Consider the following 57,671-nt stretch of genomic DNA (forward strand, 5'->3'; position numbering starts at 1 on the left):
GACCCAGAGCCAGAGCCAGAGCCAGAGCCAGAGCCAGAGCCAGAGCCAGAGCCAGAGCCAGAGCCCGACCCAGAGCCCGACCCAGAGCCGTGGCCACCGCCTGCGCCGTTCCCGCCACCATTACCACCGCCGTTCCCGCCGCCGTTCCCGCCACCATTACCACCGCCGTTCCCACCGCCGTTCCCGCCGCCGTTCCCGCCGCCGTTCCCACCGCCGTTCCCGCCACCATTACCACCGCCGTTCCCACCGCCATTACCACCGGCCGCAGCAAAGGCCGCGCCCGACAGGGCTAAAACGAGCACCCAGACCACGGCCTGCTTGATTGATCGGTTCATCGTCCCCCCCAATTTCGCGCAAGCCGATTCAAAAACCGCGTCTGGCTCGCGCAAAGCCGCTCCGCGCGTCGCTCCACAGGCGCGCAAGCGATATACCTCGACTCGCTCCCCTGGTGCGTCGTCGGCATTGTTCAGAGCAACTATCGTCGTTGCGGTCCCGCCGGTTACTAGCGGAGCGCAATAACATATCGCTGCAAAGTGCGGTGACTTGAAACGCAAGTCATCCACCACTTGATTCGCATTACGAAGCAATATGATTCATATGATTCATTCGCGCGGCAAACACAGGGCCGCCTTATGGGGATTGTCGGGGCTAACCGTTGCGATGGGGTGCGTTGGCGAAGAAATGCTAGCGAATGGCGGGGAAGGGACGCCACGGCAGGGGACGGCAGCACGCAAAAACAAAGCGCTTTCAATGCGCAAACTCTAATTCAACAGGAAGCAGACGCCGGACATGCCTGCGCGGGGTCAGGCCCGGCAGCGTGCCCTAATGCGAAGCCACTGCGCTCGCATCTTCGCTGCCACGAAACCGGTTTTCCGAGTCGATCATGCGCCGCTTCCGTGGCGGCACATTGTTGACGACGCGCATCGCCGTACGCATCGCACCGAGCGCGAAGCGGCCGACAATGGGGCGATGGATCGCGTCGCGCTCGTCGAACTGCTTGCGCGATTCAGCGACAGCGTGAAAGCCATAGCGGCGCATCTGTGCTTCATAGTCGGCAATCGCATCCACGAGCGCCAGTTCGCCGCGCGCAACGCGCACGAGTTGCGCGCCGAGCAGTTGCGCATCGCGCAGCGCCGTATTCGCACCGACGCCTCTGCCCGGCGTCATCAAATGGATTGCATCGCCGAGCACCGTAACGTTCGAGGCTGGCCAAGGGTCGACGGGCACCGACGTGCGCACGTCTACGGCAAAAGTCGTTGAGAGGTCCGACGCGCGAATCAACGCATGCAGGTTGGGGTGCCAGCCGTCGGTCATCTGCGTGGCAAGCGCGAGACGGGCCGGCGCTTCGAGTTTCATCGGGTCGGCGGGGACGTTGCGGCGCGCGCCCCATACGCCCCACATCAGGTAGTCGCGCGTGTTGTCGTAGAGCAGCCCCGGCCAGCGTTCGATCAACGCGGCGTCGTTGCCGCCGACGCCGGATCTGGCGCCGGCCGGGTCCCAGTTGAATTCCATCACATGGATGATTGCGCCATAGCCCTTCGGCGCCGATATCAGCGTAATGCCGTCGAGCACCTTGGGTGGCAGCAGCGCGCGGTTGGCTTCGGTCATCGGCACCTTGGCCGCGATGCTCACGATGCCGGTGTTTTCGAGCCTCGCGTGCGGCAGCAGTTGCCGTCGCACCTTCGAGCGCGCGCCGTCGGCGCCGACCAGCACGTCGGCGCTCGCGCGCGTGCCGTCAGCAAAGTGCGCGGTCACGCGGCCATCGGCATGCTGCTCGTATTCAACGAAGGTCTTGTCGAAATGCACGCGTTCTTCGAGCCCCGTAAGCAAGACCTGGCGCAGCGTCATGCGGCTCACCGACTTGCCGCCATCGATCTCGCTTTCGCCGATCCCGACCGACAGCAGCTCCGACATGCGTTCGGTGAGCATGTTGAAGTAGCCTGGCGTGCGCGCGCAGGTGGCGAGGAACGTTGCGAAGCGTTCCGGCGGCAGCGCGGCCTTCAGTGCGGCAAGGCAGTGCTGATCGATGCCGACGCGATAGCCCTGCAGACCGTCGACGCGCGTTCGATCCCGTTCGTACACCTGAACGTCTACGCCGGCACGCTGCAGACTATACACCGGGAAAGGCAAGGACACGCGTAAAGGCCATGCGGTTACGGGTGCCAGCGATAAACCACGATGCTCGATCCGTTGTAATTGTCTTTCGTGATCACGTATTCGCCGCTCGAGCGCAGGTACGCGCGTATGCCATACATCGAATCCACGTCGTTGCCAACATCGATTGCGGCTGGATTCGAGTTCGTCAGCGTCGTGACGAGACTGCCGGTGTCGAGGTCGAACACGTCGATATTTGGCACCGTATGCACGTAGCCGACGAACAGATAGTGTCCGGCCGCTGCGATCGATTTCGGATTCGGACTCGTGAGATCGATCACCGGACCCGGCGCGCTCGTGTTGCCCGCTTGCCAGCCGTGATAGACCTCGATGTGACCGTTCATCGCCGTCCAGTCCCAGCTTCCCGCAATGCCTTGCGCGAGGATCATCGTGTCGCTGTCCGCCTGATAAACAATGCGCGTGAGCGGCCGCACGGTGCGCGGAATCTGGATCATACTGGCTGGGCCCCATGACGGTTTGCCGTTCGCGTCGAAGCCCGCTAGCGGGTAGTGGAATATCTGGTTGGTGCGGTCGAGACCGGCCCAGACGTCGCCATTGCCGTCGATCGCGAAGCCGCCCGTCACCTTCGTATTCGTATTGAACGCCTTGCCCGGAATTGAGCCGTCGGGAATGGCGATATAGCCGCTCGACGGCTGGAAATGAAAGAAGTTGAACGTGTCGGGATTCTGACCGGAGGCGACGAGAATGCGGTTGCCGCCCACCACGACGAGTTGGCCGAAAAACTGGCCGCGCTGATAGTCGCTCATGTTCAGTCGCGGATCGGTCGGCCAGGTGAACGGATCGATCGTGTTCGCGACGAACGTGCCGCCTGACGTACCGGTGTAGATGGTGTTGCCGCTGTAGAAGTTCGCGCCGTCCGTTGCCGGGTCGGGCGCCGCGATGGCCTCGAAATTGAGCGCCTGCACCGTCCACTGCAGCGTGCCCGTTGAGCTGTACGAATGAATGTCGGTGCTGCCGTTGCGCCCGAGATCCCAGTCGCCACCCCACGCGTTATTGAGCACGTAGAGATTGCCGGCTGCGTCCTTGCCGATTCCTACGACGCGCGTGAAGCGCTTGTCGCCGACTTGCCCCTTGATGCCCGTGGTGGTGTCGAGATAGCCGCCCTGCACGCCGAAGGTGCCGACCAGCGCCTGCACACCGGTCAGGGCGTAACACTTGATGTTCATGTCGGGCCCTTGGTCGCCAACCAGCAGCTGATTCGTCGGCGCGTCGAAATCGAGCGCCGATGGGCGGGCGCTCGCGGCCATCTGGATCGTGTTCAGCAGTGCGCCGCTCGGGCTGAACTGCGCGAGCACGCCAGCGTTTTCGCGCGCCACCCAAACGTTGCCGGCGCCGTCGATGGCAAGTGCGCCGGGTTGCTGCACGCCGATGTCGCGCTGCCAGACGCCGTCGGTCGTGTACACGCGTACGCGGTTGCCGTAGTAGTCGCTGGCGTAGAGCAGTGTGCCCGCTGTTGCGAGACCCGTGATCACGTCTGCGTTCTGGATTCCGGTCCACGTGCTGACTGCAATGCGCAGGTCGCGCGCATTCGCGTTCCGGTTGTAGCGGCCCACGGAGCCGCTGCCGAATGCGCGGCTGTAACCGAGCGCGACGAAGATCGACGTCGCGTTGCCGGTAATGGCACTGCCCTGAAATTCGTCGTGTGCCCCGACGGTGCCGCGCGCGGCGCCGTTCTGATAGAGCGCTACGCCGCCCGCGTTTTCGTCCCAGCGCGATGACGTGTAGATGACCCCCTCGGGCGCAACCCACATCGAGCGTGCGCCATTACCGACGTGGGCGGCGAGCGTGCCAAACGTGTTGGCGAGCCAGTCGGTCGTGTATTGCGCGTGACTGGCGGGCGCAATGGCGGCGACGAAGACACCGAGGAGTGCCGCACGAATCCGGCCTTTGAACATACGCCGTATTTCCCATAGACATCGCACCAGGATGGCGCGAATCGCGGCGCATAAAGTGACCGGACTGGAAGCACCGTTACATCCAGGAGGTCATGCTTTGTGCGCCCCTGCCTATGAAGTGTAGTCAGGAAATTGCACTCGGCGTTTCAACCCGTTCATGGGTTTGGGTAAATGGTGCGCAGCGGATTTGCCAACGGTATGCGCGTTGAGTTGACGATGGCAAATACGTGTCGTCGCAACGAAGCGGCCATTCCGGAAAGCCCGGTAGCGGGGCACGGCGAAAGGCCGCCCCCTCTAACACGAGTTGCGTGGTTTGGAACATCGCCATGTGTTTGGCGAGCGTGAGTTAGTCAGGGCCGCGTAGCACGTGCGATGACTGCTCGCACGCGTCGCTCAACTCGAGCGCGTCTTGACGTAACGCCCGGGCGCGGGCTCGGTCGGCCGGAATTGCGCATTTCCGAGCTTCGTGCGCGCCTTGACTCGCCCACCTGCGTGCGGTTGCAGCCACGCGATCCAGTGGTTCCACCATGTGCCCGAAGCCTGCTGCGCAGAGGCAAACCAACCATCGGCGTCACTTGCCCGATTGCTGTTCACATCGCCGCCTGCCCAGTAGCACCGTTTGTTCTTTGTCGCCGGATTGATGACGCCAGCGATATGTCCGCTTGCCCCGAGCACGAACTGGGTCTCACCGCCAAGAAGCTGGGTGCTGCGCCACGCCGATTTCCACGGAACGATGTGATCCTCCTGGGTCGCCAGCACATAGGCCGGCATGTCGATGCGGCCGAGGTCGACCGGAACGCCGCACATGGTGAGCTTGCCGGGCACGCGCAGGTTGTTTTCGAGGTACATGTTGCGCAAATACCAGGTGTACATCGGGCCGGGCAGGTTGGTGCTATCCGCGTTCCAGTACAGCAGGTCGAAAGCCGCCGGGCTTTTCCCCTTCAAATAGTTGTTGATCACGTTAGGCCAGATCAGATCGTTGGCGCGCAGCATCTGGAACACGAAGCCGAGTTCACGCCCCGGGTAGATGCCGCCGCTACCGATCGCCCGCTCACGCTGCAACACGGTTTGCTCGTCGATGAACACACCGAGATCGCCCGGATCGGTGAAGTCGAGCATGGTCGTCAGCAGCGTCAGGCTCGCAACCTTTTCTTCTTCGCGCGCGCGTATCACCGCGAGCGCCGAAGAGAGGATCGTGCCGCCCACGCACCAGCCAACCGTGTTGACCTTGTCCGCACCGGTAATGGCAAGGGCGACATCGATTGCCTCCATCACGCCCGATTCCAGGTAGTCGTCCCATGTCGTATGCGCGGTTTGCGCGTCGGGGTTGCGCCACGACACCATGAATACCGTTTGCCCCTGCTCGACAGCGAAGCGAACAAACGAGTTTTCAGGCTGCAGGTCGAGAATATAGAACTTGTTGATGCAAGGCGGCACGATGAGCAACGGGCGTTTGGCTACGTGCGTGCCAAGCGGGACGTACTGGATCAGCTGAAACAGGGCGTTCTCGAAGACAACCGCCCCTTTGGACACAGCAACGTTTTCACCCACCTCGAAGGCGGCCTCGTCGGTAATCGTAATGGTGCCGCGGGCGAGGTCTCCAATCAGATTGGTCATGCCAGTCCGCAGGCTTTCGCCGTTCGACTCGATGGCCATGCGGATCGCCTCCGGGTTCGTGGCGGCGTAGTTCGTGGGGCTCGCAGCATCGATCAACTGGCGCATGAAAAAGCGCAGTCTGTGCTTTTCGCGTTCGTCATAGCCCGTCGCGCCGATCATGTCTTCGAGCAGGCCGCCATTGGCGAGGTAGCTCTGCCGCAGCAGGCTGTACCAGGTGTTGCTGGTCCACTCATCCGCCCGAAACCGCTGGTCGCGGCATGCCTCGCTGCCTGCAGGCTGCAGGTTCAGCATGTTCGTCCACAGCGCCCACTGCTGCCCCCAGTAGCGAGAACCGGCTTCCTGCAACACGGCTGGCGCAACGGCTGCGCTCGCGGGAATACCGGCCAGCGCGTTCAGGAAGTCTTTCGCCGAGCGGGAAAATCCGTGCGCGACCTCGTCGGGCATATTGAAGAGATTGCTCATGCCCGTTCCAATGCAGTATTCGTGAAGTCGTTTGCCGAACGCTCTTCGGGAGCGCGATCCGCGCGTGAAGTGGGCATGACGAGCGCGTCGCCGTCGATCACGACCTTGCCCTGCACGGTGCAGACGGTGTCCAGCACGACGCGCCGCTTGCCCGGAATGAGTTCGCGCACCGTCACGGTGGCTTGCACCGTGTCGCCCGGCCTCACGGGCGCCTTGAAGCGCAGATTCTGCCCGAGGTAGATTGTGCCGGGGCCGGGCAAGCGGCCGGCGATTGCGGCGGAAATAATGCTTGCACTGAGCATGCCGTGCGCAATGCGCCCCTTGAAGGGCGTCTTGCGCGAAAACTCTTCGTCGATGTGCACGGCGTTGTTGTCTCCCGACGCGCCGGCAAACAGCACGATATCCGCATCGGTGATGGTCTTGGCGAAACTCGCACTCATCCCCGGTGCCAGATCTTCGAAGTCGTATCCTGCAATATCATTCATACGCTATCCTAAAGATATGATTGTCGCTTGATCTGTTGGGGCATGCGGCGATGGCGGTTCACCTCACCTCGCGTAGCGTGGCGGACGATGCTGTCGCGGCCCGACGATCATGTCGCGATTGTTCACACGAAATGTCGTCAGTACAGGGTTCGTGGTCGAATTCGCACAATACGGCAAACACGGATATCGCATTTACGATTGGACGCCACAGTTTTAAGATTTCGCGCCATCGTCGGCTTCGGAACGGGGCGCAAAAAAGGCCGCAATCGGCACGCGCCACGTTTGCGCGAGCAGCACGCCAGCGAGCGCCACGCCGCCGCCCACGAGATGATGCGCGTACAACCGCTCGCCGAACGCGCCGACCGCGAGCACCGCGGTGAACACAGGCAACAGATTCATGTACATGCTGCAGCGGTTCGGGCCGAGGTGCTTCACCCCTTGCATCCAGAAAAACGGCAGCACGACCGATGCGAGCGATCCGGCGTAGGCGATGAGCGGCAGGCTCGCGCGCGTGGGCAGCGCTTCGGCGAGCGGAAGGCGCGCCATCGGCACGAGCATGAACAGCAACGCTGCGATCGCCTGGAAATACGTCGATTGCCACGAAGGCAGTCCGACATGCCAGCGCCTGAGCAGCACGCCATAGAGCGCGTAGGCGGCGCCTGCGCAAAGCATCAGCAGGTCGCCCGCATGCACGCCGCCCGCGAGCAGCGCCGCAGGACGCCCGCCCGTGATCAGCCACACGAGTCCCGCGAACGACAGCATGCCGCCAGTGGCCATGCCGGCCGTCGGCGTTTCGCCGAGCAGCACGACCGAGAGCAGCATGGTGAGCAGCGGCACGAGCGCGGTCATGATGGCCATGTTGGTGGCCGTCGTCGTTTTGGCGGCTTCGTACGAGAGGCACTGGAACAGCGCCATTGCGAGCAGGCCGAGAAAGGCGAGCCTGGGCAGTTGCGCAATGATTGCGGCGCGGTTGCGCCACGCACCCACGGGCACGAAGAGGCTCATCAGCGCGACGGCGAGCACGAGGCGCCAGAAGGTGATGGCGTACGGATCGATGGTGTGCGCGGACAGGCGCGACACCATGACGTTGCCGGACCACAGCGCAATGGCAGTAACCGGAAAGAGCGAATAGAGCGCGGAGCGCGAGGAAGGAGCGAGCATCGGGGGCAGGTGGGTGAGTGGAACGAACCCAGAGATTGCGCGCCCAGAATGGGGGCTGTCTCGCGCTAGAATGGCGACTCCTGTCGCAAAACTGCCAGCTAGATTCAACCCAACTTCAACTCAACTTCGACCCAACGCACACGCCGATGACTGTCCTCCCGCCGCCGGACGTGCACGTTCCCTTTGAAAACACGCCAATGCCGGTCGCGGCGCTCGCCGCCGACTACCCACACGGCGCGTTCGTCGCCACGCATAGCCATCGGCGTGCGCAGCTGCTCTATGCGGTCGAGGGGGTCATGCTGATCGAAGCGCAGGCGGGCCGCTGGGTCGTGCCGCCAACGCGTGCGGTATGGCTCGATGCCGGGCTCGAGCACACGGTACGCATGAGCGGCAACGTGCGCATGCGTACCGTGTTCGTGGAACCCGGCGCTGTAGCGGATCTGCCGCAAGGCAGCTGTGTGGTCGAGGTGCCGCCGTTACTGCGCGAATTGATTCTTGGCGCGGTGCAAGTGCCGCTCGACTACGCGCCGGGCGGCCGTCACGACCTGCTCATGCGTTTGTTGCTCGCCGAACTCGCGGTGATACCGCGACTGCCGCTGTATTTGCCCTGGCCTGCCGACGCGCGATTGCGCAAACTCTGCGACGCGATCATCGCCGCGCCGGATGCGCCCCACGAAGTCGCGCATTGGGCGCACAGGCTGGGCATGGCGGAGCGCACGCTGCACCGCGCGTTCCAGCGCGAGACCGGCATGACGCTTGGGCGCTGGCGCCGGCATGCGCGGCTCTTTCTGGCGCTCGAGCGTCTTGCGCAAGGCGAGAAGATCGTGACCGTGGCACTCGACCACGGTTATACAAGCCAGAGTGCGTTTGCCGCGATGTTCAAGCGGCATTTTGGTGTTGCGCCTTCCGAGTTTTACCGCTGAGATCAATGGCCCACGCATTCCTGCCAGCAAGACGGCGATCGGCACGACGTTGCCGATTTTCTTATTGCCCAGGCGTGCGCGCGCCACTTGCACGCAAGATCAATCGCACCACTTCCTCGGTGCTCGCCTCGAACCCCGCCGTGGAAAGGGCGCGCTTGCCCGAGAGCGCGCGAATTTGCGCCTCGAAATCGGCATAGTGCTGCGTGGTTGCCCAGATCATGAACAGGAGCGTCTTCGGATCGACGGGGGCGAGCAGTCCTTCGGCAATCCAGCGATCGATCAGCGTGACGCGTGTCTCCATCCATGGCTTCACGCGCTTGAGCAGGATGTCCTGCATATGTGTCGCACCACTAATGATTTCGTTCGCCCACACTTTCGACCCAAGCGGCCTGCGTCGCGAGAGTTCCATCTTCGCACGCACATAACCGCCAATGGCTTCGACCGGATCGTCGCTCGCGTCGAAGGTGTTGGCGGCCGCATTCCATTCCTCGAACAGGTCGTCGAGCACGCGCCAGTAGAGCGCGAGCTTGGTCGGGAAGTAGTAGTGCAGATTCGCTTTCGGCAGGCCCGCGCGCTCGGCGATCAGCGCCGTGCTCGCGCCTTCGAAGCCGCGCTCGGCGAACACGGCCTCCGCGCAGGCGAGCAGATGCGCTTCGTTCGACTCGCGAATGGCGGCTTTGCGACGGCGCGGCTTGTGCGTTGCGTCAGCCGCTTCCCGTTCGTGCGCCGTGCCGCGCAGCGCGTGGGTCGCGGCTCGCGTGGTGGGTTCGTCGTCGCGCATGATGATCGGTCCGTTCAGAAGGAAAGAGGCGGCGCGCGGCTCCCGCGCCTTTGACGGCTTCATTGTAGTCACGATGTAAGCGCCTCGTGCATTCGCCGCACTCGGGGAAAACGCGTGGACCGGCGCGGGCGCTTTCGCGCACTGCAGCATCGATGGCATGCTTCTCGCTGGTAACACCGCATTGAATTCGCAAAGTTTATCGTCTACAACCTGTCCAATCGGACAGGATTCGCGGGGCGAGGTTTCGGCAATCGCGAAGAGCCATCGAGGTGTGCACCGCCATGGTTCTTCCTGCCCCAGAAGGTGGCACGAATGCACGTTTGACGAACACGCACAGGAGGACACGCATGAACGCAGTAAGCGAAGCCGCGCTGACGACCGCGATCCACGTGAACGGCCAGCGTTTGTGGGACAGCCTGATGGAGATGGCGAAAATCGGCGCCACGCCCAAAGGCGGTGTGTGCCGTCTCGCGCTCACCGACCTCGACAAACAGGGACGCGATCTCATCGTGCAATGGGCGAAAGAGGCGGGCTGTACGGTGAGCGTCGACCAGATGGGCAACGTTTTCATGCGCCGCGCGGGGCGCAACAACGACTTGCCGCCCGTGATGACCGGCTCGCATGCGGATTCACAGCCCACGGGCGGGCGTTTCGACGGCATCTATGGCGTGCTGGGCGGGCTCGAAGTGATCCGCTCGCTCAACGATCATGGCATTCAGACCGAGCGCCCCGTTGAAACCGTGATCTGGACCAACGAAGAAGGCTCGCGTTTCGCGCCTGCAATGGTCGCCTCCGGCGTGTTCGCGGGCGTCTTCACGCTCGATTACGGACTTTCGCGCAAGGATGTCGATGGCAAGACCATCGGCGAGGAATTGCAGCGTATCGGCTATGCGGGCGACCTGCCGTGCGGCGGGCGCAAGATTCACGCGGCGTTCGAGCTGCATATCGAGCAGGGGCCGATACTCGAAGCCGAAAACAAGACCATTGGCGTCGTGACGGATGCACAGGGCCAGCGCTGGTACGAAGTCGTGCTCACGGGGCAGGAAGCGCACGCGGGTCCCACGCCCATGCCGCGCCGCCGCGACGCGCTGCTGGGCGCCTCGCGCGTCGTGCAGCTCGTGAACGAAATTGGTCTGCGCCACGCGCCGCTCGCCTGCGCGACGGTCGGCATGATGCAGGTGCATCCGAATTCGCGCAACGTGATTCCGGGCCGCGTGTTCTTCACCGTCGATTTTCGCCATCCGCTGGACGACGTGCTCGCGCAGATGGACGCCGAACTGCGCGAAGGCATTGCGAAGATCGCAGAGCAAGGCAAGCTCGAAGCGCAGGTCGAGCAGATTTTCTATTACGCGCCGGTGCCGTTCGACAAGGCCTGCGTGAGTTCCGTGCGCGCGGCGGCTGAGCGCTTTGGCTATTCGAACCGCGAGATCGTTTCGGGCGCGGGCCACGACGCTTGCTATCTCGCGACGGTCGCGCCGACTTCGATGGTGTTCGTGCCATGTATCGACGGCATCAGTCACAACGAGATCGAAGACGCGACGATCGACTGGATCGAGGCGGGTGCGAACGTGCTGCTCCACGCCATGCTCGAACGCGCGAGCGAACCCGGCTGACGCTTTTGACGCTAGCGCAAGCGGCCTGAGAGCCGCGTTGTCATTCCCGTTGTCCCCACGTATCGGCTGTGCGTCCCGCACAGCCGGCGAGTCCGTGTTTTGCCTCGCAAGGAGCATCCGGATGTCCCAGCCCAACTCGAATGCCGCCGACGGCATCGCACCTGGCCGCCTCACCGCCGAACAGCTAGGCTGCAACTTTGCCGACGTCGCGCCGCCGCTTTCCGCCAACGCCGCTGTCATTGCCGCCGACCGCTGCCACTACTGTTACGACGCGCCGTGCGTAGCGGCCTGCCCGACCGGCATCGATATTCCGGGCTTCATCCGCAAGATCGGCAACGGCAATCTCAAGGGCGCTGCGCGCGATATTCTGGGCGCAAACCCGCTGGGCGGCACGTGCGCGCGTGTGTGCCCAACCGAGATTCTCTGTGAAGGCGCATGCGTGCGCAATCATCAGGATGGCGAACCAGTGCAGATCGGCGCGCTGCAGCGCCATGCCACCGACTTCCAGATGGCGCGCGAAGCCGCCGGCGCGCCGGCCCTTTTCAAGCGCGCCAGCGAGACGGGGCGCCGCGTTGCCGTGGTCGGGGCCGGGCCGGCTGGGCTCGCCTGCGCGCATACGCTTGCGCTTGCCGGGCACCGCGTGAGTGTGTTCGACGCGCGTGAAAAGCCGGGCGGCCTCAACGAATACGGCATCGCGGCATACAAGGTCGTCGACGACTTTGCGCAGCGCGAAGTGCAATGGCTGCTTTCCATCGGCGGGATCGAAATACATCAGGGGCAGCGCCTTGGCCGTGACATCACCCTAACGGAGCTGCGAGCCGCGTATGACGCCGTGTTCATTGGCGTGGGCCTCCGGGGCACGCAAGCGCTTTCCATCGAAGGCGAAGCGCTCGATGGCGTGCTCGACGCCGTGGAATTCATCGCGCGCCTGCGCGAAGCCGGCGATCTCTCCACGCTGGCCGTGGGCCGCAAGGTGGTGGTGATCGGCGGCGGCAATACGGCCATCGATGCCGCCGTGCAAAGCCGCAAGCTGGGCGCGGAGCAGGTGACGCTTGCGTATCGGCGCGGCGCGGCGCAGATGAGCGCTACCTGGGCCGAACAGGCCTTCGCTCGCGCACAGGGCGTGGCGCTGGTCGAATGGATGAAGCCGCTGCGCATTACGGGCGACGCGCGCGTGCAGACTGTCGAGTTCGAGCGTACTGCGCTCGACGCGGGCGGCGCGCTGCGCGGCACCGGAGAAGTCGTGCGTGTCGAAGCCGACATGGTGTTGAAGGCCATTGGTCAAAAGCTCTTACCCGAAGGCCTGGTTGGCGTCGATGCCCTGCAACTGACCGCAGGCGGTGCGCGCATCGCTGTGGATGCGGATGGCGCGACGTCCATCGAAGGCGTATTCGCTGGCGGCGACTGCGCGGGCCACGGCGCAACCGACCTCACGGTGCAGGCCGTGCAGGACGGCAAGCTCGCTGCGCGCGCGATCGACCGCTACCTTGCGAGTCAGTCCGCCAGAGCGGCTTGAACTGCGCGGCTTGAACTGCGCGATCAACACATCGAAACCAGACAATTCGAAGGAGTCGCATCATGGCCGACCTGCGTTGCACGATCGCCGGCATTGAATCGCCCAACCCGTTCTGGCTCGCGTCTGCGCCGCCCACCGACAAGGCCTACAACGTCAACCGCGCCTTCGAGGCGGGCTGGGGCGGGGTGGTGTGGAAAACACTCGGGCTCGACCCGCACGTGGTGAACGTGAGTTCGCGCTATGGCGCGACCACCTGGCGCGGCCAGCGCATTGCCGGGCTGAACAACATCGAGCTCATTACCGACCGGCCGCTCGACGTGAACCTCAAGGAAATCGCGCAGGTGAAGCGCGACTGGCCCGACCGCGCGCTTATCGTCTCGCTGATGGTGCCGTGCACCGAGCAAGACTGGAAGTGGATCTTGCCGCTGGTGGAAGACACCGGCGCCGACGCGGTGGAGCTGAACTTCGGTTGCCCGCATGGCATGAGCGAGCGCGGCATGGGCGCGGCCGTGGGGCAGGTGCCCGAATACATCGAAATGGTCACGCGCTGGGTGAAGGAGGGCACGCGCCTGCCTTGCCTCGTGAAGCTCACGCCCAACGTGACCGACATACGCCATGGCGCGCGTGCCGCGATGAAGGGCGGCGCGGACGGCGTCTCGCTCATCAATACGATCAACTCGATCGTGGGCGTCGATCTCGACGTGATGGCGCCGCTGCCCACCGTGGATGGAAAAGGCACGCACGGCGGCTACTGCGGCCCCGCCGCGAAGCCCATTGCGCTTCACATGGTCGCGGAAATCGCGCGCGACCCGCAAACACATGGCCTGCCCATTTCCGGCATCGGCGGTATTTCCGACTGGCGCGACGCCGCCGAATTCATCGTGCTCGGTGCGGGAAGCGTGCAGGTTTGCACCGCGGCGATGCATTACGGATTCCGAATCGTCAGCGACATGATCGATGGCCTCTCCAACTGGATGGACGACAAGGGCTACGCGAACCTCGACGCGATTCGCGGCCGCGCGGTGCCCAACGTCACCGACTGGCAGTACCTGAACCTCAACTACGACATCAAGGCGCGCGTCGATCAGGACCGCTGCATTCAGTGCGGCCTGTGCCATATCGCCTGCGAGGACACGTCACATCAGGCCATTACCGCCACGCGCGACGGCAAGCGCCACTTCGAAGTGGTCGACGCGAATTGCGTCGGGTGCAATTTATGCATGCATGTCTGCCCGGTCGACCAATGCATCACGATGGAGCGCGTCGACTCGGGCCGCTACGCGAACTGGACCACGCATCCGAATAACCCTGCACGCGTGGCCGACCCGAAAGCCGCCTGACGCATTGAAACCGCACTGAGCCGAACCGGACGAAACGAAAGAAACCAACGACAAGCCACGGAGAACCGCAACCATGAGTCAACCCTTGACTGGCGACGCCAGCGCGCGCCGCGCCGAAAGCGAGTTATACAACGACGATCTCGCGCCAACCGGCGCTGCGCAGCGTACGTGGCGCTGGTATCACTTCGCGGCGCTCTGGGTGGGCATGGTGATGAACATCGCCTCGTACATGCTCGCGGCGGGGCTCACCGAGCAGGGCATGTCGCCGTGGCAGTCGGTGCTCACGGTGCTGCTCGGTAATCTCATCGTGCTCGTGCCGATGTTGCTGATCGGGCACGCAGGCACGAAATACGGCATTCCCTATGCTGTGCTCGTGCGTTCCTCGTTCGGCACCCAGGGCGCGAAGTTGCCTGCCATGCTGCGCGCCATCGTGGCGTGCGGCTGGTACGGCATCCAGTCGTGGCTGGGCGGCAGCGCCATCTATACGCTCATCAATATCCTCACGCATAACGCGCTGGTGGGCGACGCGCTGCCGTTTCTCGGCATTTCGATCGGCCAGGGCGCGTGCTTTCTCGTGTTCTGGGTGCTGCAACTCTATTTCATCCTGCACGGCACCGATTCGATCCGCTGGCTCGAAAGCTGGTCCGCACCCATCAAGGTCGTGATGTGCGTGGTGCTCGTGTGGTGGGCCTGTTCGAAGGCAGGCGGGGTGGGTTCGATGCTCTCACAACCTTCCCAGTTCGTCGCGGGCGGCAAGAAGGCGGGGCTCTTCTGGGCGACGTTCTGGCCCAGCCTCACGGCCATGGTGGGCTTCTGGGCCACGCTTGCGCTCAACATTCCCGACTTCACGCGCTTCGCGAAAACGCAGAAGGACCAGTTCGTGGGGCAGGCCATCGGCTTGCCTGTTCCGATGGCGCTGCTTTCGGTGGTTTCCGTGGTCGTGACTTCGGCGACGGTGGTGATCTACGGCAAGGCGATCTGGGACCCTATCGACCTCACGAGCCGCATGGAAGGTGTTGGCGTGGGCATCGCGCTCGTCATCCTCACGCTCGACACGATGTGCTGCAATCTCGCCGCCAATCTTGTCGGCCCGGCCTACGACTTTTCCAGCCTCTGGCCCAAAGCCATTTCGTACAAGGCGGGCGGCCTGATTACCGCGGGCATCGCCATTGTGATGATGCCGTGGAAGATTCTCGCCACCACGCAGGGCTACATCTTCACCTGGCTCGTCGGCTATTCGGCGCTGCTCGGGCCCGTAGCGGGCATTCTCATCGTCGACTACTTTCTCGTGCGCGGCACGCGCCTGAATACGGCCGAGCTATTCGAGGAAAACGGCGAATACGCTTACTCGAACGGCTGGAATATGGCAGCGGTGATCGCCCTCGTCCTGGGCGTGCTGCCCAACCTGCCGGGATTCCTCAACACCGCGTTTCCGAACGCGTTTCCTTCCGTTCCCGACGCGTTCAAAAGCATCTACACCTACGCGTGGTTCGTGGGGCTTGCCATTGCGGCGATCGTGTATGGCGTGATGATGAAGCTCGGCAAGAGCCGGCGTCCGAGCGTGGCGAGCGCGTGAGGCATGGCGGCGTGAAATCGTTCAACTGAAGGAGACAGGGCATCATGGCGATCCTGATTCGAGGCGGCACCATCGTCAATGCGGACAAGAGCTGGCGCGCGGACGTGCTGTGCGAAAACGGCGTGATCCAGGCCGTGGGCGAGAACCTCGACGCGCCTGCGGGCGCGACCGTGGTCGACGCGGGCGGCCAGTACGTGATGCCGGGCGGCATTGACCCGCACACGCATATGGAACTGCCGTTCATGGGCACGACGGCTAGCGACGACTTCTACACGGGCACGGCGGCCGGTCTCGCGGGCGGCACGACGTCGATCATCGACTTCGTGATTCCGAGCCCGAAGCAGCCGCTCATGGAAGCGTTTCGCGAATGGCGCGGCTGGGCCGAAAAGGCCGCCGCCGACTACGGCTTTCACGTGGCGGTCACGTGGTGGGACGACAGCGTGCATCGCGACATGGGGTTGCTCGTGAACGAACACGGCGTGTCGAGCTTCAAGCACTTCATGGCATACAAGAACGCCATCATGGCCGACGACGAGATTCTCGTGAACAGCTTTGCGCGTTCGCTGGAACTGGGCGCGTTGCCCACCGTGCATGCCGAGAACGGCGAACTCGTCTTCCAGTTGCAACGCCAGTTGCTTGCGCGCGGCTTCACGGGGCCGGAGGCGCATCCGCTTTCAAGGCCGCCGGAAGTCGAGGGCGAGGCGGCGAATCGCGCCATTCGTATTGCGCAGGTGCTAGGCGTGCCGGTGTATATCGTGCATGTCTCGGCGAAAGACGCGCTCGAAGCCATTGCCCGCGCACGCAGCGAAGGGCAGCGCGTGTTCGGCGAAGTGCTCGCCGGGCATCTGGTGATCGACGAGTCCGTCTATCGCGACCCGGACTGGACGCGCGCCGCCGCCCATGTCATGAGCCCGCCGTTCCGTACGAAAGAGCATCGCGACGCGCTTTGGCGCGGCCTTCAGGGCGGGTTGCTGCATACCACGGCCACCGACCACTGCGTGTTCTGCGCTTCGCAAAAGGCAATGGGCCGCAACGACTTCACAAGGATTCCGAACGGATGCGGTGGCGTGGAAGATCGCATGGCGGTGCTGTGGGATCAGGGCGTGAACACGGGACGGCTTACACCAAACGAGTTCGTGCGGGTGACCTCCACGAACGCCGCGCAGATATTCAACCTGTACCCGCGCAAGGGCACGGTGGCCGTTGGCGCAGACGCCGATCTGGTCGTGTGGGACCCGGAGGCCACGCGTACGATCTCGGTGAAGACGCATCATCAAAACGTCGACTTCAACGTCTTCGAAGGCATGACGGTGCGCGGCGTGCCCACGCACACGGTCTCGCAAGGCGAGCTCGTGTGGGCGAACGGCGATCTGCGTGCGCGGCGCGGCGCCGGGCGCTACCTGAAGCGGCCGGCGAATCCCGGCTATCTGCAGGCGTCGCGGCTTGCGAAGAGCTTGAAGGAAACGCAACCGGTGCATCGCGAGGGCGATGCGTCCTGACGGCGATGCGTCGCTTCAAGGCACCAGACTTCTCACGTAGTTGATCGGGGCGTGATCTGCGAGGTCGCGCACCACGACGTTACCGATGCGCCACGCGCAATTGAGCAGATAGTCGTCGCGCGCGGCGCTTCGGTCCGCTTGCACGAAGGCGTCGTCTGCGTGCGGCGCAAGCTCGCCCTCGCGCGTGATGTAGTTCGACGCTCCCGCGTGGACGTATCCGCTAAGCGTGGGCGGCGGCAAATCGGTGATGAGATCGCAGCAGTCGACATAGCGCGTGATGTGCAACCCGTTGAGTGTTGCGACGAACGCCGCGTTGCCCACTCGCGGCGAGCCGATCGTCACGAGGGCGCTTGGCTTGCATAGGCTGGCGAAGAGCGTCGCGATGGCCGCACCAAGGCTATGGCCCGTCAATATGAGTTGCGATCGAGTCGGCCCGGTCTCCTGCAACCAGTTCTCCACTGCGTTGCGCAAGCCGCGGGCAGCGCTCGCAAATCCAGCGTGAACCTGGCCAGCGCTTTCCGGCCAGTCCGTCAAGTTGAATTTCAGATCATCCGCGATATCGCTAATCGACTGCGGGTCCGTTCCGCGGAAGGCGAGGATGGCGAGGCCGTCGGCTTGCCTCACGGCGCCAAATCCGTGCACGTCATCCCCTGTAAAGTTGAAGGTGACAGCGCCTTGAAAACCGACCAGAGCGAGCGCTTGGTCGAGCTGTTGGCGTTCAGCGGCGCCATTCTCGTAGCGTATGTAGGCAAGGCGGGCGAATTCGGCACACAGTCCGTCGATGTCATAGTTGACACCGGCGGTGAACACCGTTGGCCTGAGTCCCGGTGAGTTGAGCGCGTTGAGCGACGGATCGTAGGGGATAGTCGGCATGTGTACCTCCATTTTCGCGTTGAGCTTCTTCTTTGTTGCCGCGCATTCGCGGGGCAATGGCAGATCACTGCGGGGCTCGAATCGATAAAGCGGGCATAGAATCGCTTCCGGGATAAAAGCGCTTCAAAAGCGTGCCGCTTACTGCATTAGATTGCGCATCTGCGAGTAGCCCAACTCGCGATGCGATTCCCACTGGATGTCATCGAAAAACTGGTTCGCCGTGGTCTCGTTCGGAAACGTGCGGTTCTGCTTGCGATACTCCCGCACGTCGGGCGGCGCGGCAGACGTGACGCGAGGCTTGATGACCAGTATCTGCCCATCGCTTGCGTCGGCGAACTTGACCGCGAACTGGAGCGCGAGAAACTTGCGCTTCTTCCTGAATTCCCCGATCGACAGTGCGATATGGGCCGGATTCAGGCGCAATGACGACGGGAGCGGGAGCCGCGTGGCCGGCTCGCGAATTTCGGCGCCGAAATCGACGCGCGCGCGGCGAATCAGGTTCGCGATATCGCCGAACCGATATTTCGGATCGTAGCCATTGTCGATCAGCACGATGAATTTCAGCTTACGCCGTAGCAATTCATAGGCGCCGGTGTTTTCGAAATGACCGCCGTCGGTGAGATACCAGCGCCGGCCACGAGGTCCGTCGAATTCGCCCATCAGTTCGTCCATGAGGCAGAACTGCGTGCCGAAGAGCTTCTCGGAGAGAAAACGGTGAGGGAGATTCGCATCGGGTATCGGTACACGCTTGCGCTCGAAGTTCACCGCACCGAACCGGAACGGCTTCGAATACGTGTCCCACCAATAGCCCAGGCGGATATTGGCCACGCCAAGCAGCAGCGAGTAGCCGACGTGCGTATTCTGGCCGAGCCCGGTGCTCACCGCCGCACCGGAAATGGCGACCCAGTCTCCGAGCGTCATCGATTCGAGCCAGATGTCACGCGTGCGCAAGTCGCCGCGCACGTAACACGCCGGCGTCGAAATATCGTTCGCGCTTTCCCATTCGCACTCGAGCACGCCGAGCCTCGCGCCCACGGTCATGCCCGCTGGTCCGATACTGAAGGCGAGCCCCCGCGCGCCGCGCTGCACCAGCGACGAGTCCCAGTCGATCGTCTTGTTGATCGTCGCGTTGATGAGATGTACCGGTGCATGGCTGCGTGAGTGGAAATATTCTCCCATCGTGATGCTGTCGCCGGCTACGAGATTGGTCACATCGCGCATGGCGGGCGTGCGCAACCGCTCGGCATTCGTTGCGCCCAGGAAAGCGCGGGTGAGCCGTGTGCTATAGAGCCGCTGATAAGTCGAGAGGTTCAGGAACTGAATGCACAGGCCATCGACGATCGCGAGCATGAGAAAGGCGACGCACAGGATCGCCATGCGCGTGGCGTAGTCGTGCCCGTTGCCGTAATGCCGCCATATGACCATCGAGATCGAAAGGGCCACGGCGGACCAGAACGCCAGCGTCGCGAGCGCGGCGAAGATAGCGGCGACCGAAGCGAGAACGAGGCGCGGAATCTTGGCCAGACCGCCAACGATGTTGTCGCCTTGCGCTAACAGGAACCGCGCGAGACTCCATAGCACCGCCCCGATGCCGGCCAGCGCGCCAAGCGGGCCGGAGTTCGTCGCGCTAAGGAAGTTCATGGACACATGGCGAGTGGCTTCGTATGTGAGGCCGCCGAGCGCGTCGACGAGTGCGAGAAGCAGCAACCAGAGCACGATCTGAATTGGACCGGCGCCGACACGATGTCCACAGAGGCGAAGCGGTGTTGTGAACGCGTTCGTAAGCGCATTGCGCAAGCGGTCGACGAAGGCTCGGCTGTCCGAGCGCGGCGAAGAGGAGGGCGTCGACCCGCGGAACCACGATTTGCCGGAGCCGCTGCCGCGCTTGCCGACATACAGCCATGCAATGATGAGATACAGGGTGCCGAGCACGCCGGTGCTTATGACGAATATCGCAGCGAGAAGCTTGCCGGATGGATGCTTGAGCTGGCCGAGAAGGAGGGTTGCGATCGGCTTTGACGATCCGTGGTTGAAGATGACGATCGTACTGACGGCCAACGCGGTGACCACGAAGAGCGAGATGAATGGCAGCCACTTGCCGACGAAACCCGTTTTCTGCGCGAGGTTCTGGGTCAGCCAGTAGGCGCGACTGAGCGGAGAGAAAACAAATGCGGCGATGAAGACGGCAATGGACGCGGGCAACAGCGAGCGGGCCCACCAGATGTCGGGCACGGCCGACTGCAGCGGCGCCCACCAGGGGTCGCCCACGATCAGCGGCGAACACCAGACGTCGGGTACGGACGAGAGCAGCGGAGACCAGCACACTTCCGGCGAAACCAGCTGCAATTGCTTTAGACCGGCTGTGGCCATCGATGGGTGCGTCAACCAGGTCGCCGGGTGCGGCGAAAGTACGTAGAACCACCAGACGTTCGATGCTGGCGAGGGCGGCCCGAGGAGCTGCTCCGCGAGGCCGTGCGCGGCGAAGTCCAGCAGGCCAAACGCAAGGAGGATAGTCAGGAGCGATACGCCGATTACGTACTGCACGGCGAACCAGTTTCTCATCGAGAACACGAGATATTGAAGGTAGTCCTTCAAGCCGTTCGGCACGAGATAGTTGCAGTTGTCGCGCAAATAGGCGATGGGCGTGACCGCGTTCGCAGCGTCAGGCTGCGCGTCCGGGCATAGTTTGCCCGACGCGCTTTTGGCTTGGTCGATATAAGCCGACTTTTCAAGCTGCAGGTTTCCGGCGCGCAGTTCGTCCGGAACGAAAAGACTGCCATAGAATGCGCCGATGTAGCTGCCGCCGGATACCGTGGATAGATAGTCGAAATGCTTGAGCGTACCCTTGTCCGCCATCGCCTGAAGGATACCTAACGAAAATACGGCGCTTCGTATGCCGCCGCCCGAGATGGCCAGGCCGCAGGCATCGGTGGCATGAGGCAACGCGGAAAGGCCGACCGCATGCCGGTGTCGCTCGACCTGCGCGTGCTCGCGGCGGGAGAAGTCCGTGGGCAATTGCCAGGACGGCGCGGGCGGGGGCGTTGCCGCCCTGGCGCGTGTGCAGGCGGGCCGCAGTAGGGTCCTGACAAGGAACGAGAGGAGGCCCGGCATCATTCACTCCTGTTCTCTGGACGATGAACGGCGCAGCACTTGTCGCAGTGGCAGGACAGACAGGCGCAGAACGCGAGACCGTGGCGTGTTCGAACTGCGGCGGCGAGCCCTGGCATGCGCGCAAGCCCGCCCGCCGGCTGCTACCGAAGCGGTGCTGGAACCGGGCGAACGTGAAGCGCTAACGGCTGGCGCTTTGCAGATGCGCTTTCGAACACATATGAGGAAATTAAAGGCCGGATAGTGGGACGCGTATGTGATCTGGCGAACACAAGCGGCGCAAACACTTGAGGTAACTCACGTAGCGCTGGGCGCTTGACCATGAGGTCGTGTGGTGAGCGACTGGTTTGCTTACAACGTGCGGGTACGCGTCGGCGCGGTGAGTGCCGACTCGATCGTCAATCAAACGCGCTTATTCTGTATCGTCTGCCATGAATGGTTTTATAGATGATGGAGAACGGGCATTCGCTCAATATGGCGCTGATCAGAGACTCGTTGTTGCAATAGATTTCCTCGGGACCAACTGCACGAATGGCATGCACGATCGAATGATAGTCACCGTTGAATGCCAGGCGGCAATCGACTCTCCATTCCTGCTTCAGGTTCAATGGGTAGTTAGCGTCGTCGATGGCCAATGTTTTTTTATACCGTTGATCGTCCAGCAGTGCCGCTTGCGCCTTCGCGAAATCATCGAGGCACTCGTGGCTGGTGACATAGCGCTCCCATGGCAAAACCGCGTGCACTGAAGAACAGTCTTTGTAGTGGTCCGCTTGCGCTCTGCTGTTTGCGTGGTGCACCAGTGTCAGCACCCTGATCGAAGACTCGTCTTTAACAAGGGAAAGCAAATAATCGCGGCAATTGGTCAACGTATATCCCACGCCGGCAACGTCGTCCACCAGCAGGATTCTCTTGCCTTCCTTGATGCAGGCGTCGACAAGATCGAGCGCTTTCTTGTTTTTTATCTCGGCCCTAGCTTCGCGCCGATCGTAATGAACAAAGTCCACGGGCAGGCCCAACATCTGCGAAAGCATCAGGGCGGGTATCGCGCCGCCTCGCAAGATGCCGAGTATCAAACCCACGTTTTCGTTAATCAGTGGGTCTCTTTTGGACAGGCAAAACGCTTCTATGTCGTCGTAGCCATAGAAGTAGACGGGGAGTTTGGCGAACTCGGTGTCCATCTATTTTTGCTCCATCTTAAGGACGAAATTCAGGCTCACGTGGCGTCAATTCATCTACAGCGAAAGCGGCAGCGCAAGATGCCGCGCGTACATCAGATCGCGATGTTCAAGCAAAATGGGATCCAGCGCCGCGTCGGTCTCGGGGTCGCGCATTTCGAATGCGGCCCGCACGCTCGCGTCCATCGGACACAGGTCATCCGGTAGCGGGCGGAAAAGTCCGACAACACTGGCACTGTAAACATCGACCGCGGTCACGGTTTTGCCGATGTAATACGAGGACCCCGCCGCCCGCTGCGCCTTCAGACGCGCGGCCAGCGTTCCCAGCACGGCGGTTACGCGCCCGGTCGCCGCCGCGCCGGTTTCCTGGCTGTACCCATATTTCTTGCCCAGATATTTCGCGACCCGCTCGGGGAAGCCGCCGCTATTGTGCAAACCTGCATGAATCAGCTGCAAACGGCGCGACCATCCCAAACCGCACTCGCCGCACAGTTCATGCGCGAGGCCGAAAGCCAGAGCGCGCTCCGCGGGGTCGTCCGGCAGCAACGAAGGCGTGGGCACCAGCCGCTCCGCGAGCAGAAGAATATCCGCCCAACCGCGGCGCGGCCGCTCCTGCCCAACCATGAGCACGGGCGCGCTCAACTCCCCGGTCCACTGTTTCAGGGTCTCGCTGTCGTAGGCGAGTCGCACGGCGGCCCACTCGATACCCTTGATATGCAGGATGCCCTTGGCCGCCTCGCTCCAGGGGCTAGGAACGCCGCCGACCACGACCATGCGCAATCCGTCCCGCTGGACTGCTGTTTCGACATCGATATATTCGAACGGCATCGATCTGCTCCCTCAAGGCCGAGTCCAGGTCGATTCCTGGGCCACCGTGCGCGAAGCGTCACTGTACGCTATTGGGCCGCCGTTCGAGCGAGCGTCACTGCGAGTGCGGCGCGTTGCCTTGCTTGAGCGTTGGATCGAGCAACGCGTCCTTTACGTCAAGCGAAGACGTCTGTCCGAGATTCGCGTAGTCATGCTCGAGCCATCCGTCCGCCACCTCGCGTCCGCGCTCGAACAGCGTCTTGAGCAACGACCAGGACGTACTGCTCTTGGAGACGAAGCCGAACTTCGCGAGAAAATCGTCGTCGCGAATCAGATGGAAGCGGACGGTCTTGTAGCGGCTTTTGCTTGCGGCTTCCTCGCCAACCGAGTCGAGAACGCGGTTGACCGCTTCGATCGCGTTGATCTCCAGCACGACGGAAGCGTTGAAACCGATTTCGTTGAGCCGCTCCAGAATGCCGCGCGCGTTTTTCGGCGGCATGTCGTGGCGCATGAACGGATTCACGAGAATCAGGATGAGGTCCTGCGCGTGGCCGATCAGCGGCGCCAAAGGCGGATTGCCCAGATAGCCGCCATCCCAGTACGGCACGCCGTTGACCTCCACGGTACGGAATTCGCTCGGCAGGCACGCGGAGGCGCGCAGCACCTCGACGGAAATGTCGGGCTGCGTGAAGATGGCGCGCTCGTTGGTTCGTACATTGGTCGCGCAAATGAAAAGCTGCGGGGCGCCGCGCGTTGTGTTGAGCGTGGAGAGAGCCGTTTTCGAAAGGGTGGAGTGGATCAACGGGCCGAGCGGATCGCGATAAAAGGGATTGTTGTAAGGCGAGGCGACGAGCCCCACGACCTCCGTGAAAATGGCGCCGGGACTCCAGTCGATATTCCAGCCGCCGAACGGCCCAGGCTCGGAAAAGCCGAAGAGGGCATTGCCGGCCAGCGTGCCGGCGCGCGACACCGCTTCCCAGAAGGTGCGAAGCATCTCGCGCGCCCTCGCTGCGCCGCCGGTGGCGAGGCCCGCTGCGCACAGCGCCGCATTGATGCCGCCCGCGCTCGCGCCGCTGATCGCCGCGACGTTGAGTGGCGTTCCCTGCGATGTCGCTTCGAGCAGTCGATCGAGCACGCCCCACGTGAACGCGCCGTGCGAGCCTCCGCCCTGCAGCGCGAGCGCGACTTTGGGGCCTGACTGTTGCATGCCGCTCGGGGATTGCTCGGTCGCCATGGCTCTTCTCTCGTCGTCATCGCGTTGCTGGCCATCGTACGCGCGAGCGGGAATGCGCGTGCTATGGATGCTGCATCAGCAACGGGTCAGGGCGGGCGTCGCTACCTCCAGCGCATGCGTCAGCAGGGCGATTGCCAGTCGCTCACCGGCGGCATTGGCCGGAATGCGTCCGTCGAGCGCCAGCGTCGCGAGGCCGTGAACCAGACCCCAGCAGGCAAGTGCTCCGGCCTCGGCCCAATCCGGCGCCAGTTCCGCCACCCGACGCGCCATCAGTGCGTAGGCGCCCCGGCAGTCACCGTGGGGCAGCGCGAGTCCGGCGCCATCTGCGAACATCAGCCGGAACAGCGCAGGATGCGCGCGGGCGAAGGCAACGTAGGCCAGGCCCTGCGCCGTGAGCGCTTCGTGCGCGTTGTCCGCTTGATCCGCGCGCGCGGCGTCTGTTTCCAGCATGGCAAAGCCCTTTAGCGCGACGGCGCCCATCAGCGCGGCCTTGTCCTCGAAATGGCGATAAGGCGCCATGGCCGAAACACCGGCTGCCCGCGCAACGGCACGCAGGCTGACGTCGCTCTCGCCCTGTTCGAGCAGGGCCAACGCGCAGTCAACCAGCCGGTCACGCAGGGACGCTATCGAATCGCTCATGGCTGTTTACACTGTAATCATCGAGGACTATGCTTACAGCGTAAGCAGCCGGGAGCCATCATGCAAGCCTCCGTTACCCGCAGGTCCGTCGATCTCAGCGCCTATCCGAATCTCGTGGTCATCCTCCTGGGTTTTCGCGTGCGGCGGCTGCGCGGCATCGCCACCTTGTTCGGCATCGGTAAAGGCTTGCGGCAAATCCAGTTGAACCCGCCTGCCGGACTGCTCTCGAGCGAGCAGTTCCTGTTCGCACTGAACCACGTGGGGATCCGCCAGTATTGGCGTGACCTCGAAAGCCTCGAAGCTTTCACGCGCAGCGCGCCGCATTCGCGTTGGTGGGGCGAGTTCCTGCGCGACAGCGGCGGTGCGGGCTTCTGGCATGAAAGCTATAGCCGGCAGGGCATGGAAGCGGTTTATGTCGACATGCCGGGGCCCGTGGGCTTCGACCGTTTCGCACCGGCGCGCGAGCCGACCGGGCCCTTTATGAGCGCGCGAAAACGCATGGCGGCGGACAAGGGCTTGGCTGGTTCAATTGGCGCGTAAATGCGCGCAAGCGCCATCGTTATCAAACACCTCGATATCCTCGTGCAGAATGCGGCGGATTTCAAAAATCGCCTCAGGGGTTTCCTGAACGCTATGTCCCGAAACGATCACCTTTTCGGAGAGCGCGCCGTCGAGGTGCGCGCTGCGATAAGGGACGACCCCATCGTCGGAATCCTCGAGCGGGCCCGTCTCGCGGCGTCTCGCAATAATCGAGTGAAAGCACACGTTTGGGCTGATCGCCAGTCGTGAGGTCGACTGAATGATGGGATTGGTGTCCCGCAACTGCTCAATGCTGTTGGGAACCGCGATGGTCTCTCCCGCCCTGTGGGTGCTATCCGCGTTGGTCGCGCTCTGCAGCATCTCGTCAAGCTCCTTTAACAGCGCAAGCGGCAAACGCACCAGGTTTGCAACCCAGCGAGAAAGGCGATTGCTTGCGAACGGCGTGCCGCGGTGTGGCGTGGCGATGAAGATCGCGCGCTCGACCTGTGGCATTGGCGTAAAGCGCAGCAAACGGTTGAGCCGCTCATCCTCGCGAACGATGTCGATGCCTTCGGGCAGGTAGTTGTTCTGCACGGTGACCCAGAGCACATCGTCGGACGACGAGACGAGCAGCCGGGCAAGCACGCCGCCCATGCTGTGCCCGATCAGCACCATGCCGTTCGAGGCGGGCAGCACGCCTGCGGGATCGAAATGCGCGAGTGTCAGTTGCACCGCCTGGCGTATTCTCGCGAGATTCACAAGAATGGGCACGTTGGTCGGGTAGTAGACCTGCCAGACCTGGAAATGCTCGCGAAGGATTTCGTCGCCCTGAATGTCGTTGGCGACGTTGACCCACGCCTCGGGACTGCTCGCTAGTCCGTGCAGCATCAGAACGATGCGCCGGTCCGGGTCGAAGGGCTGCATCATGTAAATGCGCGGACGGTCGATGCCCCGCGTGCGGCCGAGCAGAGAACGCAAGGACTGCCTGGCAAAGCCCGAGCGGGCGAGCCAGATGCCGTAGCCCGCACTGAAGTTGGCGGCGAGCGGCACGGTCTGGCCGTTCAGCTCTACGCTCTCTACGCGATACGGATCGTAGGCGGAAAAGACCACGTCGTGCGAATCGAGCACTTGCTCTAGCGTGCCATCGCCAAACGACAGCAGTGCGGTGACGCTCGGCGAAGGCATTTCGTTGAACGGACGCGCGCCGGGGGCGAGCCAGATAGTGGCGGCCTCGTTCGAATTCCCGTTGCCTTCGGCCGTTGGCGCGCTGCTTGTTGTGCTGTTTTCGTCGCTGTTGTTCGTCTCGCTGGCCGGGTCGGGCGCCGCGGGTTGCGTGACGGCGACCAGTTCCGCGCCCAGGCCGTCGCGGCGATAGGTGTTACGCAGTCCCGCGAATGACAGCCCCGCGGCCGGAATGACTTCGCTGAGTTCGCGTACGCCCTCGGGCAGCCGGACTTCTCTCAGGTCGATGCGGATGGTCCAGCCTGCTATGAACTGTTTTTTCGGATCGCGGTTGCGGGTGTTCGTTTCATGCGCGCCACGCAGGAACAGCGCGCCGGCGAGTTCCTGGACCGCATAGTTGTAGTAGTCGCGAACCTGTGTCTGGCGGTCCTCGAATGCGCGCTCGCCAGCCGTGCGTTGACCGAGGAACAGAAAGGCGTACGCGTATCGCGCGGTCTTGAGCCACGAATCGAATTGCGCGTCGCCCCAGGGGTTGCCGGCAGGCGGCGTTTGCGCAAGCGCCATCTGGAGCGATAACTCGGCCAGGCTGGCGAGACGCTGGTCGGTATTGAGCCCGCCCACGGTTGCGATCGTGTCGATACACGCTTGCGGTGCGTTCCGGCATGCACTTTCGTCCAGGGCCGCAACGCGCAACGTGGCTTGTGTCGCCGTACTCAACTGGCCGGTCGAGAGAATATCTCCGCGGCGCATGGCAAAGTACTGCTGCGGGCCGAGCGAGTTCACGCGCACCATCGCGCAACCGGACAGCAGCGCGGCGACGAGAATGACCGAAAACTGGGCCAACACACGGGCCACCTGCGGGCAACGCGGCATGCGGGACGAGTAAGGGCGCGTCATGAAGGATCCAGGCCAATCGCGCGGGCGCGCACAAGCGTGTGGCGAAATGAGGGACGGCGCGGCGCTGTGGCCATCAGGTCGATGTATACCAGCCTGATGCGGATTGCGTTCGCGCGGTGATCCGCGGCGCGCAGGTATGTGCTCTCCCGGGTTGACTGGCGAGCCCGGCATCAACAGACTCTAGTCACCCTCGATCCACAAGGGAGCGAACTTGGCCAACCCGGATCTTGTTGAAAGCGAGCCGAAGGGCGTGCACGTCGTCGCTGCGCAGGCGAGCCCGTGCGACAAGCTCGTGATCCGCACGCAGCCCACCACAGTCGACCGTCCGTGCCAGCGCAAACGTCTCGCGCTCGCGGCGACGATTCTGGGTTCGAGCATGGCGTTCATCGACGGCTCGGTCGTCAATGTCGCCCTGCCGTCCATTCAGGGCGAACTCGCTGCGAGCGTTGCGGCGATGCAATGGGTCGTCAACGCGTATCTGCTCTTTCTCGGGTCCCTCGTGCTGGTCGGCGGCTCGATGGGGGACAAGCTTGGCCGCCGCACGGTGTTTATCGCGGGCATTGCGCTTTTCACGCTGGCGTCGGCTGCTTGCGGACTGGCGCCGAATGCGGGCGCACTGATCGCCGCGCGCGCGGTGCAAGGCATAGGCGCGGCACTGCTCGTCCCCAGCAGTCTCGCGATCATCGGCGCGGTGTTCGACGACGCCGCGCGCGGACGGGCAATCGGCACCTGGGCGGGCGTGGGCGCGATCACGTCGGCGGTGGGGCCCGTGGCGGGCGGCTGGCTCGTCGACGCGCTTTCGTGGCGCGCGATCTTTTTCCTGAATGTCCCGCTCGCCGCGATAACGATCGCGCTCGCCGTATCGTCGGTGCCCAACAGCCACCGGCTCGATGCGCCTCGGCAGCTCGACTGGCCCGGCTCGCTGGCCGCGGCAGGAGGCCTCGGTGCACTCACGTTCGGGCTGACCGAGGCGTCGGCGCGAGGCTTCCAGCATCCGCTCGTATTGGGCGCGATAGGTGTTGGCGTGCTCGTGCTCGCCGCATTCGTCGTGATCGAAGCACACAGCGCCAGCCCCATGATGCCGCTCGACGTGTTCCGCTCACGCGATTTCACCGGCGCGAATCTCGTTACCCTGCTGCTTTACTTCGGGCTCGGCGGCGCATTCTTCTTCCTGCCGTTCACGCTGATCCGCGCACATGGCTACACCGCGACCGAAGCGGGCGCGGCGCTGCTGCCGGTGCCTGTGATCATCGGCTTGCTATCGCGCTTCACCGGCGGATTGACGAGCCGTTTCGGCTCACGCGCGTTGCTGACCGTGGGGCCGGGCGTCGCCGGAATCGGCTTCGCGCTCCTGGCATTGCCATTCGTGCGCGGCGGCTACTGGACCGGATTTTTCCCGGCGCTCGCGGTGCTTGGGCTCGGCATGACGATTACCGTCGCGCCGCTCACTACTACCGTCATGGGCTCGGTGTCGAACGAGCGCACTGGCGTCGCCTCGGGCATCAACAATGCCGTTGCGCGCGTGGCGAGCCTGCTGGCGGTTGCGGTGCTTGGCATCGTGTTCGTGTGGTCGCATCACGCGGCGCTATCGGCGCGGCTCGACGCGTTGCACGTGCCGCACGACGCGCGTGAGACGAGGCAGTTGCTGGAGCCTGACGCGCGAGGGGGAATGCCATCGCGCGGCGCCCATGGGCAGCACGAGATGCTGATGGCGCGTGCAGAAGCGGACGCCCTGATCGATGCGCTGCGCGCTGTCGCCGTTGTGTCGGCCGCGTGCGCGTTCGCTGGCGCCGGGATTGCTGCGGCAGCCATCCAGCCGCGCAAACGCGCTGCAAACGTTTGCAGCTGAAATATTTCGCAAAATTACACACGGCACGTACATTTCGCGAATCGCGGTGGGCTATACACGCGCTAAATAAAAATGACAACGACTGAATTCAGGTTTCAAATTCGGGCAAATCGAAACGAACAGCAGCACGACAACATTATCTCGTGCACCGTGGCGGGCGCAAAAACGCCCGTGCCATGCGAGCGGCCTTAAGTCTTACGTGCCCCATTTTATGCGCAAACGTTTTCGTATTTGATCTGTCGCGCAGGCGTGACAAATTCAATGATGCAGGCCAATTAAAAAATAAACACGGCGGGAATAATACGTATAATCCGCCGCGCGTCTCAGTTGATCCGACGTTCTTCCGGAATCACCAGCAAGAATTGCCTGCGCTTAACGCCGGTCACCGCCCGGATGGTGATGAGGTTGCTTGCGCAAGTTTTGTTGACCCTATGCGCCTTCTTTCCGGGCGCATGAATATGTGATGAATTCCATGCCAGCACCGCAATGGCGTCCGTTCGTGTCGTTCCTCACGCAAGAGTTGACGCAGAACCTGACGCCCAGGTTTCTGACCCAGCTCATGCGTGCTGCTGGCGGCCAGTTCGCCCGTCAATATGCGCTTGCCGAGGCGCTCACCGTGGCCGCGATGCGCGACGCCATGAATCAGGTTTGGGGCGAGCTGGACTGGGGGCAGGTCGAGATACGCGAGGCTCAGGACTGGCTGGTGCTCACGCATTACCACGCGCCGCTCAAGGTCGTATTCGGCGCGGAGAACGTGGCTTGGGCCGGCGCTTTCCTCGAGGGGGCCTATGAAGCATGGATGCACCAGCTGGGCGCCGATGCGCAGTTGCGCATGACCACGGCAGGCCCTGCGGATGCCTCGGGAACGATGGTTTTCCTGTTCGGTAAGTAGAAGTCGGCAGGTCAGTAAAAAACACAAAACGTGCTGCGCGCGTCACGCGCCTTCGTAGACGGCACAACGAATACTACGGGGTCGGGGCATGAGCAGTGCATCGGACATTGCGAATCTTTTCGAGGTAGCGAACGCAAGCCCTTTTCAGTACCAGGAAGTGGAAAGGGCGGAGCAGATGCAAGGCCTGCGTGGGCGCTGGTCCACGCTGAACGCGGCGGAGCCGGATACCGTCGCGCCCGCGCCAATGGCGCTGCAGGGCGGCGCCGCCGATTCGGCCGAAGTTCCCGCTGCGGCCGCCACGCCCGATACGGCCGATATTCCCGATACTCACGAAACGGTCGATACGGCCGATACGCGCGAAACGGCCGCCACGCCCGATACGTCACCCGACGCGCCCCAGCCGCCGCAGCCGGTCGCGTGCACCATTTCCGCTGCCGCTTCAGAACCTCCCCCGGTTGATCAGGCTGAACCCGAGCAGCCTGTCGTTCAACTTACGCCCGAGCCTGTCGTCGCCGTGCAGCAGTCTGCCGCGCTGAGCAGTGTGTTTGCGCGCCTCATGGAACGCAATGAGCCTCGCGCCGATGTCGCAGCACGCGGGGCGCCATGATCTTCAAACGCAAATCGATGCAGCCGCAACGACCACCCGCCGGTGCGGGACAAAGCGACGATGCGGGAGACTGGGACGACACACTGCTGGAAGTGGGGGCGTCGCTGCTCGCGTCGCGCTGGTCGCGCGTGCTCGTAACGCTGGTGGCCGTGCTGCTGTTCACGTCCGCCATGACGGTGCACCTCGCGCTGTCGAAACAGTGGGTGTTCGCCATCCTTTGCATGGGTGTGGCGCTTGCGCTGAGCCGCATTCGCGGCCGTGTGCTCACGGTGTCGCTGGTGGCGTTGTCGGTGTTCATCTCGTTGCGCTACCTGTACTGGCGCGTCACGCAGACGCTGTCCTTCACCAACTCGCTGGACAGGACCTTCGGTTATCTGCTGCTGCTAGCCGAAGGCTACGCGGTGCTCATGCTGTTGTGCAGCTACTTCCAGACGCTCTGGCCGCTGCATCGACGGCCTGCGCCGCTGCCCGCCGATACCTCGACGTGGCCCACGGTGGACGTGTATATCCCCACCTACAACGAACCGCTCGAAGTGGTGCGGCAGTCGGTGCTGGCCGCGACGCTGCTCGACTGGCCGGCCGACAAGTTGCGCGTCTACCTGCTCGACGACGGCCGTCGTGACGAATTCCGCGCATTCTGCGAACAGGCCGGCGTGGACTATCTGACGCGGCCCGACAACGCGCATGCCAAAGCGGGCAACCTCAACGCGGCGCTGCCGAAGACGAGCGGCGAGTTCATCGCCGTGTTCGACTGCGACCACGTCACCACGCGCTCGTTTCTGCAGGTCTGCATGGGCTGGTTCCTGAAAGATCCGAAGATGGCGATGGTGCAGACGCCGCACGTGTTCTATTCGCCCGATCCGTTCGAGCGCAACCTCGAAACCTACCGGAAGGTGCCCAACGAGGGCGACCTGTTCTATGGCGTGCTGCAAAACGGCAACGATCTCTGGAACGCCGCGTTTTTCTGCGGTTCCTGCGCGGTGCTGCGACGCTCCGCGCTCAACGAGGTCGGCGGCGTGGCGACCGAAAGCGTCACGGAAGACGCGCTCACCGCGCTCAAGATGAGCATGAAGGGCTACAACACGGGCTACCTCGCCATTCCGCAGGCGGCGGGTCTCGCCACCGAGAGCCTGGGCCGGCACATCGGCCAACGCATTCGCTGGGCGCGCGGCATGGCGGAAATCTTCCGCCAGTTCAATCCGCTGTTGATCTCGGGGCTGACGATTCCACAGCGCCTGTGCTACCTGAGCGCGATGATGCACTTCTTCTTCGGGCTGCCGCGCATCGTGTTTCTGATCACGCCCATGGCCTACCTGTTCTTCGGCGCGCACGTCTTTCACGCGTCGGCGCTCATGGTGCTGGCCTACGTCGTCCCGCATCTCGTGATTTCGAGCATCGGCGCTTCGCGCATTCAAGGACGCTTTCGCCATTCGTTCTGGAGCGAAGTCTACGAAACGGTGCTCGCGTGGTATGTGATGCTGCCCGCGCTCCAGGCCGTGCTGCGTCCCGGCAGCCGCGGCTTCAACGTGACCTCCAAAGGTGGCGTGATCCGGCAGTCCTTCCTGGATTGGGCGATGGCGCGGCCCTATATCGTCTTGCTGCTCATCAACCTCGCCGGGTTCGCGGTGGGTGTGGCGGGATTGATCCGCAGCCCCGGCTGGCCCGAGGCGATGAGTATTTTGTTCAACCTGGTCTGGGTGACCTACAACGTCATGAACCTGAGCGCGGCGGCAGGCGTGGCGGCCGAGTCGAAACAGCTTCGCCTCACGCCGCGCGTGCAGATCGAGTTGCCCGCCGCGCTGCGTCTGGCCAACGGGTGTCGCGTCACGTGCCAGACCAGCGACTATTCGCAAGGCGGCCTGGGACTGGTGCTGCCCGAGGACGCGCCACTGCCGCAGCGCGGCGAGCGCGTCATGGTCTCGGTGTTTCGCGACGACTACGAGGGCAAGTTCCCCGCCGAGGTCCAGGTGTGCCGCGGCCGCACCGTGGGCGTGAGTTTCCCGGCCCTGACGATCAATCAGGAACGCGACCTGATGCGCGTGACGTTCTCGCGCGCCGACAGCTGGATTGGCTCCTGGGGCCGCTATCGCCGCGACCGGCCGCTGCGCAGCCTGTTCGAGGTGCTCGGCGTCGGCATGCGCGGGCTCAAGGAGTTGGCCCGCCATCTGTTGATGGGCGGACGCGAGCGTTTCGCACGCTCGGCCGAGGCGCAGGCGAACGAGTTGGGATCGAAGCAATCGTGAGCCACGCCTATTTGTTGCCTTTGCGCGCGCTCGCGTGCACGCGCCGGTTGGCGCCGCGGTGGGCTTCGGTGCTCGCCGGTCTCGCGCTCGGCGCCAACGTTGCGCTGGCCGCGAGTTTGCCCGCCGCGCCCGCCGTGCCGGGCGCAGCGGCGCCTGCGTTCGCTTCGCAGGCCGTGGCGTCCGCGGCGCCGGCATCGCCCGAGGCCGGGCAGCCAGCCGCCGCCGACTCGGCCAACACCTATACCTATCGCATTCCGCTACTACGGCAAAACGCGGCGCAGGGGCTGACCTTGCTCGGCGAGGACGCGTATGGCGGGATGGACTTCGGTTTGCGCCGCGACGAGCGCGTGGTCAGCGCGCGGCTCGTGCTCGACTATCGCTATTCGCCCACGCTGCTCCCCACGCTCTCGCACCTCAATGTGCTGGTCAACAGCGTGGTGGGGGCGACGATTGCGCTGCCCGAGCCTGCGCCGCGCACGTCGACGCAAGTGACGGTGGACCTGCCGGTGTCGCTGCTCACCGAGTTCAACCATCTGAACCTCGAGTTGATTGCGCACAGCAAGGCGAGCGATCAGGGCAATGACCCGCTGAGTCCCGACTTGTGGCTGAAGGCCGGCCCGCAGAGCGCGCTCGAACTGACCGTCGCGCCCGCAGCGCTCGCTGGCGACCTGTCGCAACTGCCCGCACCGTTCTTCGACGTGCGCGACGTGCGCAGGCTCAGCCTGCCCATCGTGATGCCGCGCACGCCGGGAACCGGCCGCCTCGAATCTGCGGGGATCGTCGCCTCGTGGCTGGGCGCGCAGGCGGGTTATCGCGGCTCGCACTTTTCCGCGAGTCTCGGCGCGCTGCCCGCGCATGGCCATGCCGTCGTGCTGGCGCTGCGCGACGAGTTGCCGGGCCTCGGCGTGGCCCCGGCCGCGCTGGACGGCCCGAGCGGTCCGGCGCTCGCGATCGTGTCCAACCCCAACGACCCCAACGGCAAATTGCTGCTGGTCACGGGCCGCGACGAGCCGCAACTGCGCACGGCGGCGATGGCGCTGGTGCTCGGCGCGAAGACGCTGGCCGGCCCTCAGGTCCGCATCGATGGCCCGGTTGACGCGGCGCCGCGCAAGCCTTTCGACGCACCGAACTGGGTGCCGGGCGACCGGCCGGTGGAACTGGGCGAGCTGCTGCCGGCGGACCGTTTCACGATCCAGGGCTTTCGCCCCGGCGCGATCGATGTGGACCTGCGTCTGCCGCCGGGCCTGTTCGGTTTCAACAACGCTGGTGCAGTGCTGAATCTGCGCTATCGCTATACGGCGCGCCCGGCGTCCCGGCATTCGGAGCTGCACGTGCTGGCGGGCAATACGCCGCTCGCTGCCTTGCCGCTGCCTGGCGACGCGTCGGACGGCCATGCCGTGATTCGTATTCCTACGTATTTGCTGCCGCCGTTGACGACGCTGCAATTCGACTATCGCTACGAAGCCGTCAAGACGAAGGACCAATGGCAGGACGTGCCGGGCGGCCCGCTGCTGAGCGCCATTGATCCGACTTCGACGATCGACATTTCGCAGTTGCCGCGTTACACGGCCATGCCCGATCTGGGTGCTTTCACCAACGCGGGCTTTCCGTTCACGCGCCTCGCCGATCTGTCCGAAACCGCTGTGATCCTGCCGGCACAGCCGGTCGCGGACGACTATGGCGCGTATCTGACGCTGATGGGCAGCATGGGGCAGGCCACCGGTTATCCGGTGCTGGGCGTGACAGTAGGCAATGCGTCGCAGGTTCAAACGCTGCGCAACAAGGATCTGCTCGTGCTGGCTTCGGGCGACAACCAGCCCTTGCTCACGACCTGGCGCGGCGAGCTGCCGCGCGGGTTCTTCGCGCCGGACGCGACGCCGGGCAACGGGTTCGCCAGGTGGTGGGACAAGCTGACCGGCGGCCAGGCGCAGGCCAGACGCGAAGCCGATATTGCCGCGCTCTATCGCAGCGACGACGACGACGGCATGGTGGCCGGGTTCGAGTCGCCGCTGGCGCACGGCCGCAGCGTGGTGCTCGTATCGGGCAATACGCCGCGCGGGCTCAGTGCGGTCGTGGACGCGCTGCAAACGCGCCATTACCGCGTCGACGACACGATCGGCGGCAGCCTCGTGGTGGTGAACGACGGCATCCTCACCACGCTGAACAAGGATCAGAGCTATTTCATCGGGTCCTTGCCGTTCCGGCTCGCTGTCGAGTGGTTCTTCGCGAGCCACATCGTGCTGCTGCTCGTGTCGACGCTCGTGAGCGTCGTGCTCATCGGTCTGCTCGGCGGCGTGCTGCTGCATCGGCGTGCCCTGAGCCGCCTGAACCTGGACATCCCCCAGACATCGCAACGTGAAGAAGGACGACGAGGTTCTCATGTTTAAAAGACGGCCTGCTATCTCCCGGGCACGCCTCGCGCGTTGCATGATCGTTCAGCCCGCATTGCTGCTCGGCTGCGTCTTCGCCTCGGCGGCGCACGCCCAGGGCGCGGCAGGCGGCAATGCCGCAAGCAACGCACAGGCGCAGCCCGCCGCGGCAACCGTGGCAGCAGCGGCAACGCCATCGTCGTCGGCGGCATCGTCGACCGTGACCTGGTCGTTGCGGCAACTGGGTGCGCAATACGCGCTCAACCTGCGCGGTGTCGACGGCAGCAATACGCTGCCGGTCGGCGTGCGCGACGATCAGGTCGTGAGCGGTGCGCGCCTTAACCTGCGCTATGCGTATTCGCCGGCGCTGCTGCCCGATGTCTCGCACATCAACGTGCTCGTGAACGACCAGGTGGCGGCGTCGATCGCGGTGCCAAAGGACACGGCCGGCACTAGCCTGCAGCGCACGATTACGCTGCCGGCGTATCTGTTCACCTCGAACAGCAAGTTGCGTCTGCAACTGATCGGCCACTACACCACGCAATGCGAAGACCCGTTGCATTCGAGCCTGTGGGCCAACATCAGCAACGAAAGCACGCTGAGCCTCGACACGCAGCCGCTCGCGCAGGCCAACGATCTGGCGCGCCTGCCGAAGCCGTTCTTCGACGGCCAGGACATCCGCCGGCTGACGCTGCCGGTCGTGTTCGCAGGCAACCCCGACGCGGCCGCGCTGGAGGCGGCCGGCGCCGTGTCGTCGTGGTTCGGCGCACTGGCGAGCTATCGCGGCGCGGACTTCCCGGTGTCGCTCTCCACGGTGCCCGCGCAGGGCAACGCGGTCGTCATCGTCGAGGGCGCGCAGCAGGCGGCGCTCGCGGGCGCACCGCTGCAGGGCCCGACCATCGCCATCGTCGGCAACCCGAACGATGCGAACGGCAAGCTGCTGCTCGTCATGGGCCGCGACGGCAAGGAACTCAAGCAGGCGGCCGATGCCCTGGTCACGGGTAGCCAGACGCTGTCGGGCGCAAGCGCGCTCATCACGCATTTCGCCGATCTCGCGCCGCGCAAGCCCTACGACGCGCCGCGCTGGCTGCGCACCGATCGCCCCGTGTCGTTCGGTGAACTGATCGACACCAAACAGTTGAGCGTGTCGGGCTACAGTCCCGACCTCATCCGCATCAGCACGCGCGTGCCGCCCGACCTGTTCGGCTGGCACGCGCCCAACGTGCCGATCGACCTGCATTACCGCTACACACCGCAGCCCTATATGGTCAATTCGTCGCTGCTCTTCAGCGTCAGCGACCAGTTCATGAAGTCGATCCCGCTGCTGCCGCTCGAGCGCCTCGAAGGCGGCGACAAGCTGCGTGCCGAAGTGCTGCCCGACAGCAGCCTGCCGCGCCAGGCGAAGCTGGAAGTGCCGCTCGAGACGCTCCTGCAGCCGAACACGCAGCTGCAGTTCCGCTACATGTACGACTACATCAAGCAGGGCGAGTGCCGCGACATCATCATCGACAACGTGCGCGGCGCGATCGATCCCGAATCGACGATCGATCTCTCGACCTATCCGCACTACATCGCCATGCCGAATCTGGCCGCCTTCGCGCAGGCGGGTTTCCCGTTCACGCGCATGGCCGATCTGTCCGACACGGACGTGGTGCTCGGCGCCAATGCGGGGCCGCAGGAATACAGCACGTACCTGGCCGTGATGGGCCGCATGGGCGACTCGACCGGCTATCCGGCGCGCGGCGTGACCGTGCTGCGCGGGCAGCGGATCGACGCCATGCCGACGGCGAAGGACCTGCTCGTGATCGCCACGGGCGCCGATCAGGCGTGGCTCAAGGACTGGGCGCCGTACATGCCCGCAGCCTATGACCACGGCGCGCAGTTCTCGCTCTCGGATCTGCCGGGCCGCGTGCGCGGATGGTTCCACGCCAACCCGCGTCTCGACACGGCGCCTGGCCGCCTCTCGCTCGCCTGGACAGGGCCTGGCGTGAGCGCCGTGCTGGCGGGTTTCGAGTCGCCGAAGGCAACGGGCCGCAGCGTGGTCATGCTGGTCAGCAACCAGCCCGAGGGTCTCAAGGATGCGGTTGCGGCGCTGCTGGGCGTGCCGAACTACGACAAGCAGCCCATCCAGGGCAGCCTCGTGTCGATTCGCGGCCAGGAAGTCGATTCGCTCGTGGGCGAGCACACCTACTACGTCGGGCATCTCGGCCTTTGGCGCGGCCTCGACTGGTGGCTGGCTTCGTTCGGCCTCTCGCTGGCCTCGCTGCTCAGGGCGCTCGGTGCTGTCGCGCTCGTGCTGCTCGCAGCGCTCGGGTTCGTCGCCTTGCGGCGCCGTCAGGCACGGCGCGATGCCGCGGCCGAGGAACGGCTGCGCGCGAGGCAGCACGCGCAACAATAATCAGGAAACCTTCATGTTAGTCAGCCGCAGCCAGGCTTGTGTTCTGGGTTTGTTGCTCACCTCGGTCAGCCACCCCGCGTGGGCGCAGGACACCAGTTCCAGAATGCTGCTGGAGCAGGGCCGCTATTGGCAGGCGCATGACAAGCCCGATCTGGCCGCGCAGTCATGGTCGAAACTGCTGCTGACCGACCCGAAGCAGCCCGAAGGCCTGTATGGCATGGGGTCGATCGCCGTCGGCAAGAAGCAGTTTTCGGTCGCCAACGACTATCTGGCACGACTGCGCGCCGCGGCGCCCGACAGCCGCTACGTGCCGCTGCTCGAGCAGGACTTGCGTCTTGCCGTGGAGCCCGGCAAGTCCACGTTCGCCAAGGCACGGCAGATGGCGCAGGACGCGGTCAACCAGAACGACCCGAAGGCGCTGGCGGCGGCGATGGCGCAATACGACAAGGCCTTGGGCGGCAAGCCGCCGCAAGGCAGCGTGGCGCGCGAGTACTACACCTTCCTCGGCTATACGGAGGGTGGTGTGGACCCGGCCATTCAGGGCTTGACGCGCCTGGACGCGCAAACGCCCAACGATCCGTACACCCTGTTGGCGCTGGCCCAGCATCAGGTGCGCGACGAACGCGAGCGCGCGGCCGGCGTCGCCTTGCTGGAAAAGCTGGCCGCGCGGCCGGACATCGGCGGCGCGGCCACGGAAGCCTGGCGCTCCGTGCTGACCTGGGTCACGCCCACGCCGAAGAACCGGTCGTGGTTCGAGGACTATCTGAAGCTGCATCCCGATGACGACGAGATCCGTCATCAACTGCTCTCGCCGCGCGCGCCGGGCGCCGCCGCCGTGCCGGTCATGGACCCGCGCCTCACGCGCGGCTTCGCGGCGTTCAAGGCGGGCGACATCACGACCGCCGAGCAGTCGTTCACCGACGTGTTGCGCGACAAACCGAACGACACCGACGCGCTCGGCGGCCTGGGTCTGGTGCGCATGCAGCAGGGCGACCTCGCGCAGGCGCAGACGCTGCTCGCGCGCGCCGTCGCGCGTCCGGGCGCCGGCGCCAACTGGAACAAGGCGCTCGCTTCGGCGCGCTATTGGCTGCTCGTGAATCAGGCCGAAGGCGCGCAAAGCGTGGGCGACTACGCCGCCGCGCGCGGCAAGCTCGACCAGGCGCTGCGCATGGACCCGGCCGAACCGGGCGGGCGCAACGCATCGGCCCGCCTGTATGCGGCGCAGGGCGATCTCGCCCATGCAGAAAAGGTCTATCGGGAGGTGCTGGCGGCACACCCGAACAACCGCGAAGCGGTGAGCGGGCTCGTCGATATCCTCGCCGCAACGGGGCGCGCCGACGAGGCCCAGAAGTGGGTCGACGGCATGTCGCCCGAGCAGCAGGCCGGCATCGGCGGCCTCGATCGTCTGCGCGCGGCAGTCGCTTCCGGGCGTGCCGACGCCGCAGAGCAGCGCGGCGATCTGGACGCGGCGCACCGCATCCTCGAAGACGCGCAGCGCGCCGATCCCGACAATCCGTGGCTCCGTCTGGAACTGGCGCGCTTCGAACTGAGGCAGGGCCATGCCGACGAGGCGCGTGAACTTGTCGATGGCCTGCTCGCGTCGAACCCGGACAATCCTGACGCCCTCTACGCGAGCGCGCTGCTGGCGATGCAAATGGGCGACTGGACGCGCGCGCAGGACACGATGGCGCGCATCCCCGCTGCCGCGCGCACGCCGAACATGGTCGCGACGGCGCAGCAGATCGATTTCCAGGCGGTGGCGGCGCAAGCCTCGCAACTGGCGCGCGACGGCAATCTCGACGACGCGCGCAACATGCTGGCGCGGCTCGAAGCGTCGGCGGGCAAGGACCCGGCACGGGTGAGCGCGCTCGCCCAGGCCTGGGTGGACGCCGGGAACTTGCCGCGCGCCATGGCCCTGATGCACGGGCTGATGCTTGATTCGACCACGAGCGGCGTGAAGGGCGGCGGTCCCGATGTGCAACTGGCCTATGCGGGCCTGCTGCTCAAGACCGGCCAGAACGTTCAGGCCCAGGAAGTGATGCGCGGATTGCAGGCCGTGACGCTGACCGCGGACCAGCGCCGTCAGCTCGACGATCTGAATTACCTGTACGCCGTGCGCCTCGCCGAACAGCAGCGCCAGCAAGGCGATCTTGCGCAGGCTTACGACACGCTCGCGCCGGTGCTCGCGAAACGGCCCAACGACAGCCTGGCCAACGCCGCGCTCGCGCGCATGTATGCCGCCGACGGCCAGTACGGCAAAGCGCTGTCGCTCTATCGGAAGGCGCTCGCGAACGACCCCGACAATCCGGGGCTGCAACTGGGCGTGGCGATGACGGCGGTGCAGGCCGGCAAGGGCGGCGTGGCGGACGCAGCCTTGAAACAGGCCATTGCGAAGGCGCCGAACGATCCTGACGTGCTGGCGGGCGCCGCGCGCATTTATGTCATGCAGGGCAAGACGCGCGAGGCGCAGTCGCTGCTGGTGAGGGCCATCGCCGCCAAGGAGCAGCGGCTCGGCGTGCAGGCGCAAGGTGTCCATGTGGCGGGCAATCCCTTCGTGCACGACGATGATCGCCGCCGCCGTGCGGCTCGCGACAATCGCCGGAGCGCGGCCAATGCGTTCGCGGCACAAGGTACCGCAGGCACCGCGGGCACCGTGTCCGATGGCGCGCTCGCGAATGATGCGGCAACGATGCCCGGCCTCGCGTCAACAACGGCGTCCACGGCGTCCACGGCCGCGGGCGAGCGTTCGCCGGTGCGTGCGTCCGCGCTGCCTTCGGTGGCCGGCACGCCGATCGGCGAACGGGCGCCGCAGGACGCGGTGGCCACGAGCGCGCCCCAGGAGGGCGCCATTTCGCTCGACGACATGCGCAACGAACTCGACGATATCCGCTCGGAGCGTTCGCCGGAAATTCGCGGCGGCCTGTTCGTCGCGTCGAACAACAGCGCCGGCGGGACCTCGCAACTGACGAACGTGCAGCAGCCGCTCGAAGCCTTGCTGCCGGCCGGCAACGGCAAGCTGTCGTTGCGCGTGACGCCGGTCGAGCTCGAAGGCGGCACGCTCGGCACCGATGTCTACAGCAGCAGCCAGTTCGGCGGCGGGCCGGTGGCGGCGCAGGCGCAGAAAGACGGCACGGTCGCGGCTCCCGGCGCGCAGAGCGCCTATGGCGTTGGTCTCGGCGTGGGCTACGAGACGCGCAAGTGGGCGTTCGACATCGGCACGACGCCTTTGGGTTTCCAGTACACCAATGTGGTCGGCGGCGCGTCGTTCAAGGGCAGCATCGGCGCGAAAGACGGCGGCTGGTTCAACGCGGGCGTGTCGCGTCGGGCCGTGACCGACAGCATTACGTCGTTCGCCGGTTCGACCGATGCGCGCTCGGGCCTGAGCTGGGGCGGCGTGACCGCCACGGGGCTGCATGGAGCGATCGGCCTCGACAATCAGGACTACGGTTTCTACGGCTACGGTTCCTTGAAGTACCTGGACGGCCATAACGTCCAGTCCAACGAGGGCGCGGAAGTCGGCGCGGGCACGTACTGGTACCTGCTTCGCAGTGCCAACACCATGCTGACCGTCGGCATGAACCTGAGCGGCGAGTTCTACCGCCACAACGAAAACAACTTCACCTACGGCAACGGCGGCTATTTCAGTCCGCAGCGCTTCTATGCGTTCACCGTGCCGGTCACCTGGGCGCAGCGCTCGGATCGCTGGACCTACAAGCTGCAAGGGTCCGCAGGGCTGCAGTACTACCACGAGGCCGGCGCGCCGTATTTCCCGACCGACAGCACGCTGCAGTCGGCGGCCGAATCGGCGGCTTCGACCCTTGACTTGAGCGATGGCGCGGTTCATCCCGCGCAGTCCAAAACCGGTATCGGCTACAACCTGCTGGCCGCGGCGGAATACCGCTTCAGCAATCACCTCACGGGCGGCGCGTCCGTGGGGGCCAACAACGCGTCCAGTTACCGCCAGTGGGTGGCCGGACTGTATCTGCGCTTTAGCTTCGCACCGCAAACGAAGTCGCTGGACATGCCGGTCATGCCTTACCAGTCGCATTACAACGATCAGTAGCCCGATCGATTCGACGATCGATCGTTTTTCAGGAGTCACAGATTCATGCTTGCTTCCGTACTTGCAGGTCTCAGCATTCTCATGATTGGCGATAGCCATTTGAGCGAGCCCGGTTATCTCATCGACACGTTGCAGGACCAGCTGATCGCCGCCGGCGCACAGGTGCATACCTACGGCGTGTGCGGCAGTGCGCCGGGCGACTGGGTGAAGTCGGTGCCCGGCACCTGCGGCGGGGCCACGCGTAACGGCAAGTCGCCGCTCGTCGTCGATCACAACGCGAAGACCCAGCCGATCGATCAGCTGGTCGCCGCGAACAAGGCCAACCTCGTCATCATCGTCGAAGGCGACACCATCGGCGGTTACGGCAAGGACGACTTTCCCAAGAGCTGGGCGTGGCAGCAGGTCACGGCGCTCACGCAAGACCTGGCCGCCAGCAAGACGGCGTGCGTCTGGGTCGGCCCGGCCTGGGGCACCGAGGGCGGCAAGTACCAGAAGACCTTTGCGCGCGTGAAGCAGCTCTCGTCGTTCCTTGCTACCAATGTCGCGCCGTGCCAGTACATCGACTCGCTCACGTTTTCGAAGCCGGGCGAATGGGCGACGGTCGACGGTCAGCATTTGACGACGACCGGCTACAAGTACTGGGGCGCGGACATCATGAAGGCGCTGGTCCAACTGCCGGCCGTGCAGCAGCACAAGTAAGGCGCCGCCGCCTCGCGACATCGAAAGAGTGGAAGAACAATGAAAAAAGTCCTTTTCCAGCCGCTGCGCTTCGTTTTTCGCGGCCTCGCGCTGGCCGGCCTCGCGCTGGCCGCGCAGTCCATCATTGAACCGGCCATGGCCGCCGATATCCCGCTGTACCCAACCGGGCCCGCGGAGGATGCGTCGTTCGTGCGTTTCGTCGACGGCGGATCGCAGCCGGTGGACGTGAGCTCGGCAGGCTCGAAAGCCCGCCTGACACTCAATGCCGCGAGCCCGGCCAGCCACTTTTTCCCGATCGCCGCGGGCAAGCCGGTGGCCGGAACGCTGACGGCGGGCGGCGCCCACCAGGACGTGAGCGCAACCGTGCAGCCCGGCGAGTTCGTCAGCATCGTGGCGCTCGACGGCACGCAGAAAGGCGCGCGCTCGCAGGTCGTGACGGTGCGCGAAAAACCGGACGACTTCAACGCGCTCAAGGCCTCGGTGGGCTTTTACAACCTCGATGCGCGCTGCGCCACACCCACGCTGAAGGTGCCTGGCCGCGACATCGTGCTGCTCGACGGCGTGGCCGCAGGGCAGGGCAAGCGCCGCCAGGTCAACCCGGTCGCGCTGTCGGTGCAACTGGCGTGCGGCGGCCAGCCGGTGGGCCAGCCGCTGAGTCTGGGCACGCTCGTGGCGGGACAGCGCTATACGGTGTTCCTCGTACCGGCCGGGGCGCAGTCGCGCATCTTCTTCGCGAACGACGCGGTGAGCCGCTGAGCGCATGGTCTTCGCGTCCCTCGAATTCCTGACGCTGTTTCTGCCGGCTTTTCTCGCGATCTACGTCATATCGCCCGCACGCTGGCGCAACGCGGTGCTGCTCTTTTGCAGCTGGTTCTTCTACGCCTGGTGGAGCCCGGTGTTTCTGCTGCTGTTCATTGCGCTGACCTTCTGCGGCTGGCTCGGCGGCGTGGTGATCGACAGGGCGCCGAGCCCGCGTGCGCGCGGTGGCTGGCTCGCGGTCTTCATCGTCGTGAATGTCGCGATCCTGTGCTGGTACAAGTACGCCAACATCGTGGTCGATAGCCTAGACAGCGTGCTGGCGGCGGGCCACGCGGGACCGATTCCCTGGCAGCACGTCGTGTTGCCCATCGGGCTGTCGTTTATCGTGCTGCAGTCCGTTTCGTATCTGATCGACGTGCAGCGCGGCACGGTGCCGGCGGACCGCAGCGTGATCCGCTACGGCGCCTATCAGGGAATGTTCGTACACCTGATCGCCGGGCCGATCATTCGCTACGCCTGGGTCAAGCGCGAGCTGGTGTCGCGCACGGTCGACTGGGACGCTTTCGCGGCCGGCGCGCGGCGGCTCATGGTGGGGATGAGCATGAAGGTGCTGGTGGCCGACACGCTTTCGCCCATCGTCGATGCGGTCTTCGCCATGCACGCGCCCACGCTGGCGGACGCGTGGCTTGGCTGCGGCTTCTACACGCTGCAACTGTTCTTCGATTTCGCGGGCTATAGCGCGATGGCCATCGGGTTGGGGCAGATGCTGGGCTTTCGCTTTCCCGAGAACTTCAACCATCCGTACCTCGCGAGCAGCATTCAGGACTTCTGGCGCCGCTGGCACCTGTCGCTGTCGAGCTGGATTCGCGACTATCTGTACATCCCGCTAGGCGGCAATCGCGACGGCGAATGGCAAACCTGCCGCAACCTGTTGCTGACCATGGCCATCGCGGGCCTATGGCACGGCGGCGATAGCTGGAACTTCCTGCTGTGGGGCGTCGCGCATGGTGTGGCGCTGACCGTGGCGCGCCTGTGGCGCCGCGCCGGCATGGCCGCCGTGCCGCTCTGGCTGTCGCACGTGCTGACGATGCTGTTCGTCATGCTGGCCTGGACGTTGTTCCGCGCGGTGGGCTTTCACGCGGCGCTCGCCATGTACCGAGGCCAATTCGGCCTGAACGGCATTGGCCTGAGCGACGCGACGCTCGTGCTGTTGCGGCCAGTGCATGTGCTGGCCGCTGCGCTCGGCATTGTCTGCGTGCTGCTGCCGATCTGGCAATCGCGCTGGGACCGCATGGCCGATACGTCGCTGGGAAGGCTGTGGCAAGCCGGGTGGCCGCTCGCGGGCTTTCTGCTGTCGTTCGGGTTGATCGTCGCGCGTGGCGCGGTGCCTTTTCTTTACTTCCAGTTCTGACGCCATGGACGATCCCAAGCCGCTACCGCAATTGCCTGCTACGCGCGCCGGCAAGGTCGTTGCCGTCATTCTGATGGTGTTTCTGTTCGCGGGCCTGTGCTTCAATATCCGCTTCGCCGCGACGACGGCATCGCTGTTGCCTCACGCGCTCACGCGTGCAGGCCTGCTGGACGGCGCCGTATCGAAAGAAGTCGCCGGCCGCATGGCCGATACGCCGATCGCGGCCGACGCCGCACGCATGCAGCGCGCGCTGGGCTGGCTCACTGTGGGCGATCTGGGCCCGCGCGTGCGGCAGGGCTGTCCCGGCTGGCTATTCCTGCGCGACGAACTCAACGTGTACGCCGACGGCGAGCACCATCTCGCGGCGCGCGCCGCTACGGTTGCCGCCGTACAGCGCGAACTGGCGCGCCACGGTATTGCGCTGGTCGTCGCGGTGGTGCCCGACAAGTCGCGCATCGAAGCCCAACATCTGTGCGGGCTGTATCGGCCTGCATCGCTGGGAGCGCGGCTTTCTGACTGGACATCGCGTCTGGCCGCCGAAGGCGTGCCGGTGGTCGACCTCGCTTCAGCGCTGCGCAGCGTGCCGGGCGACGCGTTCTTCCGGACCGACACCCACTGGACCCAGGACGGCGCGGGCGCTGCGGCGCAGGCGCTCGCGCAGCATATACGGGCGATGGGCGAGCCGCTGGGTTCAGGCGTTTCGAGCCAGCCCGGCTACCGTGTCGCCGGCAAGCCGGCCGCCCGTCGGCCCGGCGATCTCGTACGACTGGCCGGGCTCGATGCGTTGCCGGTGTCGTGGCAACCGAGAGCGGAGATCGTGGCCGGCCGCGATTACCTTCACGTAGCCCAGGCGGCTGCGTCGGCGGACGATCTGTTCGGCGATGCCGACCTGCCGGCCATCGCGGTGATCGGCACATCGTATTCGACGACGTCCGATTTCGTGCCCCAACTGGCGTTGGCGTTAGGCAAGGGTGTGGGGAACTTCGCGCGCGAGGGCGGCAAGTTCGGCGGCTCGGCGCGCGCTTATTTCACTAGCGCCGCGTATGCGCAGACGCCGCCCAAACTGATCGTTTGGGAACTGGACGAACGGGATTTGCAGGCGCCGCTCGAAGCGGAAGATGATGTTGTCGTGCCGAAATCCGGAGCGGTGGGTACGGTGGCTTCGCGTTGAGGCTTTCACGGCCAGGTGCAGTTGGCGCCAGTGGCCGTTGAGCTTGATGTAGGTTTCGTCCTTCAGCTTTTGCCGGCCGGGCGCTTGCGCTGCCGAGTGAACGCTTCCAACACCGGCAGCCGTTTCAGCGCCAACCCATGGGCCGTCGAATGGTCCACTGACAGCACACGTTCCGACGCCTGTCGATGCACTGCGCCAACAATCACATGCCGTTGGAGTGGCAGTGTGCCTGGAGGCGTCGGGCGGCGCGCTTCTAAGCTTTCAGCAGCTCCGCGGCAAAAGAATTGGCATGCGCTACGGCCTTTTGCGCGTCAGGAAATACGCCGAGCTGTTCCCAGCGCTCTTCGACCGCGTAGGTACCTTTTTTCGCGAGCGCGCGCTGCACGCGCAATTGCGCCGCGTAGCGGCCATCTTCCAATGGCTGAGCGCTCGCAATGATCTTGTGCGGAGGGCTGGATCGTTCTGGCTGAACCAACTCGACAGGCCCCTCGGGCGCGCCGATATCCTTCAACTCGTTCCTGGCGTGGCAGTCCGGGCAGTAGAAGCACCACCCCGCGTCCTCGTGACTGGCTCTGACCTGCCCGCGAGCCAGCACGGCACGGCATTCAACGTTTTCGCAGATGAACGGCATCGCAGTCTCCGGAGTTGTTTGGAGAAAAGCCTAGCACGTCCTTCGTTGACCAACCATTGGCAATGTTGCCGTGCCCGACGCTCGGGAAAACCCTCGGCCGCACGCGGGCGAAACAGCTCAGGTACGGTCCGTCAGGCTGCACTCGCGACGCTCCACGTCGCCCGATGGCAGTTCCCGGAGAAACTGACCTCTGCGCCGAACGGCAGCGCGCAGTCCTGGGTGTAGAAAAAGAACCACGCTCCCTCGCGGTCAAAATACGCCCGGAAACAGGGCGAATCGTCACGCACTCCCGGCGCGTCTGAACAGCGAAACCAGTAGGTGATTCCATTCAGGACACCGTGGGAAAAGCGGTGTGAAGGGACTTCATCGCAGGCCGGAGATTCGAAGGCAAGGGCGCGGCTCACTCTTCCACCAGGCAGGAGTACGGTCACTTCGCCGGCCACGCGATCCTCGCAGATGCGGGTCGTGCTATTCGGAGCCGGATCGATGGCGTCGCCACCCGTGCCAGGACACTGAATCAGGGAGCGAACGTGCGCGAGGTGGAAAGACGGCGAAGCCTTCGATCCGGGGCGAAAGGGCTTGATGTTGTCCACGTTGCGGCTCCTGTGCAATGGGTTTCTCGGGGGCAACTGGAGCATAGGATTTCACCGGCTGGAGGCCTGCGACCAGGCGGCGCGCATTGAGGCTCCACTCTAATTCTTGACAGGGTGGCCGCCCGTCAATGACATGAGATTGATATGTCTACTAACGTTTTGCGCGCGGCTAAAGACTCACAGGTTTACTTTGCATGCGAACTATCGATATAATTCGCATGCAAAGTAAATTCATGGAGAGCACGATGACTGCGGAAATTCATGTCGATCAAGCCGACGGTATTCTGACGATTACGCTTGCCCGGCCGGACAAGAAGAATGCGCTGACGAATGTGATGTACGGCACGTTGGCGGACATTATCGAGAACGCCGAGCACGACAGCACGATCCGTGTATTGCTGCTGCAAGGGGACGGAGACATGTTTACCGCGGGCAACGATGTGGGCGAGTTCGCCGCAATCGCAGCGGGAAAGGGGCCGGCTGAGCGACACGTACATCGCTTTTTGCATGCATTGGCGAAGTCGAGCGTGCCCGTCATCGCGGCAGTACAGGGCAAGGCCGTCGGCATTGGCACCACCATGCTGCTGCACTGCGACTACGTGCTGCTCGCACCCGACGCGGAGCTGATCACCCCATTCGTCAATCTCGCCCTCGTTCCCGAGGCGGCGTCCAGCTGGCTACTGCCGCTGCGCATTGGCCACGTCAGGGCCTTCGAGATGTTTGCGCTGGGCGAACCGCTCGACGCGCCATCTGCTGTCGCGTTGGGCATCGCGAACAAGGTCTGTGCGCAGGGGCAGCTACGGGATGACGCGCGCAGGATGGCAGAAAGAATCGCCGCAAAGCCGGCCGGCTCGCTGAGCGCCATGAAAAATCTCATGCGCGACGCCGAGGCGCTGGTTGTGCAGATGGATAGTGAGAGCGCGAAGTTCCAGGAACGGCTGGCTAGTGCCGAGGCAAGGGAGGCATTCGCGGCCTTTGCCGAAAAACGCAAGCCGGACTTCTCCAAGGTTGCGCAGCACTAGTCAATGCCTGGCTGGCGGCTGCGGATCGGGTTACGCGTCGCCGTCTTCGTCGAGCGGAAACCGGGTCTGCAGGCTGGTCAGCCACCGCGCCACGATGTCAATTTCCGCTTCCGTAAAGCCTTCGGTCAATTTCGCGTTCAAGTCTTTCATGCGAAGCTTTGAGCGCTGGCGTGCGGTGCGTCCGGCCTCCGTGAGCCACAGGCGCGACACCCGGCCATCGTTCTCGTCGGCACAGCGTTCGATCAAGCCGGCTTTTTCTGTGCGGTCAGCGAGACCGCTCATTCCTGGTGCGCCCAGATCCAGCGCGGCAGCGGCCTCGCTCATCAGCGCGCCGTTGCGCTCACCCAGAAAGAACAGCAGCCCCGCTTGCGCGGCTGTCACGCCGCCACCGGCGGCGCGTGCTTGCGACCAACGTTGCAGTCGACGCTGTCCGACATTCAATAGATAGACGAGGCGGTGCTTCATTTCGCGGCAGATAAGGTTGAGCGATTTAGTTCGCGCGCGAATGATATCACGCGCGAGGGTCGGCATCTTCCTCTGTGACTTCCCTGCCTTCTGCTGCCTACGCGACCTTGCGAGTCAAATCCACTTGCCCCGAAGCGCCGGCGCTCAGCTCGGCGCGGTCCGACTCAGGCACCTCGCCCGCGCGCCGATGGATGTCGTGCGTGACGAAGCCTTGCTCGCGGCTCGGTATCGCGAACCAGTCCGGATGCGCGAACGAGGCGCGAATGTCTTCTACGCCGCTCGACCAGTGCTCTTTCATCGTGTCGGCACTGAATTCGTAGTCCTTGTAATGCCCTTCGTAAGGCTTGTTCTTGTAGATCAGGTGGACCACGTTGATCGACGAACCGTCGGCTACCTTTTCGGCGAGCCGGAAGAGGGGATCGCTGCTGCGCGCCTCGGCGGGCACGTGCTCGAGCAGTTCCTTGATAAAACGCGCGTGCTTTTGCCGATCGGCAAGCATGTTGGTGATGGCGCGCGTGCGGCTCGAGTATTGAATGTCCTTGGCTCGCTCGGCCACGTCCATGAAATCGGCGGGCACAGTGCCGCTCGCGCTCCAGAGATCGACCTGGAAGACGAGCGTGTCCTTATGGTCCGCGTCACGCAGCACTTCCGTGAGCGGGGTGTTCGACACGAGGCCACCGTCCCAGTAATATTCGCCGTCGATTTCCACGGCCGGAAAGCCCGGAGGCAGCGCGCCGGATGCCATGAAGTGCTCGGGCTCGAGGCGCATTTTCGCGTTGTCGAAATACACGAGATTGCCGCTGCGCACGTTCACGGCACCCACCGACACCCGGATTGGGCCATCGTTGATACGGTCGAAATCGGCGAAACGTTGCAGCGTCGACTTCAACGCGGCGGTGTCGTAGTAGCTCACCGCGTTTGGCGTTGCCTTGTGCCAGCCCGCGATGGGCAGCGGGCGGCGCGGTGCGAAAAAGCCAGGCTGGCCCTCCGTGATCGCACGGCCTGCGGCCCACATGCTAGCCCAGCGGCGCGCCAGTTCCTGATGGCTGAACATCGGCATGGCGAGGGCGCTGAGGTTGCCGAGCCAGTCGATCGGATGGCAGATCGACTCCCAGAAGCCACGCAACGCTTCTACGCGCTGCGCAGGCTCATTGCCCGCGATGATCGCGGTATTGAGCGCGCCGATCGACACGCCCGCGATGCGATGCGGCTCGACGCCAGCCTGCGCGAGCCCTTCGAACACGCCGGCCTGATACGACCCGAGCGCGCCGCCGCCCTGCAAAACAAGGGCGATTTCGTCGTAGCGCGGCAGCTCAAACGGCTTGCGCTCCGTGCGTGCGGTTAGTGTGCTGCTGCGCATACGTTCTCCCTTCGTTCGTTTTTCGCTTAGTGCATCGACCAGCCGTGCGTGACGAGGACCGACTGGCCCGTCAACGCCGCGGACCCAAAGCTCGCGAGGAACGCGACCGTGTTGGCCACGTCGTCGAGCGAGGTGAACTCGCCGTCCACGGTGTCCTTGAGCATCACGTTCTTCACGACGTCGGCTTCCGAAATACCGAGCGCCCTGGCCTGCTCGGGAATCTGCTTGTCGACGAGCGGCGTGCGCACGAAGCCCGGGCACACGACGTTGGCGCGCACGCCGCGCGGGCCGCCTTCCTTCGCCACTACGCGCGCCAGGCCGAGCAGACCGTGTTTCGCGGTCACATACGCCGCCTTGAGCTTCGACGCCTCGTGCGAATGCACCGAGCCCATGTAGACGATCGAGCCGCCCTTGCCGCTCGCGTACATATGCTTGAGCGCGGCCTTGGTCGTGAGAAACGCGCCGTCGAGATGGATCGCGAGCATCTTCTTCCAGTCGGCAAACGCAAACTCGTCGACGGGGCTGATGATCTGGATGCCCGCGTTCGACACGAGCACGTCGATCCCACCGAAGACTTTCGCCGCTTCTTCGATGCCGGCGTTCACGGCTTCCTCGTTGGTCACATCCATCGCCACGGCAAGCGCCTTGCCGCCTGCGGCCACGATGCTGTCCGCCACCTTGCCGGCGTTGGCGAGATTGAGGTCGGCAATCACGACCGCCGCGCCCTGGCTCGCAAACGTGCGTGCGCAATGTTCGCCAATGCCGCTCGCGGCGCCCGTGATGACTGCCACCTTATCTTTCAAAGACATACGTATTCCTTACTAAATGAAATAGATAAAAAGATCAGGCGATCTCGGTTTCGGCTTCGTCCAAGGCGGCGCCGCGGCTCGCGCCGTGCTTGGATGTGTCGGCGAGATAGTCGAAGGCGACTTCGCCGATGTCGAGCGTGAGGTCCGCAATGACGTGGCGGGCGCCCACCACGCGGCGCACGGGCAGATCGGCGACGGGCGCAAGCGCGTGCGGATGCAATTCGATGGCGGCGGGGCCGCTCCACGCGCCGCGCACAGTCACGTCGCGCAGGTAGAAGCGCACGAGTTCGCAAATGCGCGCTGTGCCGTCCACGTGCGGAATGATCTTGAGCAGATAGTTGGGGGTGTCGGCGAGCTTGCGGCGCTCGTCTTCGCTATTGAGCACATGATGCTTGTAGCCCATCGTGCCGGTCGCGATGCGCTGCGTGCCGTAATCGAGCGTGCCGAGCAGCGTGTCGTTGCCGTCGACCGCGAGCACGGGGCGTGCAAGCTTCTTTGGGAAGCCCCAGATTTCACGTCCGCCGGCAATTGGGCCTTCGTCGTCGAGATACATCGAATGCGTGTAATTCGCGAGACGGCCTTGCGGATCGCGCACGGAGATCACCTGGCCGCTTTCGGTGTAGTCGCCGAAACCCGACGAGTCGGGCATGCGGATGAATTCGTAGTGGACGAGATTGTTTTCGGGCTTCAACGGCTCCGGCACGATGGCGCGCAGCGCATCGGGATCGGTTTCGTAGGTAATGATGAAATATTCGCGATTGACGAAGCGAAACGGCGGCCGCGGATACGCGGGGTTGTGCATCGGCATTGCGAAAGCATCACGGCGGATTCTTGCCAGATCCATACTGTTCTCCAGGCCAGGTTGCGTGAAAACGTCGCAACAGATGGTAAGGGGAAACCATGACACAATCGCATTTATGGCGATAAAACACCGTTTCGATTTCGTTAAATAAAAAGGAAATTGAAAGTTTATTGGCCATAACGCGGATATTTTCAGGCAATGGTTTCGGCCTCGTATTGAACAATTTCCGGCGCTTAATCAGCGCATTACGTTTATCTGCGTGAAAACGTATGAGGAATGCCGCGCTCAAAACACGAAATAGATTAATGCGTGGATCGGGAAGGGCGGCCAGCCCCCTTGCATCGTGCACGAACGCCTCGCCGCGCCCCGTCCCGCAACACAGGTGATGTTGTAATACATCTTTCGGGTTGTCTGGCGTAACATAGGGTCGCTTCCTGCGGGGAAGGCGGCGGGACAGGCCCGCCGGTAGCGAGAATAGTTACGGAGACACTATGCAGCCCGACGTGGCGCCTTCACGGCGCGTCAAGACCATTCAGCGTCAAACCCTCATCCTGTTGGTCATTTGTGTATCGATCAGCACCATCGACCGCGCCGCGCTTGCGGTGGCCAATCCCCTTGTCCGGCATGACCTCGGCCTTTCCGTTTCGGAAATGGGGCTGCTGCTGTCCGCGTTTCTGTGGGCCTACGCCGTCGCCCAGCTGCCCATCGGGCCGCTGATCGACCGGTTCGGTCCGCGCCGTGTGCTCACCGCCGGCATTGCCGTCTGGTCCACGGCACAAATGCTGTGCGGCGCGGCTACGGGCACCCTCGCGTTCGCCGGCTCGCGCGCGCTGCTCGGCGTGGGGGAGGCACCGCAGTTTCCGACCGCCGCGTGCGCGGCGAGAGACTGGTTCGCCGTGCGCGATCGCGGCCGCGCCACCGGCTGGTTCATGTGCGCGAGCTATCTCGGCACCGGCATTGCCGCGCCGCTCATCACGGGGCTCATGCTGACGTTCGGCTGGCGCTGGATGTTCGTCATCATGGGCGTGCTCGGACTGATCGTCGCGCTCGTTTGGGGGCTCAAATACCGCAGCCCGCACGAAGTCGCGCTCGGTGAAGACGAGCGAGCCTATTTCGGCACGCCCGCCCATGGCGGCGCGCGCGCTCAGCAGGTGAGCCTGCGGCAGTGGGCGAGCCTTTTCCGGTCCGGCACCACCTGGGGCATGCTTGCCGGCTACTTCGGCATCATCTACGTGAACTGGCTCTTCAATACGTGGCTGCCCGGCTATCTGCACATGCAGCGGCACATGAGCCTCGTGCAAGTGGGCTGGATGGCGGCCATTCCGTATTCGTGCGCGGTAGTGGGCGCGATCACGGCGGGCTATCTCGTCGACTGGCTTTCGAAGCGCGGCGCGAGCCTGACCACGAGCCGCAAGGCGCCCGCGTGCGTGTTCCTCGTCGTGCAGACGCTGCTCGTGATTTGTGCGGTGTCGAGCACGAGCAACGCGGTCGCGATTGCGTGCCTTTCGGGCGCCATGTTCTGCGGAACGGCCGCCACGACGATCGCATGGGCGATGGTCAGCGTGTTTGCGCCCGCGGCCTATACGGGTTCGCTCGGCTCGCTGCAGAACTTCGGCGGCTACCTGGGCGGCGCCTGCGCGCCGATCGTGACGGGTCTCATCGTTCAGAAGACCGGTTCGTTCGATCTTGCGCTTTACATTGGCGCGGGAATGTCGCTGCTGGCGGCACTCGCCTATGTGGCGCTCGTACGCGGCAAGATCGCTGTTGCGCAGGAGGAGGAGGCACCGGCGCTCGTCGGTTGATCACAAACGAGCAACGGCATGCGCGGCCTGCCGCCCAAATTCATTGCGCATGAAAGCGGGTTCGCAGGCCAGGGCTGCAACGTGACACTTTACGAGTGAGCAAGATAGTGGCGGACTAGAATGGATTGGCACGCCTAAGCACAAGACGTGCTTCCTGTTTCGCGAGGCCTGCGAGCATACCGGCGAGATGCGATGAGCATATTCAGGTTTCAATCGGCGACGGACTCGGCATTTCTCAAACGATCGCATGCGCCCAGCGCGATTCGCGCATGGCTGATCGACATGCTTTGCTGGCCAGCCCGATTCCAGGATCCGCAGGTCGAGCGGGAATTCACGGAGGACTACGGCCGGCGTTTTGCCGACTTCCGCCGCGCGGCGTTAGTGCTCGGCACGCTGATCTGGGTGTGTTTCGGCTTTTGGGAAATCAGTCTCGCGCAGACCAGCGCGGTGTTCCGGCCGTACTTTCCAGAGGTGTTCGCGTTCCGTTGCGCGGGGGCATTGGGCGCGACCGTCGGCATTGTGCTTGCCTTCAGACTCGAATTTCATCGCGACAAGGTTGCGCACTGGATCCTGCTTTCGGGGCTGGCGTTCATGTGCTTCTGCCTGTTGATGCAAACGGTGCTCGCGCCACGTCCGTTCAATTTCACCCATTTCTTCGTCGGCTTTTATCTCATTCTCTTTTATCTGTTTGGCTTTCTTCGCTTGCGGGCCAAGGCGACTTTCATACTCACCGTGTGCGTGATAACCGTGATCGTGGCGGCGCAATTGCTCACTCAGGCGGTCGAGCCCGATAACTTCGCGGCGGGCATGTTCTACCTGTTGAACGTCGCCCTTTTGGGCCATAGCGTCAACGTGAACGCCGAGCGGCATGTGCGCGACCGCTATGTCGCCGTCCAGGCGCTTGCCCATAGCAACGACGCGTTGCAAAGTGCCAATGCCGAACTCGCGCAAAAGCACCAGGATCTCGAGCGCGCGCGTCGCGACCAGCAAACCAAGTCGGAAGCCCTGATCGCGTTGCGCGAGCAGCAGCGCGAAGCCGCCGAGCAGGCGAGCCGGGCGAAATCGCGCTTCATGGCGGCAGCCGCGCACGACCTGCGCCAGCCCATGCACGCGCTCAACCTTTTTCTTGCCGCGGCTGACGAAGCGCTGGACGCGCGCGATATCGAAGCATCGAGCAAGCTGATCGGCGAGGCGCGCAAGGCTTCCGTGTTGTCGGCGCGTTTGTTCAACGCGGTGCTCGACCTGTCGAAGCTCGAATCGGGCCATGTCGACCCGGTCTATACGAGCGTCGACTTAAGCCGCGTAATCGCGGAGACGGTTGAGCAGCTCGCGTCGTTTGCGGCGAGCCGCGGCGTGACGCTGCGCTATGCAAGGGCGCTGCAAAAACCGGCATGGGTGCGCACCGACCCCGACTGGATTCCCCGTGTGTTGAGCAATCTCATTGCGAACGGCATCAAATACTCGGATCCATCGAAAGCGGGGCGCTCCACGGTGCTAGTGGGATTGGTGCGTATGCCTAATTATGTTCGCCTCGACGTGCTCGACAACGGCATTGGCATTGCGCCCGAGCATTGGGACACGATCTTCCAGCCGTTCGTGCAACTCGGCAATCCGGAGCGGGACCGCGAGAAAGGACTTGGACTCGGTTTGTCGATCGTGAATGCGGTGGTGTCCCTGCTCGAGGGGCACCGTCTCGAACTGAAATCGATCGAGGGACACGGATCGCGCTTCTCGGTTCGCTTGCCGGTGGCGGATCAATTTGCGCTCCAGGATGCCACGCTGCCGCCGGCCGATACGGTAGCGTCGCAGTCACCGTCGTCGCTGCGCGGTCTCTATGTGTTGCTGGTGGAAGACGACAGCCTGGTGCGCGCGTCGATGGAAGCGCTATTTGCGCGGTGGGGGGTGCTGTCCGATTCGGTGCGCTCCGCCGCCGAACTCAACGAACTGCTGCAGTCGATCGAACGCGTGCCGGACCTGGTGATCAGCGACTACCGGTTGCCGGAGATGTCGACCGCACACGACGTCATTCGTCTGCTTGGCGAGCACGTTGCGCGGCCCGTGCCGTGCCTCGTGGTGACGGGCGAAGCCGTGGCCAGCACGCAGGGCGTGTTGCCGGAGCGCTGCGTGCTCAGCAAGCCGTTGTCGCCCGACCTGCTGATTGCGCGCATGCTCGAATTGACGGAGGCATCGGCCCGGGCGAGTTAGACCGCCTGGGCATGCGCCACGGTGGGAATCTCAATGCCCCGGCGCGCCATTTCGACGATGAGGAACGTACGCCGCGATACGTTGAAGCGGCTCAGCAGATCGCTGATGTATTCCTTTGCGGTGTTCTCCGAGATATTCATCTTGCGCGCGATGGCCTTGTTCGACATGCCCTGCAAAAGAAAACCCAAGGTTTGCGCGAGGCGCGGCGGCAGGTTCAATGAGTCGATCGGCACGCCCTTGCTCGGGCCCGGGGACTGCGGGGTATGCCCGCCTTTGCCGAGCACGCTGTTGGGCAGATAAACGCGTCCGTTCAGGATCGTCTGCAGGGCTTCCCGGAACACTGCGCCGCCTTCCTCGCTGGCCTTCGAAATGAAGCCGCCAGCGCCATTCTTGATGCAGTCCAGCACGGTTTCGCGGTCGTCCTGCGCGGACAGCATCACTACATGGGCAGCCCGCTCGTTGTCCTGCAGCCAGCGCAGCAGGTCGAGCCCGGTGTGATTGTTGCCGATCTGGTAGTCGAGAAAAACGAGGTCGTAAGCCTTGTTCTGGAGCCGCTCGACGGCGGCGTCGTACGAGCCCGCCTCGTCGATATCGAGCGTCGGCTCCGAAGTCAGAATCAGGCTCTTCATCGCGATACGCGTCAGGCCTTCGTCTTCTACGAGCAGTACGTGGCGGAAATACAGGTTGTCCATCGGGCGCCTCTCTAGTCGCGACCACTGTACCCGTAATTCATCTGGTTGCGATCCCCCCATAGCGGGGGACGCTTCCGGGGCCACCTTCTGGAGGCGTATTTCCCCCGCTATGGCCGGTTTTTCCAGCGTCCCGAAACGAGCACGATGGCGTCAATGCAGTTCGGACGTGCAGTTCAGACGACTAGGGACACCACCATGCATACGCCGCATGCCGACTTCAAAAGCCTGCTGAATATTTTCCGCTTCGCGTCGGACGACGAAACCCGTGCACGCCAGTGCAAGCCGGAGCCGGAGGCGGAACCGGCAACGCAGCCTGACGCCACGATCCTGGCGGAGCTTCTGCGGGCAAGGGCGCTGATGGTTCGCATCGAGTCGAGCGGCGTGAAATTCCCGGACCAGATCTACGACGTATTCGTCCAGGCCTTGAGCGCCTACGACCAGAAGTGCTGGACGGAGCAGATCGACCGGAGCTTCTGCATCACGCTGAGTCTGCTGGAGTCGATTGCGCGGCACCGGCGTGGGGCCGCAGCGAAGCGCGCCGTATGCACGGATGTGACCCTGGTGAATCACGACAACCGTGGCCAGACCGTCATCATCAGCGAGCGGCGCGACGGGCTCAATGGGCTCGATGGTAATTGGTGAACGATCAACGCATGGGCCGACTGAACCGCCTGGCTGACGAGGAGATCGTGCGATGCAAGACCATTCCATCGAGTACGACGCCTTTGATGAAAGGCGCCTGCAATCCCTGCTCGCGCAGGAACGCGAAAGCCAGGCGGGAGGCCGGCGGGCAGGGCGCGACAAAGCGATTGAAACAAAGACAGAGACAGAGCGGCGGCCTCACAGTCCCTACACTGTCCACACTCTCGACACCGCGATTGCTCACCTCGAAAGCGCCATTGGCGCAGATAAAGCGATGGAGATTTTCGGTGCGGGCTATTGGCACGCTCGCGTGCTCGAACTCCGGTCCACACCCGGCATTCTGTACGTTCAGGAGCGTCGGCTGAAGTGTTTGCTGGATCGGTTCGCGGTCATGTCCGGGGGGCAGGCAATGGGCTGAATAATGTTGGAATCAGAAAAACGGGGGCATAGCAAAGCAATACGGGAAGCGTGAGAGACCACCAAAAAAATCAACGAAAAGAACCATCCATTCGCACTAGCGGGAACGCGATGCTGGCATCGGACACAGTAACGCTCGGGGTTCCGTTGTCCGCCGTTCAGGCAAGGAGATTGCAAGAACAACCGCCGCCCTTGAAGACCCAGCAATAACTACAGGGTTGTTGGCGTTCGCCGTGCGGCACGCGTATCGCGCCGCACGGCATTTATTTTTTTCGAGCGTGACGCCTGAATCT

The 57,671-nt window shown here is 64.0% G+C and carries 46 protein-coding genes (1 of these 46 running past the window's edge); 24 read left to right on the plus strand and 22 right to left on the minus strand.

What is annotated here, in order from left to right:
• Positions 1 to 89 precede the first annotated feature (89 nt).
• On the plus strand, positions 90 to 293 hold the full coding sequence (locus U5A58_RS24620) for a hypothetical protein (protein WP_321963414.1): 204 nt from the start codon (positions 90 to 92) through the stop codon (positions 291 to 293).
• Between the two features lie 529 nt (positions 294 to 822).
• Here the strand turns inward: U5A58_RS24620 and U5A58_RS24625 are convergent.
• The 5 genes from U5A58_RS24625 to U5A58_RS24645 form a co-directional block, all read right to left on the minus strand.
• Positions 823 to 2,136: an NAD(P)/FAD-dependent oxidoreductase gene (locus U5A58_RS24625; protein WP_321963415.1), complete on the minus strand. Its 1,314-nt coding sequence runs from the start codon at positions 2,134 to 2,136 to the stop codon at positions 823 to 825.
• A 17-nt stretch (positions 2,137 to 2,153) separates the two neighbouring features.
• Complete coding sequence (locus tag U5A58_RS24630) at positions 2,154 to 4,070, minus strand: SMP-30/gluconolactonase/LRE family protein (protein ID WP_321963416.1); 1,917 nt, start codon at positions 4,068 to 4,070, stop codon at positions 2,154 to 2,156.
• Positions 4,071 to 4,463: 393 nt separating this feature from the next.
• Positions 4,464 to 6,149, minus strand: coding sequence for a class I poly(R)-hydroxyalkanoic acid synthase (gene phaC / locus U5A58_RS24635; RefSeq protein WP_321963417.1), 1,686 nt, complete (start codon positions 6,147 to 6,149; stop codon positions 4,464 to 4,466).
• Positions 6,146 to 6,634: a MaoC family dehydratase gene (locus U5A58_RS24640; protein ID WP_321963418.1), complete on the minus strand. Its 489-nt coding sequence runs from the start codon at positions 6,632 to 6,634 to the stop codon at positions 6,146 to 6,148. Before U5A58_RS24640 ends, phaC begins: the two co-directional genes overlap by 4 nt.
• A gap of 213 nt (positions 6,635 to 6,847) precedes the next feature.
• On the minus strand, positions 6,848 to 7,795 hold the full coding sequence (locus tag U5A58_RS24645; protein ID WP_321963419.1) for a DMT family transporter: 948 nt from the start codon (positions 7,793 to 7,795) through the stop codon (positions 6,848 to 6,850).
• A gap of 146 nt (positions 7,796 to 7,941) precedes the next feature.
• Between U5A58_RS24645 and U5A58_RS24650 the strand changes: the two genes are divergently transcribed.
• Positions 7,942 to 8,718, plus strand: coding sequence for a helix-turn-helix transcriptional regulator (locus U5A58_RS24650; protein WP_321963420.1), 777 nt, complete (start codon positions 7,942 to 7,944; stop codon positions 8,716 to 8,718).
• Between the two features lie 61 nt (positions 8,719 to 8,779).
• Here U5A58_RS24650 and U5A58_RS24655 read toward each other — a convergent pair whose 3' ends face one another.
• Complete coding sequence (locus U5A58_RS24655) at positions 8,780 to 9,499, minus strand: TetR/AcrR family transcriptional regulator (RefSeq protein WP_321963569.1); 720 nt, start codon at positions 9,497 to 9,499, stop codon at positions 8,780 to 8,782.
• A gap of 347 nt (positions 9,500 to 9,846) precedes the next feature.
• Here U5A58_RS24655 and U5A58_RS24660 point away from each other — a divergent pair, with 347 nt between their 5' ends.
• The 5 genes from U5A58_RS24660 (at position 9,847) to hydA (ending at position 17,043) form a co-directional block, all read left to right on the plus strand.
• Positions 9,847 to 11,112, plus strand: coding sequence for a Zn-dependent hydrolase (locus tag U5A58_RS24660; protein WP_321963421.1), 1,266 nt, complete (start codon positions 9,847 to 9,849; stop codon positions 11,110 to 11,112).
• Between the two features lie 121 nt (positions 11,113 to 11,233).
• Entirely contained in the window at positions 11,234 to 12,628 is a 1,395-nt protein-coding gene (locus tag U5A58_RS24665; protein WP_321963422.1) for an NAD(P)-dependent oxidoreductase, read from the plus strand.
• A 62-nt stretch (positions 12,629 to 12,690) separates the two neighbouring features.
• Positions 12,691 to 13,968, plus strand: a complete 1,278-nt coding sequence (gene preA, locus U5A58_RS24670; RefSeq protein WP_321963423.1) for an NAD-dependent dihydropyrimidine dehydrogenase subunit PreA — start codon at positions 12,691 to 12,693, stop codon at positions 13,966 to 13,968.
• A 73-nt stretch (positions 13,969 to 14,041) separates the two neighbouring features.
• Positions 14,042 to 15,544 carry an NCS1 family nucleobase:cation symporter-1 gene (locus tag U5A58_RS24675; RefSeq protein WP_321963424.1) on the plus strand — a complete coding sequence of 501 codons (1,503 nt, stop codon included), beginning with the start codon at positions 14,042 to 14,044 and terminating at the stop codon, positions 15,542 to 15,544.
• A 44-nt stretch (positions 15,545 to 15,588) separates the two neighbouring features.
• Complete coding sequence (hydA, locus tag U5A58_RS24680; RefSeq protein WP_321963425.1) at positions 15,589 to 17,043, plus strand: dihydropyrimidinase; 1,455 nt, start codon at positions 15,589 to 15,591, stop codon at positions 17,041 to 17,043.
• Positions 17,044 to 17,058: 15 nt separating this feature from the next.
• Here the strand turns inward: hydA and U5A58_RS24685 are convergent, their stop codons facing one another.
• From U5A58_RS24685 to U5A58_RS24710, 6 genes are all read right to left on the minus strand, one after another.
• Positions 17,059 to 17,916: a lipase family protein gene (locus U5A58_RS24685; protein WP_321963426.1), complete on the minus strand. Its 858-nt coding sequence runs from the start codon at positions 17,914 to 17,916 to the stop codon at positions 17,059 to 17,061.
• Between the two features lie 138 nt (positions 17,917 to 18,054).
• The gene (locus tag U5A58_RS24690) at positions 18,055 to 21,030 is read right to left on the minus strand and encodes a patatin-like phospholipase family protein (protein WP_321963427.1); all 2,976 of its coding nucleotides are present in this window, start codon (positions 21,028 to 21,030) and stop codon (positions 18,055 to 18,057) included.
• Between the two features lie 392 nt (positions 21,031 to 21,422).
• Positions 21,423 to 22,202 carry a phosphoribosyltransferase gene (locus U5A58_RS24695; protein ID WP_321963428.1) on the minus strand — a complete coding sequence of 260 codons (780 nt, stop codon included), beginning with the start codon at positions 22,200 to 22,202 and terminating at the stop codon, positions 21,423 to 21,425.
• Between the two features lie 54 nt (positions 22,203 to 22,256).
• Entirely contained in the window at positions 22,257 to 23,027 is a 771-nt protein-coding gene (locus tag U5A58_RS24700; RefSeq protein ID WP_321963429.1) for a hypothetical protein, read from the minus strand.
• A gap of 94 nt (positions 23,028 to 23,121) precedes the next feature.
• Entirely contained in the window at positions 23,122 to 24,240 is a 1,119-nt protein-coding gene (locus U5A58_RS24705; protein WP_321963430.1) for a patatin-like phospholipase family protein, read from the minus strand.
• A gap of 75 nt (positions 24,241 to 24,315) precedes the next feature.
• On the minus strand, positions 24,316 to 24,879 hold the full coding sequence (locus tag U5A58_RS24710; protein WP_321963431.1) for a TetR/AcrR family transcriptional regulator: 564 nt from the start codon (positions 24,877 to 24,879) through the stop codon (positions 24,316 to 24,318).
• Between the two features lie 60 nt (positions 24,880 to 24,939).
• Between U5A58_RS24710 and U5A58_RS24715 the strand changes: the two genes are divergently transcribed.
• On the plus strand, positions 24,940 to 25,419 hold the full coding sequence (locus U5A58_RS24715) for a monooxygenase family protein (RefSeq protein WP_321963432.1): 480 nt from the start codon (positions 24,940 to 24,942) through the stop codon (positions 25,417 to 25,419).
• On the opposite strand, the gene U5A58_RS24720 is transcribed toward U5A58_RS24715, so the two are convergent.
• Entirely contained in the window at positions 25,405 to 27,477 is a 2,073-nt protein-coding gene (locus tag U5A58_RS24720) for an alpha/beta fold hydrolase (protein ID WP_321963433.1), read from the minus strand. The genes U5A58_RS24715 and U5A58_RS24720 overlap by 15 nt on opposite strands.
• Before the next feature lie 211 nt (positions 27,478 to 27,688).
• Here U5A58_RS24720 and U5A58_RS24725 point away from each other — a divergent pair, with 211 nt between their 5' ends.
• The 11 genes from U5A58_RS24725 to U5A58_RS24775 all read left to right on the plus strand — a co-directional run bounded on the left by U5A58_RS24725 (position 27,689) and on the right by U5A58_RS24775 (position 45,938).
• Entirely contained in the window at positions 27,689 to 29,326 is a 1,638-nt protein-coding gene (locus tag U5A58_RS24725) for an MFS transporter (protein ID WP_321963434.1), read from the plus strand.
• Between the two features lie 463 nt (positions 29,327 to 29,789).
• Positions 29,790 to 30,218 carry a cellulose biosynthesis protein BcsD gene (gene bcsD, locus U5A58_RS24730; RefSeq protein WP_321963435.1) on the plus strand — a complete coding sequence of 143 codons (429 nt, stop codon included), beginning with the start codon at positions 29,790 to 29,792 and terminating at the stop codon, positions 30,216 to 30,218.
• A gap of 88 nt (positions 30,219 to 30,306) precedes the next feature.
• Positions 30,307 to 30,825: a BcsR/BcsP family cellulose biosynthesis protein gene (gene bcsR / locus U5A58_RS24735; RefSeq protein WP_321963436.1), complete on the plus strand. Its 519-nt coding sequence runs from the start codon at positions 30,307 to 30,309 to the stop codon at positions 30,823 to 30,825.
• Entirely contained in the window at positions 30,822 to 33,068 is a 2,247-nt protein-coding gene (gene bcsA / locus U5A58_RS24740; RefSeq protein ID WP_321963437.1) for a UDP-forming cellulose synthase catalytic subunit, read from the plus strand. Before bcsR ends, bcsA begins: the two co-directional genes overlap by 4 nt.
• Positions 33,065 to 35,455: a cellulose biosynthesis cyclic di-GMP-binding regulatory protein BcsB gene (bcsB, locus tag U5A58_RS24745; protein WP_321963438.1), complete on the plus strand. Its 2,391-nt coding sequence runs from the start codon at positions 33,065 to 33,067 to the stop codon at positions 35,453 to 35,455. Before bcsA ends, bcsB (U5A58_RS24745) begins: the two co-directional genes overlap by 4 nt.
• 40 nt (positions 35,456 to 35,495) lie before the next feature.
• Positions 35,496 to 37,835: a cellulose biosynthesis cyclic di-GMP-binding regulatory protein BcsB gene (gene bcsB, locus U5A58_RS24750; RefSeq protein ID WP_321963439.1), complete on the plus strand. Its 2,340-nt coding sequence runs from the start codon at positions 35,496 to 35,498 to the stop codon at positions 37,833 to 37,835.
• A gap of 13 nt (positions 37,836 to 37,848) precedes the next feature.
• A complete protein-coding gene (locus tag U5A58_RS24755; RefSeq protein WP_321963440.1) occupies positions 37,849 to 41,898 on the plus strand; it encodes a cellulose biosynthesis protein BcsC in 4,050 nt (1,349 codons plus the stop codon).
• Between the two features lie 45 nt (positions 41,899 to 41,943).
• Entirely contained in the window at positions 41,944 to 42,597 is a 654-nt protein-coding gene (locus U5A58_RS24760; protein ID WP_321945741.1) for an SGNH/GDSL hydrolase family protein, read from the plus strand.
• A 39-nt stretch (positions 42,598 to 42,636) separates the two neighbouring features.
• Positions 42,637 to 43,353 carry a cell division protein FtsQ gene (locus U5A58_RS24765; RefSeq protein WP_321963441.1) on the plus strand — a complete coding sequence of 239 codons (717 nt, stop codon included), beginning with the start codon at positions 42,637 to 42,639 and terminating at the stop codon, positions 43,351 to 43,353.
• Positions 43,354 to 43,357: 4 nt separating this feature from the next.
• A complete protein-coding gene (locus U5A58_RS24770) occupies positions 43,358 to 44,767 on the plus strand; it encodes an MBOAT family protein (protein WP_321963442.1) in 1,410 nt (469 codons plus the stop codon).
• Between the two features lie 4 nt (positions 44,768 to 44,771).
• Positions 44,772 to 45,938 carry an alginate O-acetyltransferase AlgX-related protein gene (locus U5A58_RS24775; protein WP_321963443.1) on the plus strand — a complete coding sequence of 389 codons (1,167 nt, stop codon included), beginning with the start codon at positions 44,772 to 44,774 and terminating at the stop codon, positions 45,936 to 45,938.
• 253 nt (positions 45,939 to 46,191) lie between these two features.
• Here U5A58_RS24775 and U5A58_RS24780 read toward each other — a convergent pair whose 3' ends face one another.
• On the minus strand, positions 46,192 to 46,569 hold the full coding sequence (locus U5A58_RS24780) for a hypothetical protein (protein ID WP_321963444.1): 378 nt from the start codon (positions 46,567 to 46,569) through the stop codon (positions 46,192 to 46,194).
• A 131-nt stretch (positions 46,570 to 46,700) separates the two neighbouring features.
• Positions 46,701 to 47,162, minus strand: coding sequence for a hypothetical protein (locus U5A58_RS24785; RefSeq protein ID WP_321963445.1), 462 nt, complete (start codon positions 47,160 to 47,162; stop codon positions 46,701 to 46,703).
• A 245-nt stretch (positions 47,163 to 47,407) separates the two neighbouring features.
• Between U5A58_RS24785 and U5A58_RS24790 the strand changes: the two genes are divergently transcribed.
• Complete coding sequence (locus U5A58_RS24790) at positions 47,408 to 48,184, plus strand: enoyl-CoA hydratase-related protein (protein WP_321963446.1); 777 nt, start codon at positions 47,408 to 47,410, stop codon at positions 48,182 to 48,184.
• Positions 48,185 to 48,214: 30 nt separating this feature from the next.
• Here the strand turns inward: U5A58_RS24790 and U5A58_RS24795 are convergent, their stop codons facing one another.
• The 5 genes from U5A58_RS24795 to U5A58_RS24815 form a co-directional block, all read right to left on the minus strand.
• Complete coding sequence (locus tag U5A58_RS24795; protein ID WP_321963570.1) at positions 48,215 to 48,649, minus strand: MarR family winged helix-turn-helix transcriptional regulator; 435 nt, start codon at positions 48,647 to 48,649, stop codon at positions 48,215 to 48,217.
• Between the two features lie 97 nt (positions 48,650 to 48,746).
• Positions 48,747 to 50,009, minus strand: a complete 1,263-nt coding sequence (locus U5A58_RS24800) for a patatin-like phospholipase family protein (protein WP_321963447.1) — start codon at positions 50,007 to 50,009, stop codon at positions 48,747 to 48,749.
• Between the two features lie 26 nt (positions 50,010 to 50,035).
• Positions 50,036 to 50,818, minus strand: a complete 783-nt coding sequence (locus U5A58_RS24805) for a 3-hydroxybutyrate dehydrogenase (protein WP_321963448.1) — start codon at positions 50,816 to 50,818, stop codon at positions 50,036 to 50,038.
• Positions 50,819 to 50,852: 34 nt separating this feature from the next.
• A complete protein-coding gene (locus U5A58_RS24810; RefSeq protein ID WP_321963449.1) occupies positions 50,853 to 51,662 on the minus strand; it encodes an acetoacetate decarboxylase in 810 nt (269 codons plus the stop codon).
• Positions 51,637 to 51,969, minus strand: coding sequence for a hypothetical protein (locus U5A58_RS24815; RefSeq protein ID WP_321963450.1), 333 nt, complete (start codon positions 51,967 to 51,969; stop codon positions 51,637 to 51,639). The genes U5A58_RS24810 and U5A58_RS24815 overlap by 26 nt, the downstream gene beginning before the upstream one ends.
• Positions 51,970 to 52,111: 142 nt before the next feature.
• Here U5A58_RS24815 and U5A58_RS24820 point away from each other — a divergent pair, with 142 nt between their 5' ends.
• Together U5A58_RS24820 and U5A58_RS24825 are read left to right on the plus strand one after the other, a co-directional pair.
• Positions 52,112 to 53,422 carry an MFS transporter gene (locus tag U5A58_RS24820; protein WP_321935908.1) on the plus strand — a complete coding sequence of 437 codons (1,311 nt, stop codon included), beginning with the start codon at positions 52,112 to 52,114 and terminating at the stop codon, positions 53,420 to 53,422.
• Between the two features lie 192 nt (positions 53,423 to 53,614).
• Complete coding sequence (locus U5A58_RS24825; protein ID WP_321963451.1) at positions 53,615 to 55,627, plus strand: hybrid sensor histidine kinase/response regulator; 2,013 nt, start codon at positions 53,615 to 53,617, stop codon at positions 55,625 to 55,627.
• Here the strand turns inward: U5A58_RS24825 and U5A58_RS24830 are convergent.
• Complete coding sequence (locus tag U5A58_RS24830; protein ID WP_321963452.1) at positions 55,624 to 56,319, minus strand: response regulator transcription factor; 696 nt, start codon at positions 56,317 to 56,319, stop codon at positions 55,624 to 55,626. The two genes, U5A58_RS24825 and U5A58_RS24830, sit on opposite strands and share 4 nt — an antisense overlap.
• 195 nt (positions 56,320 to 56,514) lie before the next feature.
• On the opposite strand from U5A58_RS24830, the gene U5A58_RS24835 reads away from it, so the two are divergent.
• Both U5A58_RS24835 and U5A58_RS24840 read left to right on the plus strand, forming a co-directional pair.
• The gene (locus U5A58_RS24835; protein WP_321935905.1) at positions 56,515 to 56,961 is read left to right on the plus strand and encodes a hypothetical protein; all 447 of its coding nucleotides are present in this window, start codon (positions 56,515 to 56,517) and stop codon (positions 56,959 to 56,961) included.
• A 52-nt stretch (positions 56,962 to 57,013) separates the two neighbouring features.
• Positions 57,014 to 57,379, plus strand: a complete 366-nt coding sequence (locus U5A58_RS24840) for a hypothetical protein (RefSeq protein ID WP_321963453.1) — start codon at positions 57,014 to 57,016, stop codon at positions 57,377 to 57,379.
• 291 nt (positions 57,380 to 57,670) lie between these two features.
• Here the strand turns inward: U5A58_RS24840 and U5A58_RS24845 are convergent, their stop codons facing one another.
• A protein-coding gene (locus tag U5A58_RS24845) for a LysR family transcriptional regulator (protein ID WP_321963454.1) crosses the window boundary here: on the minus strand, position 57,671 shows a 1-nt sliver of it. The gene runs 911 nt beyond the window's last position; only 1 of the gene's 912 nt is visible here; its start codon lies beyond the right edge, outside the window; its stop codon straddles the right edge of the window (only 1 of its three bases is visible, at position 57,671).

Origin of the sequence: Paraburkholderia sp. J7, from assembly GCF_905220155.1 — a bacterium.
In the GTDB taxonomy this organism is placed as follows: domain Bacteria; phylum Pseudomonadota; class Gammaproteobacteria; order Burkholderiales; family Burkholderiaceae; genus Paraburkholderia.

Coding starts and splice junctions, on each gene's coding strand:
- bcsB (WP_321963439.1), top strand. CDS start 35,496: ATGATCGTTCAGCCCGCATTGCTGCTCGGCTGCGTCTTCGCCTCGGCG.
- U5A58_RS24835 (WP_321935905.1), top strand. CDS start 56,515: ATGCATACGCCGCATGCCGACTTCAAAAGCCTGCTGAATATTTTCCGC.
- U5A58_RS24800 (WP_321963447.1), bottom strand. CDS start 50,009: ATGCGCAGCAGCACACTAACCGCACGCACGGAGCGCAAGCCGTTTGAG.
- preA (WP_321963423.1), top strand. CDS start 12,691: ATGGCCGACCTGCGTTGCACGATCGCCGGCATTGAATCGCCCAACCCG.
- bcsR (WP_321963436.1), top strand. CDS start 30,307: ATGAGCAGTGCATCGGACATTGCGAATCTTTTCGAGGTAGCGAACGCA.
- U5A58_RS24645 (WP_321963419.1), bottom strand. CDS start 7,795: ATGCTCGCTCCTTCCTCGCGCTCCGCGCTCTATTCGCTCTTTCCGGTT.
- U5A58_RS24675 (WP_321963424.1), top strand. CDS start 14,042: ATGAGTCAACCCTTGACTGGCGACGCCAGCGCGCGCCGCGCCGAAAGC.
- U5A58_RS24685 (WP_321963426.1), bottom strand. CDS start 17,916: ATGCCGACTATCCCCTACGATCCGTCGCTCAACGCGCTCAACTCACCG.
- U5A58_RS24690 (WP_321963427.1), bottom strand. CDS start 21,030: ATGATGCCGGGCCTCCTCTCGTTCCTTGTCAGGACCCTACTGCGGCCC.
- U5A58_RS24640 (WP_321963418.1), bottom strand. CDS start 6,634: ATGAATGATATTGCAGGATACGACTTCGAAGATCTGGCACCGGGGATG.
- U5A58_RS24805 (WP_321963448.1), bottom strand. CDS start 50,818: ATGTCTTTGAAAGATAAGGTGGCAGTCATCACGGGCGCCGCGAGCGGC.
- bcsA (WP_321963437.1), top strand. CDS start 30,822: ATGATCTTCAAACGCAAATCGATGCAGCCGCAACGACCACCCGCCGGT.
- U5A58_RS24700 (WP_321963429.1), bottom strand. CDS start 23,027: ATGCCGTTCGAATATATCGATGTCGAAACAGCAGTCCAGCGGGACGGA.
- U5A58_RS24780 (WP_321963444.1), bottom strand. CDS start 46,569: ATGCCGTTCATCTGCGAAAACGTTGAATGCCGTGCCGTGCTGGCTCGC.
- U5A58_RS24775 (WP_321963443.1), top strand. CDS start 44,772: ATGGACGATCCCAAGCCGCTACCGCAATTGCCTGCTACGCGCGCCGGC.
- U5A58_RS24660 (WP_321963421.1), top strand. CDS start 9,847: ATGAACGCAGTAAGCGAAGCCGCGCTGACGACCGCGATCCACGTGAAC.
- hydA (WP_321963425.1), top strand. CDS start 15,589: ATGGCGATCCTGATTCGAGGCGGCACCATCGTCAATGCGGACAAGAGC.
- U5A58_RS24630 (WP_321963416.1), bottom strand. CDS start 4,070: ATGTTCAAAGGCCGGATTCGTGCGGCACTCCTCGGTGTCTTCGTCGCC.
- U5A58_RS24655 (WP_321963569.1), bottom strand. CDS start 9,499: ATGCGCGACGACGAACCCACCACGCGAGCCGCGACCCACGCGCTGCGC.
- U5A58_RS24695 (WP_321963428.1), bottom strand. CDS start 22,202: ATGGACACCGAGTTCGCCAAACTCCCCGTCTACTTCTATGGCTACGAC.
- U5A58_RS24790 (WP_321963446.1), top strand. CDS start 47,408: ATGACTGCGGAAATTCATGTCGATCAAGCCGACGGTATTCTGACGATT.
- U5A58_RS24795 (WP_321963570.1), bottom strand. CDS start 48,649: ATGAAGCACCGCCTCGTCTATCTATTGAATGTCGGACAGCGTCGACTG.
- U5A58_RS24710 (WP_321963431.1), bottom strand. CDS start 24,879: ATGAGCGATTCGATAGCGTCCCTGCGTGACCGGCTGGTTGACTGCGCG.
- phaC (WP_321963417.1), bottom strand. CDS start 6,149: ATGAGCAATCTCTTCAATATGCCCGACGAGGTCGCGCACGGATTTTCC.
- U5A58_RS24760 (WP_321945741.1), top strand. CDS start 41,944: ATGCTTGCTTCCGTACTTGCAGGTCTCAGCATTCTCATGATTGGCGAT.
- U5A58_RS24830 (WP_321963452.1), bottom strand. CDS start 56,319: ATGGACAACCTGTATTTCCGCCACGTACTGCTCGTAGAAGACGAAGGC.
- U5A58_RS24650 (WP_321963420.1), top strand. CDS start 7,942: ATGACTGTCCTCCCGCCGCCGGACGTGCACGTTCCCTTTGAAAACACG.
- U5A58_RS24665 (WP_321963422.1), top strand. CDS start 11,234: ATGTCCCAGCCCAACTCGAATGCCGCCGACGGCATCGCACCTGGCCGC.
- U5A58_RS24810 (WP_321963449.1), bottom strand. CDS start 51,662: ATGGATCTGGCAAGAATCCGCCGTGATGCTTTCGCAATGCCGATGCAC.
- U5A58_RS24765 (WP_321963441.1), top strand. CDS start 42,637: ATGAAAAAAGTCCTTTTCCAGCCGCTGCGCTTCGTTTTTCGCGGCCTC.
- bcsD (WP_321963435.1), top strand. CDS start 29,790: ATGAATTCCATGCCAGCACCGCAATGGCGTCCGTTCGTGTCGTTCCTC.
- U5A58_RS24705 (WP_321963430.1), bottom strand. CDS start 24,240: ATGGCGACCGAGCAATCCCCGAGCGGCATGCAACAGTCAGGCCCCAAA.
- U5A58_RS24720 (WP_321963433.1), bottom strand. CDS start 27,477: ATGACGCGCCCTTACTCGTCCCGCATGCCGCGTTGCCCGCAGGTGGCC.
- U5A58_RS24770 (WP_321963442.1), top strand. CDS start 43,358: ATGGTCTTCGCGTCCCTCGAATTCCTGACGCTGTTTCTGCCGGCTTTT.
- U5A58_RS24840 (WP_321963453.1), top strand. CDS start 57,014: ATGCAAGACCATTCCATCGAGTACGACGCCTTTGATGAAAGGCGCCTG.
- U5A58_RS24715 (WP_321963432.1), top strand. CDS start 24,940: ATGCAAGCCTCCGTTACCCGCAGGTCCGTCGATCTCAGCGCCTATCCG.
- U5A58_RS24755 (WP_321963440.1), top strand. CDS start 37,849: ATGTTAGTCAGCCGCAGCCAGGCTTGTGTTCTGGGTTTGTTGCTCACC.
- U5A58_RS24825 (WP_321963451.1), top strand. CDS start 53,615: ATGAGCATATTCAGGTTTCAATCGGCGACGGACTCGGCATTTCTCAAA.
- U5A58_RS24820 (WP_321935908.1), top strand. CDS start 52,112: ATGCAGCCCGACGTGGCGCCTTCACGGCGCGTCAAGACCATTCAGCGT.